This is a genomic window from Synechococcus sp. A15-127 (assembly GCF_014280215.1).
In the GTDB taxonomy this organism is placed as follows: Bacteria; Cyanobacteriota; Cyanobacteriia; order PCC-6307; family Cyanobiaceae; genus Parasynechococcus.
Genome location: NZ_CP047948.1, coordinates 2,327,614 through 2,383,919 on the forward strand (window position 1 = coordinate 2,327,614; position 56,306 = coordinate 2,383,919).

Consider the following 56,306-nt stretch of genomic DNA (forward strand, 5'->3'; position numbering starts at 1 on the left):
GCTAAAGGGATCTTCAGGCAACGCGGGGAAGATCCACAACGATCAGACGGCGGCGGATTGGCAGGGGAACGATCTCGTTGCGGATCGAACGCATCAACGAGGCCAGCCAGACCCTGCGGCAGCAGACACGGATGACCATCGATCAGCAGAGTGCGTAACGCCACCATCCAAGGCGCGGCCAAGGGAATGTCCAGTCTCTGTGACAGCTGAGGGTCGGATTCTCAACCGGTTCGTCGGCGCAGCACCGCGAGCAGTTTCTCCATCACCGGGGGCAAAGGGGCCTCGAACATCATCCGGTCGCCTGAGATGGGGTGGTCCAGTCCCAGCTGCACAGCATGCAGAGCCTGGCCTGGCAGGTCGATCGGCAGCTTGCGGCAGCGGCTGTAGCTGGGATCTCCCACCACCGGATGGTTCATGTGGGCGCAGTGCACCCGGATCTGATGCGTCCGACCGGTATCGAGCTTGAAACGCAACAGGGAGTAGTCGCCGAGCCGTTCCAGCAAGCTCCAGTGGGTGCAGGCATACCGGCCGGACTCACTGCTCACCACCGCATATTTCTTGCGGTCCGCCGGATGCCGCCCGATCGCACCAACAATCGTGCCGCTGTCCCCGTCAGGGACACCGTGAACCACGGCCAGATATTCCCTGGAAGCGATCCGCTTCTGGATCTGAAGCTGCAACCGCACCAGCGCCTCCTGGGATTTGGCGATGACGATGCAGCCGGTGGTGTCCTTGTCCAGTCGGTGCACGATTCCCGGGCGCAGCTTGCCGCTGATCCCAGGCAGATCAGGGCAGTGGTGCAGCAGGCCATTCACCAAGGTGCCGTCTTTGTTGCCCGGCGCCGGATGCACCGTCAGCCCTGCCGGCTTGTTGAGCACGATCAGATGGTCGTCCTCAAACAGCACATCCAGATCCATCGGCTCCGGCTTGAGATACGGCAGCGGCTCCGGTGGCGGCATCCATAACTGCACCTCGTCCCCCTGACGCAGGGGTGTTTTGGCCTTGCCGGTCTTGCCGTTGACGCGCACATACCCCGCGTCGATGAACTTCTGAATTCGAGCCCGGCTCTGCTCAGTGCGCTGGCTGACCAGCCAACGGTCCAACCGCATCGGCAGTGGTTTGGGGTACATGAGCGACAGCAGCTCTCCCTCTCCTTCGCCAAAGCGGTCCGTGAACGTCTCCTCCGGCAACGGGGCACGTTTCCACTGCGGACTCATGCCGGCAGCTCCAGGGCAATGCTGCCGAGGGCCGACCTGCGGAAATCATCCAACAGCCGCTGGGCCATGCGCGCGGTTTCCCCGGATGTGTGACGGGCCGCTGCAGCATCCAGCCAAAGGGCTGGGTCCGCCGTTTCACCGCTCAGGGGAATGCCGTAACGATCCTGCAGCAGTGGAATCCTCACCCCAGCCGCAGCCATCGATTCCACATCGAGCAACATTTGTAGAAAGGCCTGAGCCACCAGTTCACCGTCGTAGGCGGCCTGGCCGATGTCGTCGCACAAGGCGAGCCGCAGGGCCGCCTGCTGGTCATCGAGTCGGGGAGGCAAAACCCCTGGCGCATCAAGCAGATCCAAGTCCTGCCCCAGGCGGACCCAGCGCAACGTTCGCGTCACCCCGGCCCGCCGGGCACTGGCCACCACCTTCTGCCGCACCAGACGATTGATCAGGGCGGACTTGCCCACGTTGGGAAACCCCAGCGTGAGGGCCCGCACTGGCCGCGGCCGCATACCCCGGCCACGGCGGCGTTCGTTGAGCTGGTCGCCGGCACGGATCGCCGCCTGCTGCACCTGCTTCACGCCGGTCCCGGCCTTGGCATCACACCAAACCGTCCGCTGACCCTGGGCCTTGAACCAGGCCTCCCAGGCCTCCTTGGCAGCGGCGGTGACCATGTCGCGCCGGTTGATCACCAGAAGGTGCTGCTTGCCCTTCAACCAACGGTTGAGGTGGGGGTGGCCCGTGGCAAGAGGAATGCGGGCATCGCGCACCTCGATCACCAGATCCACCTTGTCGAGATGGCGTTTGAGCTGCTGCTCCGCCTTGGCGATGTGGCCCGGATACCACTGGATGGCAGGTGTGCTCACGGCACCACCAACACGGGGCATGGAGCGAGCTGGATCACCCGGGCCGCCGTGCTCTCACCGTCACTGCTGAGATTCACACCTCGGGTGCCCATCACGATCACATCCACATTCATCTCGTCCGCCACATCACAGATGACAAAAGCCGGTTTGCCCTGCCGCTCCACCACCTCACAGGGGACTCCCGCCTGCTCCACCTGCTCACGGGTCTGCTGAAGAAGCTGTGCCACCACCCCATGGTCCTGCATCCCGGGCCGCTCCGCCTCCACCACAGACAGCAGCACCAGTCGACTGCTGTGACTGCGAGCCAGCTCGAGAGCCTTGGCGGCGATTTCCAGAGCCTGACGGCTGCGATCGATGGGAAACAGGACAGTCTCGAACATGGCTCCTCCCTGATCAAGGAACACGGGGTTAATCTCCTCCCGATTTCTTACCGCACAACACAACCCCATGGCGAAGCGTTCCCTGGCCAGCCTCAATGCCGGAGACCTGAGCGGCAAACGCGTCCTCGTGCGGGTTGATTTCAATGTGCCCCTGAATGACGCCGGTGCCATCACCGACGACACCCGCATCCGCGCAGCGCTGCCCACGATCAATGACCTGACCGGCAAGGGCGCCAAGGTGATCCTCTCCGCCCACTTCGGACGCCCCAAGGGTCAGGTGAACGACGCCATGCGCCTCACCCCTGTGGCCGCCCGCCTGAGCGAGCTGCTGGGCAAGCCCGTGATCAAAACCGACAGCTGCATCGGCCCCGACGCCGAGGCCAAGGTGGCGGCCATGGCGGACGGAGACGTGGTGCTGCTTGAGAACGTGCGCTTCTTCGCCGAGGAAGAGAAGAACGAAGCCGGCTTCGCCGAGAAACTCGCCGGCCTGGCCGAGGTGTACGTGAACGATGCCTTCGGTGCCGCCCACCGCGCCCACGCATCCACCGAGGGTGTGACCAAGTTCCTCAAGCCCGCCGTGGCCGGCTTCCTGATGGAGAAGGAGCTTCAGTACCTCCAGGGCGCTGTCGATGAACCCAAACGTCCCCTCGCTGCCATCGTCGGCGGTTCCAAGGTGAGCTCCAAGATCGGCGTTCTCGAGGCCCTGATCGACAAGTGCGACAAGGTGCTGATCGGCGGCGGCATGATCTTCACCTTCTACAAGGCCCGCGGCCTCTCGGTGGGCAAGAGCCTGGTGGAAGAAGACAAGCTGGAGCTGGCCAAGGAGCTGGAAGCCAAGGCCAAGGCCAAGGGCGTCGAACTGCTGCTGCCCACGGATGTGGTGCTGGCCGACAACTTCGCCCCCGATGCCAACAGCCAGGTGGCCGATGTGACCGCCATCCCCGACGGCTGGATGGGTCTGGACATCGGTCCGGATGCGGTGAAAGTGTTCCAGGCCGCCCTGGGGGATTGTCAGACCGTGATCTGGAACGGCCCCATGGGCGTGTTCGAATTCGAGAAATTCGCCACTGGCACTAACGCCATCGCCACCACCCTGGCTGAGCTGAGCGGCAAGGGCTGCTGCACGATCATCGGCGGCGGTGACTCCGTTGCAGCCGTTGAGAAGGCCGGGCTCGCCGACAAGATGTCTCACATCTCCACCGGTGGCGGCGCCAGCCTCGAGCTGCTGGAAGGCAAGGTGCTGCCTGGCGTTGCTGCCCTGAACGAAGCCTGATCTCTGATCCGATTGCTCTCAAAGCGACCGTCGGCCCGCCCCTTCTCCGGGGGCGGGCTTTTTGCTGGCCGGAACCTCAGGAGGGGTTGTACCAGATGGGACTGGAGTAGGCCCGCTCCTGACTGGTGTATGGGGCGTTGTCTGGCATCTCGTCGTAGAGGTCGAAGTTCTTGCGGTCGTAGGCCAGCCAGGTGGGCGTCGGGATTTCCAAGACCCGCACGTAGTAGAAGGCCTTCTGGCTGGGATCAAAAGAGGGGTCGGTCCAGTGGGCCGTGAGGTTGGTGGCGCCGATGCTGTTGGTGTAGGTCGCCTCTCGAACATTCACGCTGGTGCCAACGGACGGAACCTTGCCGTCAGCGCCGCGGGTGCGCTTGTCGGCATCACTCCAGGAGACGTCAAACACCTGCTCGTGGGTCTTGCCGGCGTCATCCAGCCAACCTTTGACGATCTGAATGCGATCGAGATTGGCGCCATCAGGATCCTTGCGGGCCTGCACCAGCAACGACGGAACCTGGCCATCGGCGGCCGCCATCAGATCACCACCCATGGGAACCCCTTTGGCGCAGGCGGCCGACGCCCAGTCCGCACCTTTGATCTCATCACCGCTGTAGTCGTAGCCGCCGTAGACCCGCACGATCAGGCGGGTGCCGCTGGTGCCGAACACCTCTTTGCGGGCCATGGCATCCCAGAGGGCGGTCCGGGTGTTCCCGGACGCCCAGACCCCTGCCAGGCCGGATGCCCCCAGCTGCAGGGCGGTGAGGTCGAGGGAGGCATCCTTCGAAGACTTGATCAGGACGTCTTTCCAGCGCTCCGGAATGGGCTCAAGGGCCGGTGACTTGCCCCACCAGTTGTCCTCCGCGGTGGAGGGCAGCGAGGAGTGGGAATCCGTTGAGCCGACCATCCCGAACTTGAACGGGTTCACCCCAAGCTCCTGCTCGAGCCTCAGGCCGCGGCGCAGGGCAGCACGGGCATATTCGTAGGGATACATCTCCGGCGTTGTGGGCTTGATGCCGCCGAGATTGGAATTATCGACAATGTTGAAGTTGGCAAACTCATCTTCCGGCGAAAGCAGCGGATGGGTTTCGCCGGTGCCCTTGGCCTGCGTGATCTCCGCAAGAGGCTCGAATCGCTGGCGCATCCGCGCATAGTCCGCATCGATCAGAACACCGGTCTTCTGGTGCTGCGGCAGAAACATCGTGCCGCTGGAGAGGTTGCCGTTGTGGGGGATGGCCAATACACGCCCACCGGTCTGTTTCTCGTAGGCCGCCATGAAGGCCCAGAGATCCTCAGCGTCTTCTGAATCGAAGGCGGAGAACGGAAGGATTTTGTCCGTCAGGGTTTTGTCATCCCGGAAAATCACGACACGGTGGAGGTTGCCGCCGCCGGGTTGGCTGGTCCATTCGTAGCCGATCAGGCTGGTGAAGGTGCCGGGGTCGTTGTAGCGCTCGGCCACCGTGTTGTTCATCTCCCAGACGTTGGTCATGTAGGCGTCGTTGGAGATCAGGGCCTCAGATCCCTTGGCCATCCACTGGACAAGCAAATAGAAGGCTTCCCGGCCCTTGCCCGCCTTGAGCAGGTCGTGGAGTTCCTGACCCAGCGACGACTTGAGCAGTTCAGGGTTGGAGGTCTCGAGGCCCTGGGCGAGACCAAGGTTCTCGGAATGGTCGGCCACCACCAGGAAATCAAGCGGGCGCTTCAGAGCCGCCTTCTGGCCGGTGTTGCTGGTGACGGTCTCGCCGCGGGCAAAGCGATAGGCCTCGTCCAAGCCAAGCTTGGTGCCGGCCAGACCGGCATCGGGCGACAGGGCCGTGTGCAGGTGGGTGTCACCGAAATAGGCGCGGTTGCCGCTCATGCACTGGGCCTCCGGACCGGTGCGTGCCGCTGCCGAGGCCTTGCTGCCGAGCGCCGCCCCAGGATCATTGCCGCAGGCGGTCAGTCCGGGGAGCAAGGCGATGACGCCTGACAGCAAAACACCAGGAAGACGTTGCATCAGCAGCACCGAAGCCAGATATCAATTCAGCTTCGAAATCGAAAGGGCACAGTGACAACCGAAACGGGATCAAGCAGACAAAATCTCAACCGATTTGGACGAATCAAAGGGTTTGATCGATGAGCTGTGCCAGCTGTGCCGGCTCCAAGCAGCACCCCAGGTGATCGAGTCAGCTCAAATCCACTTCGATCACACGGTTTCTGGCTACCGGTGGTCTGCCTAGGTTGCCGATATCGGCCGAAGCGCTTGCGCGACAACTCCCATGAGCACTGCGATCATCATCGAAGACGGCTCGTCGCTGAGCGCTGAGCAACTGGCGGCGAAATATCTGTTCAGCGATGACGGCGTCATCTACGTCTCGTTCGATGAGACGATCAGCGCCACCTCCACCAAACGCAGCTGGTGGGACTACGTGCTGGCTTACACGGATTCCCTGATCGAACCGGAGTTCGCGGTTGTTCCGCTGGGTCACGCGAAGACCCAGGTGATCATCCAGGAAGCGCCGAGATCTGACCCCGACACGCCGCGGACCACCCTGGATGGCGAGAGTTCGGGCATCTACCGCTCCTCATGGCTGACCTACGACGACGGCAGGCTCGAGCGCGGTGATCCGCAGGATTACACGATCGAGATTGCCGCCGATGCTCACCACGAATCCTCATCCTTCGCGGGATCGAGTGAGGCGGGTTGGACCGGCGTCGCCTTTCACGAACTGGGCCATGCTCTCGGACTTGAGCACCCCCATGAATCCGGTGATGGGGATGTCGATGCGGCGATCGATACCAATGGAACGGTGATGTCGTACGTCGATGCCATCGACTCCGACGGCAATCCCGCGTTCACACCCCTCGATATTCAGGCCCTCCAGCAGCTGCACGGTCACGAAACAGGAGCCCGCTCCACCCCCATCGAGGGCGTGAGTCTGCTGGGCGATTCCGGAAACCATGACTTGAACCGCACCTGGAAAACTCCCTCCCTGAGCGTTCAGTTCGAAGGCGGCAGCACCATCCAGGAACCCACGTCCGGAACGTCAACAGCCCGCCTGGTGTTCACCCGCTACGACGGCGATCTCTCAGAGGCCGCCTCAGTGCTGATCGACTTCGATCGCCATGAGGATCTCAACTGGTATGGCAAGGATGGCGATCACCAGGATTTCTTCCATGATGTCCTGCTGGACAACGCTGTTTTTGAAACCGGCCTGCGCGCCGAATTCGCCGCGGGACAGCGCACGGTCTCCATCGAAATCGACATCGTTGCCAACGCCGACGCAGAAGCTGACGAATGGCTGGACATCACAGCCCGGGCCAGCCGCGATCCGGATTACTTCCAGCAGGCCCCGAACGAGCCGCTGCGCCTCACCGTCACCGAAACTGCCGTTAGCCGATCCTCTCTGGTGATCGATGCGGCCCGGACCACGCTCAGTGAAGGCGATGAAGCCTTTCTGATCGCGGTCAGCGACAAGGCGGATGCAGGCAAAACTCTCTACTGGAGCGCCAGTGGAGACGGCCTGACCAGCGATGACCTCGTCAGCGGTCAGCTCCAGGGCTCGGGAACCATTGACGACGACGGAGTCTTCGTCTGGTCCCAGTCGATCTCCAGGGACGGTGTCGCCGAAGACCAGGAGACGATGAATGTGGCGTTCTTCCGTGATGCAGCGCGGACAACCCAGCTCGGCTCCGCCACTGCTCTACAGATCACGGCATCCGAAGCAACCCCGACCCTGATCAGCTCACGCTTCACGCGAACCGGTGGCCAGGACATTCAGGTTGGCAGCCACTCCGGTCTTCCAGTTCAGCTCGCCAACCCAGGCAGCATCCGCAATCTGAGTGTGACGGTGCGCCATGACCCGGCAGCTCTTCTGCTCGACGCCTCCAACCCCGTCAGCCTGGACCCCACGCTGGAGGAGGCTGGCTGGAGCATCAACGCCAGCCACGCCGACACCAGCACCCATCAGCTCACGGTGAACCTCAACGGAACCAGCGACCTCCCGGTGGATCCCGTCACCAATCAGGCGACCCTGCTGCAGCTCAAGGCAACGGTGAACAGCGACGCCTCCACCGGCAGCACATCGGTGCTCTCAGTCAGCGGCCAGGTGGATGCGGACAACACCCTGACCGGATCCACCAGCACCCAGCTGGTGGGACTGTTGGGGGACAACGATGGGGATGGGAAACACTCCGTGTCCGACGCGATCACAACACTTCGGCACATCGTTGGGCTGGAGCACGATCTCGCTGCCTTCCCGGGTGTCGAGCCACGACTGGTGATGGATGTCAATGAAGATGGCTCCGTCGGCGTGTCGGATGCGATCACGATTCTCCGCAAGCTTGTCGGCCTTTCGGATGATCAGCGGCTCCAGTCGCCAGCACTCGCCTGAAACACCATCGCTGGCCTTGGATGATCGCAATCCATTTCAACGTTTCCGACGCATCTCCAGAGGAGGCAGGCCGACCCGACGCCGAACAGGATTGATCTCTGCCAGATACTCGGAACGAAGCTGCTGACGGGCACGATTCTTGTCCTGCCGGCAGATCCTGGAAGCATCAGCATCTGCAGCCCGGTTGATGCAGCGCTGCTCACTCCGCAGAATTCCGACCCGACGGTCGAAGTTGCTCTGCTTCCAGGATCGCCTGGCTCTGAACAGCTCGTCGCGCTGCGCAGCGGAAAGACCGTTGTCGCGGCGCATCGCCACGTCCGTTCCATCGTCGTAGATGTACTGGGCTGATGCCGGAAGCATCGGCTCAGCGATGGTGAGGACGATCAGGCCAAGGGGAGCCAGGGTCGGCAGGCGCATGGGGAACCGCAGATCAATGGTTGGCAATGTGGCTGGATCACCCGGCGAAGATCTGAATGAACTCAGAGCAAGGCATGACCAGATCTGACCTGCGCGTTGGGATGGTGGGCCTGGGAGCGATCGGCCTGCCCATGGCGGTGAACCTGCGACGGGCCGGATTGGGCTTGAAGGTGCACACCCGCAGCAGAACTGCGGAACAGCATCCGGATCTGGAGGGCAGTCAGGCCTGCAGCTCCGCGGAAGAGGCGAGCAGGGATGTAGACGTGCTGATCCTCTGCGTCAGTGACGATGCTGCCGTGGACTCCGTTCTCTTCGGTCGCCAGGGAGCCGCTGCATCACTCCCGAACGGAAGCGTGGTGCTCGACTGTTCCACCATCGCTCCCTCCACAGCCGTGGCCGCCGCAGAGCGACTGAGACGACAGGGCGTGAGTTATATCGATGCCCCTGTGACGGGCGGCACCGAGGGAGCTCGGGCCGGCACCCTCACGGTGCTGGCCGGCGGAGACGCTGAGGCCCTGGAACGGGTGCGGCCTCTGCTGGAGGTGATCGGTGGAACGGTTCATCACTTCGGAGCGGTGGGACGCGGACAGCAGGTGAAGGCTGTGAACCAGGTGCTGGTGGCAGGCAGCTATGCAGCCGTCGCCGAAGCGATGGCCCTGGGGACACGGCTCGGTCTGCCGATGCAGGAGGTGGTGGCGGCACTGAGCAGTGGAGCGGCGGGATCCTGGGCCCTACGCAATCGCGCCGACGGGATGCTCGCAGGGCGTTACCCCCTGGGATTCCGCCTGTCCCTGCATCACAAGGATCTCGGCATCGCCCTCAAGGAAGCAGACAGCGTTCAGCTGACACTGCCCATCAGCAATCTGGTCCAACAGCAGGAGGCCGAACTGATCGGCCGCGGGCATGGGGACGAGGACGTCTCCGCCCTGCATCGCCTTTTTGACACGATATCGTGACGCAAACGCAACGATATCGTTACTTTAGTGATCCAACTCTTGTTTGGAGCTGACGACGCGAACCCGTTTGCTCATGGTCACGACCCCGTCAGGATGCACCAGCATCGCTGCCCAGAACTGGGATCCAGGTGTCTGCGGCGCCTGAACGGTCTTGAACAGACCGCCACCACCCATCGGCTCAAGACGCAGACTGGGACGTGCCTGCTCCGCCACCTCCTGGGGAGTCAGCGGAATCAGCCCTCCGGCCACGATGGCCTGACCCAGGGGTTGTTCGAAAATCACATCAACGTCGTAGCGGCTGCCGGTGAGCACTGCATCGGGGATCTCGAGCGACACCGGCAGTGGCTGATCGCCACTGCGCAGCAGCGACTGTTCCTCCAGCAGCTGCTGGTCGAGGATCCGCCCGCCTTCGATGCTCAGAGCAAGACGCTGGCTGGCTTCCAGCCGGTAGCGAAGCCCATCGGCTTCTCCCACCCCATTGACCGTGACCTCGAAGGTCGGGCGTCCGTCCTTGAGGGAGTCCGCAGGGCGGACACTCCAGCGGGCTTCAGGAAACTCCTTGCTGAATCTCGCGTAACGACGCTCCAGAACCGACGACTCATCACCGGCGACCAGGGCGGCCAGATCGGCTGAATTGCCGCCGTTCAATACCTGCTCCAGACGGGGACCGAATCCATCTGCAGCCCGAGCCCCCTCAACGAACAACGCGACCATCGTTCCGCTGAGGATGGAGAAGACCGCTGCCCGAATCAGTGAACGCACCAGTCGGAACCATTCAGTGGGCCTAAGTTAAGTCGCGCATGGGGGGACGTCTGCCGTCATGACCCGGCTTTTGATCGCCGCCAGCGGCACGGGGGGGCATCTCTTCCCTGCGATTGCCGTGGCGGAAGCCCTGCCGGACAGCTGGCAGGTGCGGTGGCTGGGAGTGCCCGACCGGCTCGAAACGCAGCTGGTCCCGGAGAGCATTCCCCTGACAACGGTTCGCGCAGGCGGGCTTCAGGGTCGCGGTCTCAACAAGCTCATTCAACTAATCCGTCTGATCGGCGCCATCGGTACGGTCCGGCGACTGATCCGACGGGAGCGAATCGAGGTTGTGTTCACCACCGGCGGCTACATCGCAGCTCCGGCGATCGTGGCCGCGCGCTGGTGCGGTGTTCCGGCCGTTCTCCATGAAGCCAACGCGATCCCGGGACGCGTGACACGACTGATGGGCCGGTTCTGCCGTGCGGTGGCCGTGGGACTCCCCGTGGCGTCGGATCGCATTCCCGGCCATCGCCCGCTGCTCACAGGCATGCCTGTGAGAACTGCGTTTCTGGAGAGCCAGCCGCTACCGGACTGGGTGCCGATCAGCGACGGCCCTCTGCTGGTGGTGATCGGTGGCAGCCAGGGAGCGGTTGGGCTCAACCGCATGGTCCGCGCTGTGGTCCCGGAGCTGCTGGAGCAGGGATGCCGGATCGTGCATCTCACCGGTCGAAACGACCCTGAAGTCGGACAACTTCAGCATCCGAACCTGGTGGAACTCCCCTTCAGTGATGAGATCCCCGGCCTGTTGCAGCATGCCGATCTGGCAGTCAGCCGAGCGGGTGCAGGCAGCCTCAGTGAGCTGGCCATCTGCAGAACCCCCTCGATCCTGGTTCCATTTCCCCAGGCTGCCGATCGCCATCAGGAGGCGAATGCGGCCTGCGCCGCTCGCACCGGCGGTGCCGTGATCGTGCACCAGCATGCCCCCGAGGCAACGGCACTGCGGGACACCATCCTCAGGCTGCTCGGAACGGATACGGAGCTGCTGCAGGAGATGCGAACGGGTATGGAGAAACTGGCCGTACAGGACGCCGATCAGCGATTGGTGGACCTGCTCAGCAGCCTTGTGGACTGAACCCGACGCAAAGCCTCGACGATCCGACGGTTGCGTCTCCGCGTCTGCAGACCGATGCGCAGCCAACGTTCGCCCAGGCCACGGAATGAACCGCAATCCCGCAGCAGGATGCGATGACGCTCTTCCAGCTCCTGCCGCATCCTCACCAGGGAGTGATCGCCATGAATCAGCAGGTAGTTCGCTGCGGAGGGAAGGGCGGAGACACCATCCAGATGGCTGAGCTGCTCCTGCATCCAGGCCCCCTCGCTGGCCGTCCAGCGCTGGACCTTGGCGCACCAGCTGCGGTATCGCGCCGGATCCGAGAGCAACCTCTCCCCGACGACAGCCGCCACACCGTTGAGGGGCCAGGGATCACGCCAGCCCGCCCAGCGCTGCAGCCGTTCAGGGCGCGTGAGGACATACCCAAGACGCAGCCCAGCGATCCCGAACAGCTTGGTGAGACTTCTGACCACCACAAGGTTGTCGTGATCAGCCAGAAGCGGAATCAGCGACTGGCGCTCACCCGCCGGCACCAGTGGCAGGAAGGCCTCGTCGCAGATCACCAGAGAGAACCGCTGCAGCAGCGGTTCGAGCGAGGCGCGACTCCACAGCTGACCCGTTGGGTTGTGCGGATTGCAGATCCAGAGCACGGCCGCCTCCGCCGGTGATGGAAAACGTTGTGGGAAGTTCGCTGACCAGTGCAGCGGCAGGCTCTGCTCGCGCCAGTCGGCATTCCAGCAACGCAGGGCGCGCCCGTAATCAGCGAAGCCTGGCGCCGGGAGAAGATTGACACCGGCGGCGGCGGCTTCCCGTGCCACCCAGGTGAACAGCTCAGCAGCACCGTTGCCCGGCAGCACCAGATCCGGATCAAGCCCGTGACAAGTCGCGATCGCCTGTCGCAGAGCGGCGTGGCTGCGATCGGGATAGTCGCGGATCGCACCGAGCGGCAACCGGCCCAGCCACGGAGTCCAGGGCACAAGAGAGGCACTGGCATCGAGCAGCTCGGAGGGACGACAGCCCAGCTGCGCCGCCAGAGCCACCCGGTTTCCGCCATGGCGCAGGTCGACGCCCATCCCGACCCTCGATAGAACGCAGGGACGTGACCCCCTCACTCCATCCCACCATGCCGCTTCGAGGCTGCCTGCTCTCGATCCTGCTGCTGGGGGCTCCCGTTGCAGCGCAACCCACGGCTCCTGGGGATCTGATCCGGGTACTGCAGCAACGTCATTGCCCGGATTGCCGGCTGGCTGATGCGGATCTGGTGCATGCGGATCTGCGTGATGCGCAACTGGCCGGCGCCAGGCTGCAGCGGGCCAACCTCGGTGAGGCACGCCTGGATGGCGCCGATCTCAGCGGCAGCGATCTGAGCTTCACAAGCCTGAGGGGGGCCTCACTACGTGGTGCGGATCTGCGTGGCAGCCGTTTGTACGGAACCGACCTGAGAGATGCAGACCTCAGCGGCGCCCGCCTGGATGTCGGCGCCCTGGATCAAAGCCACTGGCAGGGAGCACAGGGCATCGTTCGCGGCATCCGCAGCCACGCTTACCTGCACAATGCGGGCGTTGACGCTGCCCTCTCAGGTCGCTGGATGGAGGCGGAGCAGTTGTTCAGCGCCGCCATCCTGCAGGATCCGCAGGAGGCGTTGAGCTGGGTGGCGCGGGGGCTCAGCCGCGGAGAGCAGGGCAAGCCAGATCTGGCCGGGCGCGACCTTGCGCACGCCGGAGTGCTTTTTGAGCAGCAGGGTGATCCGATCAAAGCCGATCAGCTGAAGCGGGCCAGCAGCCGCGTTCAGGAGCCCGCCGCTGCAGCCACCCCGGCTGGCAACGGACTGGGATCGGCACTGCTGGGGAGCATGCTGTCGACCGTTCAGACCCTGGCCCCGATCGCCCTGAAGGCTCTGATGCCGATCCTTCCCTGATCGGACTCAGGGGCGTGACTGCACCAGTTGACGGCTTGCGGAGGTGCCTGCTCGGTAGCCGTAACCGAAGCTGCCGCCCTGATCGTCATCGAGGATCCTGGGCGTGACGATGATCACCAGTTCATCCTTGACGCGCGAGGAGGCCGACTGTCGGAACAGCTGTCCGATCAGCGGGATGTCGCCGAGGATCGGCCACTTCTGCACCTGCTGACGGTCCTGTTCGTTGATCACACCGGTGAGGATCAGGGATTGCCCATCCCGCAGGCGCACCCGGCCGGATCTGAGCTTTCGGGCCTGGATGTTGAAAATCGCGACGCCCTGCTGCGTGCCTGCGGGAATCGGAACGGAGATCTCCGGATCAAGCGTCAGCGTCACAAAGCCGTTGTCATCGATTTTCTGAACCGACACGTCAACGGTCAGTCCTGCGTTCTCACGCGTGTTCTGAAACTGCGTCGAACCGTTGGCGGTTTCCGTGGCATCCACACCCGTGATCACGCTCTGACCGGTCTCCACCTGCGCCTGCTCGCCTTCCTGCACGATCAGAGTCGGCTCGGCCAGTGTTTTGGCGCTGGAGGACGTGATCAGTGATTCGACGTAGGCGTAGAACGAATCCTGTGGCTGCTGGAAACGGGACGGATCCTGACCATCGACGTAGATGGGCCGGCCCTTGCTGTCCAGCACAGGCTTGAGTGCCGGAGCCGCCGCCGGATCGGTCGAGGGGACGTAGATCGGGCGACCGAATTGATCGAGACGGGGAACCAGCTCCGTTTCTCCCTCGGCATTGACCACCACCTGCTGCGCCTCAACGAACGGCGGATCAAAGACCTGCTGCTCCGCCACTCCGGCCGTCCCGGCTGCGTAGGTCCCCGGCTCCACGGGCCCGCCCTCCTGAATCAGGCCGGTGCCGGATCGGCTTCCCGGCCGGTATCGGCCGAAATTCATATGGGCCTTACCGCTCTCACTGACCACGTACTTGTCACCCATGCGCGCTGAGAAGGAAGCGTCGATGGTTTTGTCGTTGGTGAGCGAGACGCTGAGAATCTGCACATTCACTGCCACCTGGCGGTTCCGCAGATCAAGCTGCCGCAGATAGGACTCGGCGATGTTGATCAGGCCGGGATCTCCCACCAGCGTCACAGTGTTCAATCGCGAATTGGTCACGCCGCTGAGACCTACCAGAGGCCCGGTGGCGCTCCCGTAGGTCTCGGTCTCAGTGACCTGGTTGGTGGTTTGAGAGGCGGCGTTGCTGATCTGAGTGGCCCCCGCCGTTGCCGCTTCCCCAGTGGTGATCTGAATGGTCTTCACATGGGTCATCGAGGCGCCCATGCTGGCCAGGTACTGGGCGGCGCCCTCCACGTCGACCTGATTGAGCCGAAACACCTTGGACATCTGAGGCCCAAAGGTCTTGGCAGCCACTGACGTCCCCACCAACAGCGTGCGGCCATCCATCTTTCCCTGCAGTCCGGACGCCAGCAGCACACTGTTCAGAGCCCGGTCAAATCGCTCGTTCCGGAAGGCCATGCTCACCGGCGTGCCACTGGCGTTTTCACCATTGCCACCGGCACCGTCTCCGACGAAGACGAACCCGTACCCCCCCAGCCTCGCCAACGACATCAGTGCGTCCTTGGCAGGTGCATTGTTGAGGGTGAGCGAAACCGAAGGCCCACTCACCTGCACGAAGCTGCGGTTGTTGATCAGCATCGTGCCAACGGCCATATCGCCCAGAGGAGGTGCCACGGCCCGGGGGCGCATCGGAGGCACGAAGCCAGGCTGGGCCACACGACCGGGGCGGGTCAGATCCAGACGGCCGCTCAACTGCTCCGGACGCTGGGGGGAAAGGCCCGTGAAACTGATGATCAGATCGTCTCCGGACGCTCTGATCTGCGGAGCGGATAGAACCTGACCGGGATTTGCCTCCACCCGAAGCGTCGTCGCGGAACCGTCCGAACGCAGCTGGACCATGGCCAGTCCCAGAGACTGCATCGACAGCTTCTGAGCCGACCCGACAGCTCCAGCTCCCTCCCCGAGGGTCAGCACACCCTGCCAGCTGCTCGCCTGTTGACGCTGCTGACGCACCCGTGCGCCGGGACCGGCCCCGGAGATGATCACATCAAGACGTCCGTCGCGCTGCAGCAGCTTCAGCTCAGGCTGAACCGTCCCACGGGCCTGGGAGGCAGGACTGGCATTGGGCAGAGCGCTGACGCCTGTCAGCGTCACGCCGAGCATGACCGCCAGGGGCAGCCATCTCCGGGATCCGTTGAAAAGCACGCCTGGACGGAACTCCGGAGGGTGGTGTCTGCGCGGATGGTATCGATGGCACCGGCAGGCCACCAGCCTCAAGCCGGAGGTGGTGTCGAAGTCTGCTGATCGGCTTCAGCAGCAGGCTTCTCAGACTCCGACGATGGTTGGCGGTCATAGAAACTCAGCCGCAGGCCGAGGCTGATCTCCCCGTCGTCACGACTCTCCAGGGCAAGATCACTGCTCTCCACCAGCACCTGCAGCATTTCCATGCGTTGCAGGAACCTCTGCAGCCCGTCGTAGGGCCCGAGCACCCGCAGGGCGATCGATGTTTTGGTGTAGCCCAGAGCCAGCAGCGGATCACCGGACGGCTTGGCTGCCTTCTCCCCCTGGCCGGCCTGTGGGGGAGGAGATGCTGCCTGCGAGGCCATGGGCTCATAGAGCTGGATGACCACGCCCGAGCCCGCCGCCTCGCGATTGAGCAGGGCCAGGAAGGTACGGATGCGATCACGTCCTGCGATCAGATCCACCAGCAGACCCTGCTGAAGCTGGGCACGACGCAGGGCCAGGGATGCCCCATCGAGCTCCCCCTCCAGATTGGGCAGCCGACGCTGGAGGGCCTGAAGATCCCCGACCCGCGTCTCCAGTTCTCCCACCCGCTGACGGGCGGGTTGCACCAGCAGCACCAGCACCGCGATGGAAATGAGGACACCGGCGACAGCAGGGATACCGACCAGCAGGTGATCGCGACGAAGGAACGGACGGCGGGCTGCGGGGTTGAGATTGGTCACAGCGCCAGCCCGCGATCGCGCAGAAGGGCATATCGGCGTGCCAGTCCGTCGGCACCGAGAGCACGAAGATCCTCCGCAGAGGTGCGCACCGCGGGATCGATAGCCACCTTCAAATTGAACGAGGTGAGCCCGTCCTCTTCTGCGGTCGCCTTCTGAACGACCGCACCATCGCTCAGCACCGCGGACAGAGCCTCCAGATTCAGGGCCAGCGCATTGATGCGTTCGTAGGCGCCGGTCCCCCCTGTACTTCGGGCCACGCCGCTGATGCTGATCTCAGACGGCTGGACACGCACCGTCTTCAACTGAACATCAGCAGGGGTGACCCGTTGCAGCTGCGCCAGGAAGGCTGAACCGGAGCGCACCGACACCAGCTGATCGACGATGCGACGTGTGTCCGCCTCAAGGGTTGTTCGTTGCTGCGTCAGCTGCACCATGCGCGCCTGAGCGCGCTGCACGCGCTGCTCCACGAACGCGAGAGTGTCGACCTGCTGCTGGAGCGCCTGTTCCCTGGCCGAGAGCAGCTGATGCACAGCAAGGCTGGTTAGCACCACCACCACCCCCAGACCACCCCCGAGCAGCAGCAGCCCGCGGGCGGGACGCAGCGGAGGAGGCGATGCCGGCAGACCGAGAGCGAGACGATGCTCACGCAGCAGATCGGGGCGGAGGGATTCGCTCATCAGGCCCGTTCCCCAGGCAGTGCTGAAAGGACCAACTCCACCACAGGATCGAGCTCGGAGGAGTCCAGGGGATCCCAGGCCACCGGAGCTCCTGGGATCTCGTGATCCAGCCGGGTGTCACCCCTGGCCTGAACGCAGCGACCAGCCCATCCATCCCGCTCCTTCGCCGGAAGCGAGAGCCACCAGCCCAGCGGCGCAGCAGGGTTGATCTGCTGCCAGGCATCGACCACCTGCACCAGCTGCTCCCAGGCTGCAAGGGGGTCGTCGACGTCCAAGGACACGCAGCGATCCAGTTCGGGCACGCCGGCGCGGATCAGCACAAGCCGCAGACCGCGACAGCTGTGCACCAGCCAGGCAACATCACCGGTCCAATCAGGACAGAACCGGTTCAGGGCGCGCAAACCCGCACTGAGACACCAGTCCATCCGCCGCAGAGGCAGATCCGCCATCTCAACCACCTCGATCCAGGCCTGCACGGTCGGACGCGCCGCTCCCAGCGCCAGAACAGCATCAGCACAGGGGGAGAGCGCCAGCACCGTGGCATCGGGATCGATCGACCACGTCAGTTCGGACAACAACTGGGACCGGTCCTCGGCCTGCTCCAGTCGACTCAGACTGGCCCCTTCGAGCACGCGCCAGTCGCAGGACGCCTCCGGCAACACCAGCAGAATCTCCGCGCCCAGGACGTCTGACTCAAACAGCAGATCGGCCAGCAGTTCCCCCATGGCTTCCCGCAGCAGGGGAACACCATCACGGCAGCTGTCCGGGGCCCAGTGGCCCAGTCGCCAGAACCAGGTCTGCCTGCGCTGCCAGCAGACCACCAAATGCTGATCGTTGACCACCGCCAGCACGGGCTGAGCCTTCAACAGACGCTGCACGGACATCGTGAAGGCCTGCAGCTGCGGAATCTCAGCGAAGGAGAGCAGGGCCAAAGGTGGCGCACCACTGGGGGCAGAGTATCGGCTGTTCAGCGGCTGAACAGGTGTCAGCCACTCTCCGGCACGTCCTCACCCCGCCAGGCCAGACCGCTGCCCACCGCTTCGCTGACAGTGCGCAGGCCATGACGATCGAGCTGTTGCTGAAACCCTTCCAGGATGCGCGGCACCAGATCTGGACCCTGAAAAATCCATCCGGTGTACAGCTGGATCAGGGAGGCTCCAGCCGTGATCCGCTCCCAGGCGGACTCAGGAGAGTCGATGCCACCCACGCCGATCAGCGGGAGAGCGGGACCGGCTCCGGCACGCAGACGGCGGATCACCTCGATGGCGCGCTGCCGCAGAGGGACACCACTGAGACCGCCCGGCTCCTCCGCCAGGGTCCGCCCGGTCTGCACGAGGCGTCGGCGCTCGAGGCCAAGACGGTCGAGGCTCGTGTTGACCGCGATCACCCCTGCCAACCCCTCCTCGAAAGCGAGTCGGGCGATTCCGTCGATCGACTCATCCTCGAGGTCAGGCGCGATCTTCACCAGCAGGGGCGGGCAACCTGCCAGACGACGCAACCGCTCCACCAGCCGGCGCAACTGCGTGGTGTCCTGAAGATCACGCAGCCCGGGAGTGTTGGGAGAGCTGACATTGATCACCGCGTAATCGGCCAGGGGAGCCAGCAGCTCGAGGGATGAGGCGTAGTCGTCGGGCGCCAGATCCAGGGGTGTGATCTTCGATTTTCCGAAATTGATGCCGAGAACGGCAGGACGCTGTCCCCGGGCCGGCAGAACCTGCCGGTTCAGGGTCCGGAGCAGAGCCTCAGCACCGTCGTTGTTGAAGCCCATGCGATTGAGCGCAGCCTGCTCCTCTGCCAGGCGGAACAGACGCGGCCGCGGATTTCCAGGCTGTCCGTGCCAGGTCACCGTGCCCACTTCAGCAAAGCCGAACCCGAACTGGTCCCAGATGCCGGCAGCCACTCCGTTCTTGTCGAAACCGGCCGCAAGGCCGACCGGATTGACGAAGCGGCAGCCGAACAACACCTGTTCGAGGCGCAGATCCCGGCGCTGCAGATCCATGGCCAGACCAGCCAGAACCGTGGAGACTCCAGGCCAGCGCCGCCGCAGACTCGCCTGAGCGAGAGCAGCCAGGGCCATCCTGGACAGCTGCTCGGCATCCATCCCTTCATCCCGGGCCAGCATCGGAGCCAGCCAGCGCCGATAGAAGGCGCCGCTGGTGATCGATCCTGCTGACGGTGATGGAGCCATTCAGCTGATCAAGGTTCTCCTGATCCTGCCTCGCGGCGTTGCAACCGCCATCGCTGCCCCTGGAGAGGCTCTACCAGCCAGTCCCTCCAGATCCATGGTTCCTTGCGCTCCTCCAGCTGACGCATGGGTTGCTCCACCAACTGCGCCAGCTCCGTGACCTGAAGCGTGAAGCCCCCTGCGGCAAGCCGATCTGCCAGTTCGAGACGGCTGAGCAACTGTTGCAGCGGTGCTGGCGCGGGCTCTTCAGCTGCTTCGGAGGTCGTCTGAAGGTCAGGTCCCAGGCCACGGGAGAACGAAACCGCGATGCGATCGACGCGATCGTTATCAGGATCACCGCTGTGACCCTTCACATAGGTGAGCGGCACATCCTGGAGCCTCGCCTGATCCAGGGCCACCCAGAGATCCTGATTGAGCACCGGCTTACCGGCGGCGGTCTTCCAGCCCCTGCGTTTCCAGCCCTGCATCCAGCTGCCCAGGCCATCGATCAGGTATTTGCTGTCCGTGCGCAGGGTCAGATCGGGATGTCGGGGGAGCTCCTTCAACCGTTTCAGAAGCTCGAGGGCTGCCTGGAGTTCCATACGGTTGTTGGTGGTCGCCGGGTCATGCCCGCCGAACTCCTCCACACTTCCGTCCTCGAACCGCAGCAGCGCACCCCAGCCCCCAGGACCGGGATTGCCGCTGCAGGCGCCATCCGTGGCTGCAGCCACCACGCGCCCCCGTCCATCAGCCATTGGTTCCCGCCTGCGTCATCCGGTACAACACGTGCTCCCGTGATGGCGCACATGTGGCGAACCTACCGCCGAGCTGTGGGCGTGAGCGCAGTCGGTGCACTCTCGCTGCTGCTGCCGGCGGGGCTGGCGGCCAGGGGAGTCTTTGACAGCAAACCGCTGCGTCAGGAGAGATTCGCGGTGCTGGCGCAACCGGTCGGCCGAAGCGACTGGAAACTGCTGGTGCTGGAGCAGATCAAACAGCGGCCGCTGTGCTGGACAGCACGAGCAGACGGACTGATGGATCCCACGCTGAACACCTTCAACTTCGCCGGCATCTGCAGCCGTTATCTCGACAGCAATGGCTACTCGCTGCGCAGTGGAGGAGAGGATCTGGGCACCCGCTACAGGCTGAGTCTGAGACAGAAAGGCAGCACGCTGGAACTGCAGGCAGGCCATGGCGGCAGCACGACACCGGTCACCATCGGCCGTGCCGTCATCCCTGCTCGCGATCGCAACGGCTTCGTCAGGCTTCGTCTGGACGATGGCTGGCGCCTGGAGCGTCGTGTGTACAGAGGGCGGACCCTGAGTCATGTGTATTTCGCCCACCCTGACCCGATGAACCGCCTGCTTGCGCGGGCCGCGGGTGGTGACAGCGGTGACAGCTTCGCTCGGCTCGGTGCCCCGACGACTCCCTCGGCTCCTCCCCGCCTGGCATCGCGGGGGACGCTCAGCCCTGGCCAACCGATCAGGCTTGAGGTGATTCCGTACGGGCGGTGAAGCCGCAAAGTGTCACAGTGACACTTGAGAGAGCGACCTGAACGGCGCACCAGTTCAGAACTGCCCTTCTAGCTTTCGGATGTGTGAGGAGTGCTGTACGCCTCTTCAGGGTCGAAACAAGGACAGACTCCTGAATGCTTACCACCCAAAAACCCTGCCTTTGGCGGGGTTTTTTTATTGCTGAACGAAAATGAGACAAAAAATCGGTCCCTGAAAGCAGGGACCGATACCGGGCATCGAGCCGGCTGAAAGAATCACTTGAGCGTGACCTTTCCGCCAACTTCTTCGATTTCCTTTTTGAGAGCTTCGGCTTCGTCCTTGGAGATGCCTTCTTTGATGGGCTTGGGAGCAGCCTCCACAAGCGCTTTTGCATCGCCGAGGCCAAGACCAGTGGCATTGCGCACGGCCTTGAGAACCTTGATTTTGGCGGCAGCATCAAAGCTTTCGAGGATGACGTCGAATTCCGTCTTCTCCTCAGCGGCCTCACCGCCATCACCACCGCCAGCAGCGCCGGGGGCAGCCATCACGACGCCGGCAGAAGCGGCGGCAGACACACCGAAGGCCTCCTCGATCTGCTTGACCAGCTCGGAAGCTTCAAGCAGGGAAAGGGACTTCAGCGATTCGAGAATTTCGTCGGTTTTTGCGGACATGGTTTTGAAAGGGAAAGCAACAGATCAGTGAACAGTGGTCTCGGCAGAGCCGAATCAGCCTTCGCCGCCTTCGGCGTGCTGCTTGAGGGCCCTGGCCATACCAGAGGGAACCTCGTTGATGCCCACAGCGACCTTCGTGGCCACGGCGTTGATGGCACCGGCGATCTGGGCCATGAGTTGCTCCTTGGATGGGAGATCCGCGATGGCTTTGATCTCGTCCTGAGTGAGAAGCTTGCCTTCGAAAAGGCCGCCCTTGGTCTCGGACTTCTTGAGTTCCTTCTGGAAGGACTGAACAGCCTTCACACCAGCACCAACATCGCCCTTCACCAGGACGAAAGCGTTGGTTCCGGTCAGCAGGGGGTCGAGGCTGGCCCAGTTGCTGTCGCCATCAATGGCACGACGCATCAAGGTGTTTTTAGTCACCTTGCAAACGCTGTCGCTGGCCCGCAGACGATCCCGCAGGTCAGACATCTCCTTGATGGACAGGCCCTTGAAATCAAGGACAAGTGCCAGTTCGGCGTCGGCGAGGAGCTCCTTGAGCTCTCCGACGATCTGCTGCTTGTTCTCCAGCGTGCGGCCCATAGGGATTGGATCGGATCAAAGGAACAAGCCGGGCACACGGCCGATCGAGTCTTCTGAACGAAGACGAGGCCGCGTGCCGATCCAATCCCGAAAGGGAGAAACCGTGTCGCGTCTGCCTCGGCAGGGATTACTTCGTTAAGCACGACATGAATCGGGCTCTAGGAAATCCTGCTGTCTCTGGCCGGGCGCGTGCCCGATTTGGCTTTCGCCAAGATTTGATTGTAGAGGAGAGCCTGATTAACTCCCTAGCTCAATGTCCTGCAGAGCCGAGAAATCCACCTCCACAGAAGGTCCCATCGTGGAGGTCACATACAGGCTCTTCCAGTAACGGCCCTTGGCACCACTGGGCTTGTTGCGATCGATCGTCTCCTGGAGTGTCTTGAGATTTTCCAGAAGCGCCTCAGCCGTGAAGCTGGCTTTGCCGAATCGCACATGCACGATTCCGGTGCGGTCCGCGCGGAATTCAAGTTTGCCAGCCTTGAATTCCTTGATCGCCCCGGCCAGATCCCCCGTCACAGTGCCGGCCTTCGGGTTGGGCATCAGACCGCGGGGGCCGAGCACACGACCGAGCTTGGCCACTTTGGGCATCATGTCCGGGGTGGCGATCAGCAGATCGAAATTCATTTCGCCCTTGGCGATGGTCTCCACCAGGTCTTCATCGCCGGCTAGTTCAGCGCCGGCTGCCTTGGCTTCGGCGACCTTCTCTCCTCGGGTCACCACGGCGATGCGCACAGTCTGACCGGTGCCGTTGGGAAGCGCCACGGTGGTGCGCAGCTGCTGATCGGTGTATTTGGGATCGATGCCGAGGCGGACGTGAGCCTCCATCGTTTCGTCGAATTTTGCTGTGGCGTTTTCACGCACAAGCGAGATCGCCTCGAGAGGCTCGTAGGCACGATCTTCGATCTTGCTGGCCAGGTTGGCCACGCGTTTGGAGATTTTTGGCATGACAGATGTGGGGTGCGAACGACATCAGTGATGTCTCCCCCGGTAAGGGTGAATGAAGGAATCGCGACGTCAGTCGCTGATGGAGACGCCCATGTTGCGGGCGGTGCCTTCGATGATCCGCATCGCAGACTCAACACTGTTGCAGTTGAGATCCGGAAGCTTGGTCTTGGCGATTTCCTCGAGCTGAGCCCGATTGATCGATCCGACGTTGCCCTTGGCGGACTCACCGGAGCCCTTGTCGATCTTGGCGGCCTTGGTGATCAGCACCGACGCTGGAGGCGTTTTGGTGATGAAGGTGAAGCTGCGGTCTTCGTAGACCGAGATCTCCACCGGGATCACGAACCCGGCCTTGTCCTGCGTGCGGGCGTTGTATTCCTTGCAGAACATCATGATGTTCACCCCGTGCTGACCGAGGGCAGGGCCCACCGGTGGCGCAGGGTTGGCTTTGCCGGCCTGCAGGGCCAGCTTGATGACTGCTGTGACTTTCTTGGCCATCGGCTGGGGGGTTTGGACAGCTGCGGATCACCGGACCCTCGGGCCCGATGCGGCGAGGTGGGGAACCACCTCCAGGGCCGCCCTCCGCAGGGAGACGGCCGCCGCCTGGTCAGTTTTGTTTGCTGATCTGGGAAAACTCCAGTTCCACAGGGGTCTCCCGTCCGAAGATCGAAAGCAGCGCCTTGAGCTTGTTGCGCTCGCCGGAGACCTCGATCACCTCGCCCTGGAAGTCCTTGAACGGTCCGCCGGTGACCAGGATCTGATCACCCTCGGTGAGATCGACCTTCACCACGGTCTTCTTCTCCGCAGCCCGCTTGAAGATGCGGTCCACCTCCGTGCGGCTGAGGGGACGAGGTTTGATGTGGCCGCGAGCCTTGCCCGTGGCACGACGATCCTCGGCACCAACGAAGTTGATCACGTTCGGGGTGCTTCGAACCGCCATCATCGTGTCCTCATCCAGCACCATGCGAACCAGCACATAGCCGGGGAAGACCTTCTCCTCCGTGGACTGCCGGCTGCCATCCTTTTTCAGCTTCACAGCAGGCGTCTGGGGAATCTCGATCTCCAGGATGCGGTTGCTGACGCCGAGGGTCACGGCACGCTGTTCGAGCGTGGCTTTGACTTTCTTCTCGCAACTCGATGCCACCTGAACGGCATACCAGCGGGCGATGGCCGTCTTGGCTCCGGTCTCCTCCAACAGCGTTCCCTCCTCCCCCTCGTTGGGAGCGGGAAGGTCGAGCACCTCGGCGGCGTCCGTTGTGATCAGATCGTCAGACACAGGGGAAGAGTGGGTGCGGATCAGCGGAACACCTGGGATGAAGCCCAGCCGAAGAAGCGACTCACCGCAGCGATCGTGGCCGCCGACAGGCTGACCATGAGGATCACGGCGATGGATTCGCTGAACAGCTGCTGACGACTGGGCCAGACCACCAGTTTCAGCTCATCGACCGTGGCGGCCAGAAACCCGCCCTGACGGGGGGATTCGGCATCCATCTCTGAGCTTGCAGCGGTGGTGTCCTCGGAAGTGGGGCTGCTCACGTGGCTGGAACCGGGTGTTGACAAGGGGCCTCAGCACCTCGCCAAACAGTCACCTTACCGGATGCACCTCTTCTCCCCATGGGCTGAAGGCAAGAGTGCCAGCCTCACCATCCACCAGAGCGACCCGAACGCCCTGAACACCGCGGAAGCGGTCCTCCAGCAGTTCAGTGGCGAGAGGGTTCTCCAGCTGGCGTCGCAGCACCCTGCGCAGCGGGCGGGCGCCGTACTCCGGCTCGAAGCCCTGGCGGGCGATGAACTCCGCCACCGCGTCATCGACCCGCAGAGCGAGCCCCTGCTCGGCCAGCAGAGATGCAAGGTCGGCCAGCTGCAGACGCACGATGCGGACGAGATCCTCGATCTGCAGGGGATGGAAACGGATCAGCTCATCGATGCGGTTGAGAAATTCAGGCCGGAACTGAGCCGCCAGCGCCGCCTCCACCTGCTGGTCCAGCCCGGAGACATCCGAGGTCTCCCGACGGGCGTCCTCAAGAATGGCGCGACTGGCCAGATTGCTGGTCATCACCACGACGGTGTGGCGGAAATCCACGGTCCGCCCCTGGGAATCGGTGAGACGTCCGTCATCGAGGACCTGCAGCAGCAGGTTGAACACATCGGGATGGGCCTTCTCGACCTCATCAAGCAGCAGCACGGCGTAAGGGCGACGCCGGACCGCTTCGGTGAGCTGCCCCCCTTCCTCGTAACCGACATACCCCGGAGGCGCTCCGATCAGACGGGCCACCGCATTGCGCTCCATAAATTCACTCATATCCAGGCGCACCAAGGCCTCTTCCTCATCGAACAGCGCCGAGGCGAGCGCCTTGGCGAGCTCGGTCTTGCCAACGCCCGTGGGACCCAGGAACAGAAAGGAGCCGACGGGGCGACGCGAATCCTTCATGCCGGCCCGGGCCCGCCGGATCGCGGCGGCCACGGCAGCAACAGCTTCCACCTGACCGATGACGCGCTCGCCGAGGTGGGCCTCCAACGCCAGCAGTTTGCGACGTTCGCCGGCCAGCAGTCGCTGCACGGGAATCCCGGTCCAGCGGGCCACAAGATCAGCGATGTCACCGGCTTCCACCTGCTCCCGGAGCAGGGCCGTGCCGGCCGCCTGAGCCTCCGCCAGGGCAACCTCTAGCTCTTCCTTCCGCTGCTGCACCGTGTGCAGCTGGTCGTACTGAAGCCGGGCGGCTTCCTCAAGATCCCCCTGACGCTCCGCCTCAGCGATGGCATGACGCAGGTCCTCATCCTGCTGCAGCAACTGTGCAAGCTCCTCGAGCTGGCTGCGTTCCTGCTGCCAGCGGCTACGCAGACCCTCCAGGCGCTGCGAAACCTCCAACCGTTCGCGCTGAAGCTGGATCCGCTGCTCCTCCGGAGCCTGCTCCGCCGCCAGCAACGCCAGTTCCACCCGTCGCAGATCCGCTTCCGCCTCCTCCACCACCTGGGGTTTGGAGGTCACCTCGATCTTCAGCTGGGCAGCTGCCTCATCGATCAGATCGATTGCCTTGTCCGGCAGGCAGCGATCGCTGATGTAACGGTCCGCCAGACGATTGGCGGTCTGGATCGCTTCATCGGTGATCGTCACCCCGTGATGGAGCTCGTAGCGCTCCTTGAGGCCTCGCAGGATCTCGAGGCTGAGAGCCAGATCGGGCTCTCGGATCAACACCTGCTGAAAGCGTCGGTTGAGGGCGGGATCCTTCTCAACGGTGAGCCGGTAATCCTCCGGCGTGGTGGCACCGATGCAGCGCAGATCACCCCGAGCCAGAGCCGGTTTGAGCAGGCTGCCGGCATCGGTGCTGCTGCGGTCACTGCCCACCACGGTGTGGAGTTCATCGATGAACAGCACCACTCCTGAGTCGGAGCTGCTCACCTCCTCCAGCACCGACCGCAGGCGCTCCTCGAACTGACCTCGGAACTTGGCTCCTGCGATCAGGGCACCAAGATCCAGCGCCACCAGCCGGAGCCCCTGCAGAGACTCCGGCACCTCACCGGCAACGATGCGCTGAGCCAGAAGTTCGGCAATGGCGGTCTTGCCGACTCCGGGAGCACCGATCAGCACAGGGTTGTTCTTGCTGCGCCGTGAGAGCACCTTGATCAGATTGCGGATCTCACCATCGCGGCCGATGACGGGATCGAGCTCACCGGCTTCCGCTTCGGCGGTGAGATCCCGGCCGTAGCTCTCGAGCGCTGTTGGTGCCAGGGGAGCGAGCTCCTGCTCAGGGACTGGCTCAGGGGATGGTGTTGGCGCCATGGGCACAGGCGCCGACACGGGAATGGGGGCGGACCGCACGGGGCCTTCACTGACCGGTGGGTCCACAGGTCTCGGGCTCGGAGAGGGCTGCATCACCGGCTGACGCAGTTGGGCCTCCAGCCGATCCGCCGGCAGTCCGAGGCCTGCGAAGAGCTCAGCACCGATGCGGGGATCCCGACCGAGAGCGAGCAACACATGCGGAACATCGATCAATCGCGACCCCCAGCGCTGCCGGGCTCGCTCCGCCGCCTCCAGCAGTTCCTCAAGGTCCTCCCCGATGAACAACTCATCGCCGCGGCCGGCAGGCTGTTCGGCGAGCACGTCCTCCAGGCGATCGAGCAGATCCTCTGGACGCACCGACAGCGGCGCGATCCAGCGGCGGAAAGCGGGATCACTGAAGAGCACCTGCAGCAGATGCTCCACATCCAGCTGCTCATGGCGCCAGCGGCGGGCCACATCCTGCCCGGCGAGCAGCAGATCCCAGGCCTCATCGCTGAAGCGATCGGGCTCGTGCGTGAGGCTGCCCCGAGCGGGGGGGGAAGTCGTCATTCAGCTCAGGTGTCCGCGCGGGAGGAAAGTTCAATCAATTCCACCTTGTAACCGTCGGGATCTTCCACAAAAGCGATCACCGTGGAGCCATGTTTCATCGGTCCCGGCTCGCGCACCACGCGTCCTCCCTTGTCGGCGATACCGGCACAGGTGCCTCGGATGTCCTCCACACCGAGAGCGATGTGTCCGTACCCATCACCGAGGTCATAAGCATCGGTGTCCCAGTTGTGGGTGAGTTCCAGCACCGTGTTTTCCGGCTCCGATCCGTATCCGACGAACGCCAGCGTGAACCGTCCACCGGGGTAATCCTTGCGGCGCAGCAGCTGCATGCCAAGCAGCTCCGTGTAGAAGGCGATGGAACGCTCCAGATCCCCGACCCGGAGCATGGTGTGGAGCATCCGCATGGGTTCGGATCCTTCCTCGACATCTACCGACATTCTGGCTGCGTGCGTTCAATCACAACCCGGTAGCGGGGGTCGACCCATAAGATCCCCGGGTTTGATGCCCCGTCCAACGTGATCGACTCCCTCGACCTCGTCATCGACACCATCGTGGCCAGAGAGGTGCTGGATTCCCGCGGGAATCCCACGGTGGAAGCGGAGGTGATGCTCGAGAACGGAGCCATGGGGAGAGCGATCGTCCCCAGTGGTGCCAGCACCGGTGCCCATGAAGCCCACGAACTGCGCGACGGCGGCGAGCGCTACATGGGCAAGGGGGTCACGCAGGCGGTGAACCACATCGAAGAACGCATCGCTCCGGCGCTCTGCGGCCTCTCAGCCCTGGATCAGGCCGCCGTCGATGCCGCCATGCTCGATCTCGACGGAAGCGACAACAAATCCAATCTCGGCGCGAATGCCATCCTCGCGGTGAGCATGGCCACCGCTCGAGCTGCGGCGAACGGCTTGGGAATCCCATTGTATCGCTATCTGGGGGGCCCGATGGCCAACCTGCTGCCGGTGCCGTTGATGAACGTGATCAACGGTGGCGCCCATGCCGCCAACAGCCTTGATTTTCAGGAATTCATGCTGGTGCCCCACGGCGCTGAGAGCTTCCGCGAAGCTCTGCGCATGGGTACCGAAGTGTTCCACACCCTCAAAGGGCTGCTCAAGGCCAGGGGGATGAGCACATCCGTGGGTGATGAGGGTGGCTTCGCTCCAGATCTTGGCAACGTGGAAGCCGGTGAGATTTTGGTGCAGGCGATCGAGAAAGCCGGCTACAAGCCCGGTGAGCAGATCTCCCTGGCACTCGACGTGGCCAGTACCGAATTCTTTGAGAACGGTCGCTATGCCTTCGATGGCGGCAGCTACGACAGTGCCGAGATGGTGGGGCAGCTGGAGCAGCTGGTGGAGAAGTTCCCGATCATCTCGATCGAGGACGGTCTGGCTGAGGATGACTGGGACGGCTGGAAGCTCTTGACCGAACGTCTCGGAGCCAAGGTGCAGCTGGTGGGTGATGACCTGTTCGTGACCAACACCAAACGCCTGCAGCAAGGCATCGACAACGCGACCGCCAACTCAATCCTGATCAAGGTGAATCAGATCGGCTCTCTCACCGAAACGCTGCAGGCGATCGATCTCGGCGGCCGCAACGGCTATACCAGCGTGATCAGTCACCGGAGCGGCGAAACCGAAGACACCACCATCGCCGACCTCTCGGTGGCCACCCGCGCTGGCCAGATCAAGACCGGCTCCCTCAGTCGCAGTGAGCGGGTGGCCAAATACAACCAGCTGCTTCGCATCGAGGACGAGCTTGGCAGTCAGGCCGTGTATGCCGGCGCAGTCGGCCAGGGACCACGGGGCCGCAGCTGAGGCCCTGCCTCAGACCTTGAAGAGACGCTTCGACTGCACGGTGATCGAAATGGTCTTCCGGGCCTCCACAGTGGTTTCGCCTGGATATTTGCCGTGAAAGGAGTTGTCGGTCTTGCGAAACCCGAACACGAGGTTTTTGCGGTACGGCGCCCGGAAGACCTCATCAAAATCATCAAATTTGAACTGTTTACCGCTCCAACTTCGAAACCCATTGTCTTTGGGCACAAAAACAGATGTTCCCTCCTGCTCCAGAGAAGGGTGCGCAGAGCAATACAGCAGGAATGTTGCATATTTCTGAACACCATCGGTATGAGGGGAAATCTGAAATCCTCCACGATCCATCCAGAGATCCTTGCGGACCTTGAATCCTGACTGAAAGGATTCAACCCGCATATCAGGAGCAGGATCGGGCAAAGCATGCATCATCTCGGGAGACAGGAGATCGATGAATGCACTGAACACAGCCCAGAAGGCGGCACGATCCACAGGCAACCCCTCCAGTGACTCTGGATTGAGGCGAAACAGCTTTCTGTTCCTGCGGGCCATGGCATTTCGCGTGCGCTCTACAGGCATGTCTTCCATGTCATCGGAGCCAGGAAAGCTTTGGGACACCAACGTCATCATGCGCCCATCCAGAAAGCCATCCACAACCACAACCGGATAGGGATCACGCCGACGCTCACATTGACGCAGGTAACGGACGGAGTGAGACATCGACCGCATCAATTCGCGGGGAGACAAACCACAGGCCTTCAGATTGCGACGGAAGTGGCGACTGCGGAGCAGCCATGCCAAGTGCAACCAACGGCCGATTGCAAGCTTCAGCTCAAGTGTAAAAAAAAGCCTCGGAGTCGACATCCAGACAAACAAACAACTTGTCTTTAAATCAATTTATCATCAACACGAATGGGATGTGATCTTCGACTCAGGAGCGACTGGAACCAGGCATCTGCTCCAGGCGCTGATCACGACGAAGCCGCAGCTGGATGGACACCCAGCCGAACGCGACGGGAACGGTCGCCGCAGCCGGCAGCAGACTCCAGAAGGGACGACTGCTGGCTGCAAGCAGCGCCGTGCTCAGGGCAAGACAGCCCAGCAGCACGGACTGACCGATCGACTGCTGGACGGTGATCATCCGCCGGAACTGACGGTCGGACTCACCAAGCCGGACCTGCAGCTGCAGATCCCCCTGTTCCAGACGTTCCAGGCTGTCATCCAGCCGTTTGGGAAGGGCCACCGCCCGACTGCTCAGAGCTCCCACCTGGCGGCTGATCTCATTGAACAGATCATTGGAGCCGGCTCCACTCGAGGTCATCAGCGGCAGAAGGTAGGGCTTAGCGATGGCGACAAGACTAAAAGCAGGGTCCAGGCTGCGGCCGACACCCTCGAAAGTGGACAGGGCCCGCATCACGAAAATCAGCTCAACCGGCAGTCGGAAGGGCTGGCCGTACACCAGCTCGTACAGATCGCCGGACAGCTTGTCGATCACATTGGAGCTGAAAGGAGGCGTAAGCGCGTCCTGAAGCATCAACCGGACGAGACGTCTGACAGGACCCACGTCGATGTCAGCGGCGATTACTCCGGCTGCCTGCATCTGTTCCACCAGAGCAGCTGAATCGCGGGAAGCGGCGGCCCGGACCATGGCCCCCAGTCGACGACGCAGACCGTCTGAGAGAAGCCCCATCATTCCGAAGTCGTAGTAGATGAGTGCGCCATCAGCGGCGACCGCCAGATTTCCGGGATGGGGATCGGCATGAAAGAAGCCGAAGCGCACCAGCTGCTTCAGATAACTGGCAGCGCCAATCTCAGCGACAGCGGATGGGTCGATCCCGGCCTCCACCAGGGCCTCTCTGTCATTGACCTTGATGCCGGGGAGGTAGTCGAGGCACAGCACCTTTCGGGTGCTCAGTTCCCAGATCACAGCAGGAATACGGATCTGTTCGTCATCCAGGAATTGCTGGCGGAACCGTGCGGCGTACTGGGCCTCCACACGGAAATCCAGTTCACGCAGCAGGACGCGACGACATTCCCTTGCCATCGCAGGCCAGTCCCGACCCCTCCCCCAGCTGGGATGACGCTGCAACACCACCGCCACCTGATGCATGACATCAAGATCGAGACGGAACAGTGAATCCAAGCCGGGGCGCTGCACTTTGAGCACTACCTGGCGTCCGCTGCGCAGACTCGCCCGGTGGACCTGAGCCAGGGATGCCGCACCGAGGGGATCGGGATCCAGATCCACCACTTCGGCACATCGCTGTCCCAGTTCTTCCTCAAGGACCGACTGGACCCGATCGAAACTGAAGGCTGGAACGCGATCCTGCAATTCCGCCAGCTCCGCAACCCATCCCGCCGGGAGCACATCCGGTCGCGCGGAAAGCAGCTGCCCGAGCTTGATGAAGGCGGAGCCGAGCGTGAGGAGTTCAGCTGTCAACCATTGGGCTCGTTGCCTCTGACGCTCCTGCCGTCTCTCCGGGCTGACACCGCCGCGGTATGTCCACGTCTGACCATCCCACCAGAGCAGGGCGATCAGGGTGAGAACTGTGCGCCAGATGCGCAGGGCTCGACGGGTCCGCCGCAAGGGTGCCAAGCGAACGGTTGGCGCCATCAGGGTTTGACCTCGAGGGCTCGACTGATCTCCGCCACCGTTGCCCTCAGAAGGTCAATCCGCTCCTGGGATGACTGCTCCTGCGACGGTGCTGCAACAGCACCGTCGGCGGTGGTCGTCTCACCGTGTTCCAGCCGATCGGCCTCGGCCTGAACTTCCTCCTGAAACAGATCCCACTCCTGGCGAAGACGTTCCGGAGCATCCTGCGCCAGCACTGCCAGTTCCGCTGCCGCATCAGCCAGGCCGTGGCCGAGGCGGGCACCGAGTCGATTGACGGTGGCGCGGATCAGGGCATCCGGCGATCCCATGACGCTCAGAAAGACAAACCAGACTGTGGCAGATCCAGACCCCGATCAGGGAGCCATGACTGGGGGATCCGATGGAGCCGGCACCACAGGGAGCACAGGCTCCGGCAGAGGCAGCAGGATGGAGGAGGGCTGCGGAGGCGACTCATCCGTGGCCACCGGTTGGATAGTCGATCCGAGCAACGGGTCGAAATCGGACTGGTTCCGCTCCTCCGGAACCGTCTCGAGCAGGGGCTTCTCTTCCCATCTGGCCTCCTCCAAAACCGGCTGAAACGCCTGATTGAGCTGCAGGGACTCCTCCACCCGTCGCTCAGCCTCCAGACGCGCTTCCTCCTCCGCTTTGCGTTCGGCTTCCAGACGCGCCTCGATGGCAGCCACATCCACTTGCAGGTCGCCGGACGTCTGACCATGGCGGTCGCGCAGTGACCTCAGCGAATCACCGGGAAATTCCGCAGGAGCGAACAGCTCAGGCTCCGGTGTTTCGGGATTGCTCTGCAGGGTCACCAACCGATGGGTGATGCCATATCCGAGGGTGAAGCAGCAACCGGCCAGAAGTGGCCCGACCCAGAAGCGTGGCTTGCGAGCCACCGGCACGTCAGAGGTGCTTCCGGTCTCCACGGTTCAGAAAAAAGACATCCTGACAGCGATGGGCTCGATCCGATCGAAATGTGATCATGTTGTGGGGTCGGTGCTAGCCGGCGGATCGGGGAACACCACTCGCTTCATCGAAGGATGATCTCCGATTTCGTCCTGAAGGAAAAGCCGTTAAAAACAATGTCATCGGAAGTATTGGCTCAATCAAGCCGATGCACAAAGGCAACATTTTTTATAATTAAAAACTAACATCTTTTTAAGATTTAATTGAATCAATGCCGATGATTGCGCTGATAAACGATAAGTATGTGACTGATCCAACCTGGGCCGATCAGGGCGAGAATCATGACGGTCAGTGACGTGGTAAGTCGGCTGGACAGTGTTCTCGCTTCTTCAAGCCCGTTCAAGACAAAGGCAATCGAAATAAGCATACTGAACAACCCTGTGAACGTTCCACTGAGCGACTTCAGCAGGTCTCCGATCGAGCGTCCTCTCACAGCATTGGGATCGATACCAACACGACGACCGGCAAGGACACCGGTGATGCCCAGCAAAACAACAAGCGCCAGTCGTTCCTGAGGTGAGTGGACCAACGCGGCGACACTACCTTGCTGCATCTCATCCATCATCGAGGCAGCTGTACCAAGAAAACTGCCTGAGCAGAGGCCGATCCCTGTCCACCAAAGGGTTGGTGATTTCAGTCGATAACGCAACCGGCTGATCAGGATCAACAGTATGCAGCTGATCGCTGCTGCCAGAAGCAACGGTAATTTGAGATTACAGATGTAGCCAACGGCAGATGTCAGCAGCAAGCAAGCCAAATCTGACGTTTGGCGTGGCTTCATGTACAGCAGCTCTTGATGGTCTGATTCACGTTGCATGGGTTTGACTTAAACGTCCCCTGTGATCTGAGCCTGGGAAGCGTTCGCCTTGCGCCATTGCATGAAGGGTGCCGTGCCAACTGCCGTGACCACCACATAACCAACCACGGCTGCTTTGAGGTCTACAGCGTTGGGTGCCATGCGTTGCACGATCAGCAAAGCAAGGCCTGGATTTCGCATGGACAGCACCAGCGGAAACGTGCTGCGTTCCACCCCATCGTCGCCGGCGACGGCGAACCCCAGACCGAGAGCAATCCAGGTCAGGATGAACATCAGCAAAGCACCTGTGAGGTCGCCAATTAACGTCGGCGCCACCTGCGGCAACGCCAAGATCAAGATCAAGGCCAGCAACACCAGCAACAGAATCTTGGAGGCCTTCTGAATGACTGGATTCCACCGTTCAGACCACTCAGCGCACCATCGACGCAGTGACACGCCAACCAACAGTGGAATCAACTGCACGGTGAACACCTGATAGGCGACCTCCTGGGCCGGAATGCTCCAGATAGTCATTGAAGCGTCGGCTCGAGGTGATCGTCAGATAAGTGGTGGAGTCAGCGGAAAGTTCGAAGTGCGATTCCAGCAATCCTTGCTTGAAACCATGAACGGAATAAGCCGACATGGGAACGCAGAAGACCTTGTGATCTTTGGCTTGGCCGGAAGCTTCTATACAGAAACTGATGCAGTCCGGACCCCGATCACCATTGAGTAGGATCCGATGCGTCGTGGTGATTTTGAGAAGCGTGACAGCCCCAAGCTGAGCAATCGACATCTCACCTTTCAGCCTGCCTGGGGTGAGCTGCAAAGCATCAAAACGCTTACCCACCAAGCAAAACAGTTGGCTCAGTTCAGATGCTGAATGAAATGAGTAAGAAGAGCCAGACACTCCTTGTTGAGACCATCTTTGATCCACGTTCATCATCCCTGGCGTCGCCTCCATGCAGGCTTGGCGTTCATACCCAACATCGTCAAAGTAGCCAGCATTGGCATCCCGGCCCGAAAGTCATCGCACCTAAACACAACTGTGGCGCGTTGTGTTTAGCTTCAGTTTATGGATCCTCAGGATGCCTGACGGGCATGGTCCGGTCACGCCAAGGCCTTGCGGTCATGTCGTGTAATCGGCGTTGATGCGTACATATTGATCTGACAAATCACATCCCCAAGCCGTGCCCTGTCCGGCCCCGGAGCCAACGGCAAGACGGATCCGAACGGAATCATCCACCAGGTAGCGGCCATGGGCCCGCTCACTCAGATAAGCCGATGCCGCAGAACGATCAAATGCCAGGGGATGGCCTGCGTCCATTAACTGATGAGCCCCGATCCACAGGGCAACTGCCTCTGGATCGAACGCCACCCCGGAACGACCGGCCGCTGCCACGATGCGGCCCCAGTTGGGGTCACGACCATGGACAGCGGTCTTCACCAACGAGGAACCGCAGATCGTCCTGGCGATCTGTCGTGCACCGGCCTCGGTGGACGTTCCTTCCACCTGAACCTCAATCAGACATGTGGCCCCTTCCCCATCCCGGGCGATCGCCCGGGCGAGGTGTTGCGCCACCAGGGTGACTCCCTGCTCAAGCATGGCGTGACAGGAATCCGGCAAGGGCTCACCGGCAGAGAAGGCCAGCACGGTGTCATTGGTGCTGGTGTCTCCATCCACAGTGATGGCATTGAAGGAGCGCTCCACCGCTCGCTGCACCATGCCTTTCCACACCTGGGAAGGCACCGCGGCATCACAGCTGATGGTGCCGAGCATCGTGGCCATATCGGGGTGGATCATGCCCGACCCCTTTGCCATGCCACCGATCCGCACACTGCGGCCGTTGAGTTCCGCCTCAATGGCGATCTGTTTGTCCACCAGGTCCGTCGTCAGGATCGCCTCGGCAGCGGCTGAACCCCCCTCCGGCCTCAGAGCCTCCACCAGAGGATCAACGCCAGCCAGCAGCACATCCATCGGGATCGGTACACCGATCACACCCGTGGAACAGATCAGCACCTCCTCCGCATCCAGACCAAGACGATCCGCCAGCGCCTGAGTGGCGCGCTGACTGTCGATCAGACCACGGTCACCCGTGCAGGCATTGGCCTGGCCGGAATTGATCAACACAGCCCGCGCTGCTCCACCCTGCTGTTGCAGGCGATCTGAACACAGGTCAACGCAGGCGGCCCGCACACAGGATCTGGTGAAACTGCCGGCGCAGACAGCCCCCTGCGGTGCGAGCAGCAGGGCCAGATCGGGCTTGCCGGAGGGTTTCAATCCGGCCACGATGCCGGAGGCCAGAAAGCCCTGGGGTGCTGTGACACCGCCGGGCACCGGCTTCCAGTAGGACGCCATCGCCGTCAAGGGAGACTGTTCTCATCCTGCCTTTGCGGCATGCAACGACGCATTGGACTGACAGGGGGAATCGCCAGCGGCAAAAGCACGGTTGGACGGTGGCTGGAAGCCCGTGGCTGGCCTGTGCTGGATGCCGATCATTTCGCCAGGGACGCCATCGGACCGGGACAGCCTCAGACCCTGGCCGTGCTGGAGCGCTACGGAGAGGTTGTGGCCATCGATGGATGCGCCATCAACCGAGCCGCTCTGGGCCGCATCGTGTTCACGGACGCCTCTGAGCGGGCCTGGCTGGAACAGCTGATTCATCCGGTGGTCCGAGAGCGGTTCGATCAGGCCCTCGATGCCCTGGAGGATGAACCGGTGGTGGTGCTCATGATTCCCCTGCTGTTCGAGGCTGGACTCACGGGTCTGTGCAGCGAGATCTGGCTGGTCGACTGCGACGAGCAGCAGCAGCTGGCGCGGATGATGCAGAGGGACGGTCTCGATGCGGTGCAGGCCCGAGCCAGGCTCGGTGCCCAGTGGCCTCTGGCCCGCAAACGCCCGCTGGCAGATCGCTTGATCGACAACCGCGGCACCAAGCAGGAGCTGGAGGATCAGCTCAGCCGTTGCGTCCTGGCTCCGCCCTGAACCATTTCGTGATCACCCACTTGCTGCCGGACTCGACCGGCAGAGCCTCATGCAGGGTGAAGGGGTTCGGCGTGCCATCGGCCTGCAGGTTGTTCCAGGCCAGCGCCATCCCGGGAACAGGGCTGAAATGCCGTCCGAGGCGACGGAACAGGGTTTCACCCCCTTCCTCCACGGCGTTGAGATAAACCATCACCGTCCAGGTGCGCTGGCCGCCGTTGCTGGTGTGCTGGGTGAACTCCTTGGTGCCGGGAGCGAACCAGTCGGTGTGCTCCTTGAAATACTCCCCGGGGTCGTAACGCTGCCCCTGAATCGGCTCCGACAGCCGTGGGTCAACGCCCAGCAGGGCCGCGAAGCGTTGATCCAGGCGTGCGGCAAACCCTGGGTGGTCCTGCCGCAGATGGCAGGTGCGGCTGGTGCGGTAGTCGCTGCTTCCACGGGTGACGGTGGAAGGCTGGAGCGATCCGTTGATGGCCTCGATCAGCTCCCGGCATTCCTGACGGGACAACAGGCCGGGCAGTTCATAGAGCTGGGCCAGGGGGGTGTCGAGCCGCCAGGCCCGCGGCAGATGGTCCGGTCGGGTGAGCGGGGCCTCGAACCAACGACGCCAGTCCGGTGTGGGGGCCGATGATCGCGGGACCGACGTCAGGACTGTTTCGGGCGAGTCGAGCACCGCTTCGATGGCTGCACGCTCGAACCCCTGAACCAAGGCGCGATCGATCAAGCCAACCGGATCGCAGCCGCGGTCACGGTTGTGCAGCAACCATTCCCTCCAGACATCAGGGATGGCGGCTCCGGTCGTCATTCCCCTTTGAGCCTGCGGCTGAGGATCTGATTGGCGAGCTTGGGATCAGCCTTGCCTCCCGTTTTCTTCATCAGCTGCCCGACGAAGAAACCCTGCAATTTGGTTTTCCCGCCCCGGAAGGCCTCCACCTCACCCGGATGGGCCTCCAGGAGGTCATTCACGATCGCTTCGATCGCCGCGGGATCGCTGATCATCCCCAGTCCCCGCTCGTCCACGAGCGCTTTGGGTGAGCCTCCCTTCTCAAGCAGATCGGGAAGGATCTCCTTGGCGATCTTGCCGCTGATCTTGCCGCCGTCGATCAGCTTCACCATCTCGGCCAGCTGCTCCGGGCGGAACGGCAGATCGTCGTAGCCAAGTCGATTGCTGTTCACATGGGCCGCGATGTCGCCGGTGATCCAGTTGGCGGAGAGCTTGGCGTCGGCACCGGCGGCGACAACAGCCTCGAAGTAATCCGCCATCGGTCGTTCGTCGGTGAGCACCCGGGCGTCGTACTGGGACAGCCCCAGCTGATCGGCATAACGATGCCGCTTGGCCGCCGGCAGCTCGGGCAGCTCAGCACGCCAGGACTCCCGCTGATCCGCACTCACCTCGATCGGGCCGAGATCGGGATCCGGGAAGTAGCGGTAATCGCTGGCCCCCTCCTTGCTGCGCATGCTCTTGGTGAGCTGCTTGCCCTCATCCCAGAGCCGGGTCTCCTGAACGATCGGCTCACCGGTCTCGTAGGCCTTGATCTGACGTTTGATCTCGTACTCACAGGCCTTCTGAATGGCCGAGAAGGAGTTCATGTTCTTGATCTCCACCTTCGTCCCGAAGGGCGCATCCGGCCCCCGTCGCACGGAGATGTTGACGTCGCAACGCAGGGAGCCCTCCTGCATGTTTCCGTCGCTGACGCCGAGATAGCGCATGATCCGACGGATCTCCGAGGCGTATTCCGCCGCTTCGCGACCCGTGCGCAGATCCGGCTTGCTGACGATCTCCGCCAGGGCCACACCGGCCCGGTTGTAATCCACCAGCGAATGGGTGGATCCGGCCAGGCGATCGCTGCCGGCATGCACGAGCTTGCCGGCGTCCTCCTCCATGTGCAGGCGTTCGATGCCAATGGTCTTCAGATACGAGTCCTTGCCCTTCTCGGCCACCTCAACTTCGATCCAGCCCTCCTCGGCGATCGGCTCGTCGTACTGGGAGATCTGATAGTTCTTCGGAAGGTCGGGGTAGAAATATTGCTTGCGGTCGAACTTGCTGTGTTCGGCGATGTTGAGGTTCAACGCCATCGCCGCCTTCACCGCGTACTCGAGCACCTTCTGGTTCAGCACAGGCAACGTGCCTGGCAGCCCGCACACCACAGGGTCGATGTGGGTGTTGGGATCGTCTCCGAAGGCGGTGGACGCCGCCGTGAAGATCTTGCTGTCGGTGCCCAGCTGCACGTGGGTCTCCAGGCCGATCACGGCTTCCCAGGCGGGCTCTGCTGCGGCCATCTCGGCATCGGTTCAGACGCCTGAATCCTATGGAAAGGCAGCGTCGGTGCCTGTCGAGCTGTTGACCTAGAACAAACGGAAGCGACGGACGACGTGAGCGACACCGCGGCCCAAGAGCGGATCCTTGTCCTGGGGGGCGGTCTGATGGGACTGGCGATGGCGCATCAGCTGGCCAGACGCGGGCGACAGGTTCTGGTGATCAGCCGGCGGCGAAGCGAAGCAGCGGGCTTCGTCGCCGCCGGCATGCTCGCCCCCCACGCAGAAGGACTGCAAGACGAGCTGCTGCAGCTCGGTGAAACGAGCTTGGAGCGCATCCCGAGCTGGGTGGCCCAGATCGAAGCCGACAGCAGCCTCCCCTGCGGTCTCCGCACCAGTGGAATCGTGGTGCCGTTCAAGGATGCGGGAGAACGGGATGCCTATCCCACCGCTGCCCTTGGACAATCTCTGAACCGATCTCAACTTGAGCAGGAGATCCCGGATCTGGGGGAGGACTGGACCACTGGTCTGTTGTTTGAGCAGGACGGACAGATCGACAACCGCCGCAGGCTGATGCGGGCCCTGGAACGAGCCTGCGTCTCACTCGGCGTGCATTTTCTCGAGGGCGCCGAAGTGAGCAAGCTGGCCCAGGACTCCGATGGAGCTCTCAGGGGCGTGCTGGTGCGTACCGCTGAGGGAGACGAACAGGTCTTCGAGACAAGGGCAGCTGTTCTCTGCAGTGGAGCTTGGAGCCGAATGCTGGTCCCTGAACTGCCGGTCTTCCCCGTGAAGGGGCAGATGCTGTCTCTCCAGGGCCCTCGCGAGGCCTTGAAGCGGGTGATCTTCGGCCCGGGCATCTATCTCGTTCCGCGGGAGGACGGTCTGGTCGTCGTCGGAGCCACGAGCGAACGGGAGGCAGGCTTTTCCGAGGGGCTCACCCCAGATGGTCAGAAACAGCTGCACACGGGAATCGCCAGCCTGTTGCCGGTTGCTGCGGGCTGGCCACCGATGGAGCGCTGGTGGGGCTTCCGCCCCTGCACCCCGGATGAAGGCCCGCTGCTCGGACCTGGCCCGAGTTCCGGGCTGTGGCTGGCCTGCGGCCATCACCGCAACGGCGTGCTGCTCGCCGCCGTGACCGCCCAACTGCTGACAGCGGCGATCTCGGAGGAACCCCTCAGCAGCAGCGATGAAGCGCTGCTGAGGGCTTTCAACTGGTCACGGTTTGCGGAGAGGGATCAACCCTCGACGCGCCAACCCTGATCGGACGGCGTCCAGTCGTTCAGTTCCGAGGCGTCGAACCAGAGACCGATCTCGAACGCAGCTGTTTCAGGGGCGTCGGAACCGTGGATGACATTGCGACCGATGTTCACCGCCAGATCACCCCGGATGGTGCCGGGCTCAGCCTCCAGGGGCTTGGTGGCACCGATCAGCTTGCGGGCGCTGGCAATCACGCCGTCGCCTTCCCAGACCATGGCCACCACCGGGCCGGAGGTGATGAACTCCACCAGTCCAGCGAAGAAGGGGCGCTCCTTGTGAACCCCGTAGTGCTGCTCAGCAAGCTCACGGCTGGGAGTGGTCTGCTTCAGCCCCACAAGCTTGAACCCCTTGCGCTCGAAGCGGCCGAGGATCTCGCCCACCAGGCCGCGCTGGACGCCGTCGGGCTTGATGGCGATGAACGTGCGTTCGGCCATGGGTTGGTGTCAATCAGAAAGCGCCGTCATCGTCAACGCTGGCCTGCCCGCTTGGCAAGTACAGAGGATGAGCTCCGGCAGGAATGTTCCTAGATTCCGGCCGTGCACGTTGACGAGCGCAGGTGGCTGACGGCGAAGGCTGGTCGATCCAGAACAGTTCAGCGCTCTATGGGCTGGACCGCTGGGGTGAGCCTTACTTCGCGATCAACGGCCGCGGACACATCAGCGTTCAACCGCAGGGAGAACGCGGCGGCAGTCTTGACCTTGTGGATCTGGTGTACGAACTGCGCGGTCGCAACCTCGGCCTGCCTCTTCTCATTCGCTTCGACGACATCCTGGAAGACCGGCTGGAGCGGCTTCACGCCGCGTTTGAGCGCGCGATCTCCCAGTACGGCTACCAGGGCCGTTACCAGGGTGTCTTCCCGGTGAAATGCAATCAGCAGCGCCACGTGGTGGAGGAGCTGGTGAGCTGCGGGCGCCGCTGGAACTTCGGGCTGGAGGCCGGAAGCAAGGCCGAACTGCTGATTGCCCTGTCTCTGCTCGATGACCCGGATGCGTTGCTGATCTGCAACGGCTACAAGGATCGCCTCTACATCGAGACAGCGATCCTGGCGCGGCGCCTCGGCCGACAACCGGTGGTTGTGATCGAACAACCCGACGAGGTGGATCGCATCATCGAGGCGAGCGGCAGTCTCGGAGCGGCTCCCTACATCGGTGTGCGCGCCAAACTGTCCAGCCGCAGCACCGGGCGCTGGGGAAGCTCAGTGGGCGACAAGGCGAAATTCGGACTCTCGATTCCCGACCTGCTGACCACCGTGGAACGTCTGCGGGATCACGATCTGCTCAAGGATCTGCGTCTGCTGCATTTCCACATCGGCAGTCAGATCAACGACATTGCCGTTCTCAAGGACGCCCTCCAGGAGGCCGCTCAGATCTACGTGGAGCTGCGACGGCTCGGTGCCCCCATGGGCTTCCTGGACGTCGGCGGTGGGTTGGGCATCGACTACGACGGCAGCCGAACCGCCACGGCGGCTTCGACGAACTATTCCCTGCAGAACTACGCCAACGACGTGGTGGCCACGGTGCGGGAATGCTGCGAACCCAACGGCGTTGAGGTGCCCACGTTGGTGAGTGAAAGCGGGCGCGCCATCGCCAGTCACTTCTCGCTGCTGGTGTTCGACGTGCTGGGTAGCAGCGCCCTGCCGGCCTCCATTCCCGATCCTGCTGCTGAAGAACCGCTCACCGTCCGCAACCTGAGGGAAACCCTGGCCACGATTCAGGGGCTGCCGGACACCACGGATGCACGGCTCGTCCGTCTGCAGGAAGCCTGGAATGACGCCCTGAAGTTCAAGCAGGACGCCCTCGCGGCCTTCCGGCTCGGTTACATGGGTCTCCCCGACCGTGCCACCGCCGAACAACTCACCTGGGCCTGCGCCGATGCCATCGCCAGGCAGTTACCGGAGCAGGGAGCCGTACCCGAGGAACTCTCAGCCCTCCGCAGTGCTCTCGCTGGCACGTACTACGCCAACCTCTCCATCTTCCGTTCCGCGCCGGACACCTGGGCCATCGATCAGCTCTTCCCGGTCTTGCCGATTCAGAGGCTCGACCAGCGTCCGACCCGGCTGGCCAATCTGGCTGATCTGACCTGTGATTCCGATGGGCGCCTGGATCGGTTCATCGGTGACGGCCAACCCAAGCCGCTGCTGGAACTCCACGATCTGACGCCTGGTGAGCCTTATCTGATCGCGCTCTTCCTCAGCGGCGCCTACCAGGAGGTGATGGGCAATCTGCACAACCTGTTCGGGACCACGAACGCCGTTCACATCCGGCTGAGTCCCGGAGGGAGCTATCGGGTGGACCACGTCGTGCGTGGGGATACCAACGCCGATGTCCTTGAGGCGATGGAACACGATCCCCGCGCTCTGCTGGAACGACTGCGGGTGGCCGCCGAAGCCGCGATCAGCGCCGGTCAGCTCCGCATCGATGAATCACGTCGCCTGCTGGATCACCTGGAGAGCAGCCTGCGCCAGACCACGTACCTTCAGGACTGAAGGCCTGCTTCGAGCTCCGATCGAGCCTTGGCGAGAGCATCGGTCAGGGCTGACCCATCGCGGCCTCCCGCCTGGGCCAGGTTCGGGCGACCACCGCCGCCGCCGCCGCAGAGTTTGGCGATGCCGCCGATGAATTTGCCCGCTTGCAGCTGGGCAGCGATCACCTGCTTGCCGAAGGCCGCCACCAGAATCACCTTGCCCAGATCGGAGGGGTCGGGCAGTCCGCCAAGCACCACCGCAGCACCATCCCCAAGCTGATCAGCAAGGCTCTGGGCCGCCCCCTGCAGTCCGGCACCATCCACGCCATCGAGACGTTCCACGAGCAGCCGGAAGCTGCCGACGCTCTCAGCCCTGGCCGCAAGAGCCGCCGCCTTGGCCACCGCCAGTTCGGACTGGGCTGCCGCCAGCGCCTTACCCGTGCTTTTCAACTCCTCCTGCAGAGCACTCACCCGTTCGACGATCTCACTGGGCTGGGCCTTGAAGCGATCCCCCAGCTGCTTCACCACCGCATCACGCTCATTCAGATAAGCAAGAACGGCTGGGCCAGCAACGGCTTCGATCCGGCGAATACCGGCGGCCACACCGCTCTCCGCCACGATCTTGAACAGCCCGATCTCAGCGGTGTTGGCCACATGGGTGCCGCCGCAGAGCTCCATCGACACCCCGGGCACATCGACGACACGCACCACATCGGCATATTTCTCGCCGAACATCGCCACAGCACCAGCCGCCTTGGCCTGATCGATCGCCATCTCCTGCACGTCGAGGCCGTGAGCCTCCGCGATCCAACCGTTGATCAGGGTCTCGATCTGAGCCAGCTGCTCAGGGGTGACCGCACTCGGGCAATGGAAGTCGAAGCGGAGTCGATCGAAGTCCACCAGCGAACCGGCCTGACCGATGCCTGGATCCACCACCTGCTTGAGGGCAGCCTGCAGCAGATGGGTCGCCGTGTGGTTCGCCTGGGCACGACGACGACAGGCGCGGTCCACCTGAGCATTGACGGTGTCCCCCAGCGACAGCTGACCGCGTTCGAGTCGGCCGGCATGAACAAACACGTCCCGCGTGCGACTCACCGATTCGATCGCCACGATCAGATCAGCACCGCTGAGGACGCCGCGATCCCCCACCTGACCGCCACCCTCCCCGTAGAAGGGCGTGGTGTCCAACACGATCTGCACCGCATCTCCGGCGGAGGCCGTCGTTGCCGGCTCGCCGTTCACCACCAGGGCCTGCACGCAGCTGGGGTGCTCCAGCACCGCATAGCCGCGAAATGCCGTGGGCTCCTGGTCTGCTGCCACCTGCTCGATCGCATCCTGGAGAGTGAGATCAAGGCTCACGGCTGCGGCCTTGGCTCTCTGGCGCTGTTCCTGCATGGCGGCCTCGAATCCAGCAAGGTCCACCGAGAGTCCATGCTCTTCGGCAATTTCCTCGGTGAGCTCCAGCGGGAAGCCATAGGTGTCGTACAGCTCAAACGCCTGGGCGCCGCTGATCTGGGTTGGCTTGGAGGCCAGCACCTCCGCCAGCAACTTCTCGCCGCGTTCGAGGGTCTCGAGGAAGCGGGCTTCCTCCCGCTGAAGTTCAGCCAGGATCACCTCCTGGCGGTCGATCACGCTGGGGTGAGCACCTTGGAGCAAGGCAATCGCCGCTTCCCCCATCGGCACCAGGAAGGGCTTGTCGATGCCCAGGAGGCGGCCATGGCGCACCACCCGGCGCAGCAGCCGCCGCAGGATGTAGCCGCGGCCCAGGTTGCTGGCGTTGACGCCATCGCAGATCAACTGGGTGACGGCACGGCTGTGATCGCCGATCACCTTCAACGACGTCTTGCCCTTGTCGTCGAGCTGGTGGTAGTCGACTCCCGCCAGATCAGCGGCCGCCTGGATCAGGGGAAAGATCAGATCGGTTTCGTAGTTGTTGGGAACCTTCTGCAGAATCTGCGCCATCCGCTCCAGACCCATGCCGGTGTCGATGTTGCGGTTGGCCAGCGGCGTGAGGGTGCCCTCAGCGTCGCGGTTGTACTGCATGAACACCAGGTTGTAGAACTCGATGAAGCGGTCGTCGTCCTCGAGATCGATGCCTTCGTCGCCGAGCTCTGGCTTGAAGTCGTAGTAGATCTCCGAGCAGGGCCCGCAGGGACCGGTGGGGCCGGACGCCCAGAAGTTGTCGGCCTCATCCATGCGGATGATCCGCTTGGGGGTCACCCCCACCACATCGCGCCAGATCTGCTCGGCTTCGTCGTCTTCCCGGAAGACGCTCACCACCAGGTTCTGAGGATCAATGCCGTACACCTGCGTGCTCAACTCCCAGGCCCACTCGATCGCCTGCTGCTTGAAGTAGTCGCCGAAGGAGAAATTTCCGAGCATCTCGAAAAATGTGTGATGCCGGGCCGTGCGCCCCACGTTCTCGATGTCGTTGGTGCGGATGCACTTCTGGCTGCTGGTGGCCCGCGGCGCCGGCCGCTCCCGCTGCCCCAGGAACACGGGCTTGAACGGAAGCATCCCGGCGATGGTGAGCAGGACTGTGGGGTCCTCGGGAATCAGCGATGCGCTCGAGATCACGGCGTGACCACGCTCGGCGTAGAAGTTGAGAAACGCTGCCCTGATCTGCTCACCACTGCGAGGCATAGACGCTGCTGGGGATGACGAAGCGGCGGCAGCCATGGGAGGGAAGGCGATTCCAGCCGTCATGATCGCTCCTGAGCCGCCGACCACCGTGGCTGATCTGCCCAGCGAATCCGAGGCCCGCGCCCGACTGCGATGGCAGTCGATCGGCTGGGCCGTTCTGGCCGGCATCAGCGCTGGATTGATCAGCCTGCCCTGGGGGCTTGAGATGGCAATCCGCTCGGGAGGTTGTGGTCTCTTCTACGGCCTGCTGGCCTTCCATCTGCAGCGTGTGGACCCAGACGACGGCCACCTGCAGGCGGGGCTGGTGGGAGCGGTCTGCGGCGTGCGCAGCCTCGGCCTGCCGCTGAGCCTTGACAACTTGCGGACTGACGCTCTGGCATTATTAGTCGTAGAGCTCCTTCAGGCTTGGCTGCCGTTGATCGGCAGTGCTCTCCTGCTCAACGGACTCCAACGTTTCCTTCCCGCGTCGCGGCCATGAGCCTGCTGCACGCCACCTGGCTTCCAGCCATCCGCTCATCCACCAGTTCAGGGCAGCCGGCCCTGCTGGTGTGGGCTGACACGTGGCGCGTGGCGACTCCGGCGGGACCGGGCCTGACTCCTGCCCTGCATCCCTTCACGCTCGCCAGCGAAGACCTCAAGGCCTGGTTGCAGGAGCGGGATCTGCTGCCCGACGGCAGTATCGATGCCACGGCTTGCCTCACCTTGCCCAGCCGCTCGGTGAAACCCCGCAAAAGCCGCAGCAAGGCAGACGAGCCGATCGATGAAGAGACGACGGGCTGGACCGGCCTGCCGATGCAGGCGGGAGAGCCGATCCCGAAACAGACGGAATGGTGGCCTTGGCAGGTGGAGGGTCTGGCGGTGGAGCCGTCGGCTGCCACGGACTGGCTCTCTCGACTGCCCCTGTCAGGTCATCATCCCGACCTGGCCGATGAACTGCGCTGGTGGAGCCATCTGCAGCGGTGGGCCCTGAGCCTGGTGGCTCGTGGCCGCTGGATTCCGCAGATGGAGCTGAGCAAGGGCGAGGGGTACCCCCACCGAGCCCGCTGGGTGCCCCTGCTCAACCGAGAGGAGGATCGGCGACGACTGGAGGATCTCGCCGCCAGCCTGCCCCTAGTGGCCACCTGCGCTCTTCCCTGGAGGGAACCGATGGGGCGGCGCAGCAATCGCATGACGCGGCTGCGGCCGGAAGCGATGCGAGCCGCCAATCCCGTGGCCTGCTGCAGGCCCCGCAGCGGTCGTCTGCGGGTCGCAACGCTGCTGGAGGACCTCGTGGATGCGCAGTTGCGCAAGGACTTCCGGCCCTCCGGCGATGGGCTGGACCCGTTGCTGACCCTCTGGCAGGACGCCCTCGCGTCGTCCACCGGCGTGGTGGAGGTGAGCGATGAAGAGGCAGAACGGCTCTCCAGCGCCAGCCTGCACTGGAGGGAAGGAATCGCCGGTGATGTCGCTGCGGCCCGCACCTGCCTGGAGCTGAACACGCCCTCGGAAGGTGAAGACCTCTGGGAACTGCGCTTCGGCCTGCAGGCGGAAGCCGACCCCAGCCTGAAACTGCCAGCCGCCGCGGCCTGGGCATCAGGAGCCGACACCCTGCAACTGGGGGAGGTGAAGGTGGATCAGCCCGGTGAGGTGTTGCTGGAAGGACTGGGACGGGCTCTCAGTGTCTTCCCTCCGATCGAACGGGGACTGGACACCGCAACTCCGGAGACGATGCAGCTCACGCCAGCGGAAGCCTTCGTCCTGGTGCGAACGGCAGCGCGCCAGCTGCGGGATGCCGGAGTCGGCGTGGATCTCCCCCCAAGCCTGTCGGGCGGCCTGGCCAGTCGCCTGGGTCTGGCCATCAAAGCGGAACTGCCCGAACGCTCCAGCGGTTTCACCCTGGGGGAATCCCTCGACTGGAGCTGGGATCTGATGATCGGGGGGGTCACCCTGACCCTGCGGGAGCTGGAACGGCTCTCCAACAAGAGAAGTCCGCTCGTGCGGCACAAGGGGGCCTGGATCGAACTTCGGCCCAACGATCTCAGGAACGCCGAACGCTTCTGCGGGGCCTCCACCGACCTGAGCCTGGACGATGCGCTGCGGCTCACGGCGGCGGAAGGCGAACTGCTGATGCGTCTGCCGGTGCATCAGTTCGACGCCGGGCCCCGCCTGCAGGCGGTTCTCGAGCAGTACCACCAGCAGAAGGCGCCGGACCCGCTGCCGGCTCCGGAAGGATTCTGCGGTCAGCTCCGTCCATATCAGGAACGGGGGCTGGGCTGGCTGGCCTTTCTGCACCGCTTCGATCAGGGAGCCTGCCTGGCTGATGACATGGGGCTGGGCAAAACGATCCAGCTGCTCGCCTTCCTGCAGCACCTCAAGGCTGAACAGGAGCTGAAGCGTCCGGTGCTGCTGGTGGCTCCGACCTCCGTGCTCACCAACTGGAAGCGGGAGGCGGAAGCATTCACTCCGGAGCTCACGGTGCAGGAGCACTACGGTCCACGCCGGCCCTCCACCCCGGCCACGCTGCGCAAGGCCCTGAAGGACGTGGATCTGGTCCTCACCAGCTATGGCCTGCTGCAGCGGGACAGTGAGCTGCTGGACAGTCAGGACTGGCAGGGAGTGGTGATCGATGAGGCCCAGGCGATCAAGAATCCCAGCGCCAAGCAGAGCCAGGCCGCCAGGGATCTGGCGCGCCCCAGCAAGAGCAACCGCTTCCGGATCGCCCTCACCGGCACGCCGGTGGAGAACCGGGTCAGCGAGCTCTGGGCGCTGATGGATTTCCTCAATCCCCGGGTGCTTGGGGAAGAGGACTTCTTCCGCCAGCGCTACCGCATGCCGATCGAGCGGTACGGCGACATGGCCTCACTGCGGGACCTCAAGGCCCGGGTGGGTCCGTTCATCCTGCGGCGGCTCAAAACCGACAAGTCGATCATCTCGGATCTGCCGGAGAAGGTGGAGCTGAGCGAGTGGGTGGGCCTGAGCAAGGAGCAGAAATCCCTCTACAGCAAAACGGTGGAGGACACCCTGGATGCCATCGCCCGAGCACCCCGCGGCCAGCGTCACGGGCAGGTGCTGGGGCTGCTGACCCGGCTCAAGCAGATCTGCAACCATCCGGCCCTGGCCCTGAGGGAAGACGCGGTGGACGATGACTTTCTGGGGCGCTCCGCCAAGCTGCAACGCATGGAGGAAATCCTGGACGAGGTGATCGAAGCCGGCGATCGCGCCCTTCTCTTCACCCAGTTCGCCGAATGGGGACATCTGCTCAGGGCCTGGATGCAGCAACGCTGGAAAGCGGAAGTTCCCTTCCTGCATGGAGGCACTCGCAAAAGCGAACGCCAGGCGATGGTGGATCGTTTCCAGGAGGATCCCCGCGGCCCGCAGCTGTTCCTGCTGTCTCTCAAGGCTGGCGGAGTCGGTCTGAACCTGACCCGAGCCAGCCATGTGTTTCATGTGGACCGCTGGTGGAATCCGGCCGTGGAGAATCAGGCCACAGACCGGGCGTATCGGATCGGCCAGACCAACCGAGTGATGGTGCATAAATTCATCACCAGCGGCTCGGTGGAGGAGAAGATCGATCGGATGATCCGAGAGAAATCACGCCTGGCGGAGGATGTGATCGGATCCGGCGAGGATTGGCTCGGAAGCCTCGCCGGCGATCAACTCCGCAATCTCGTTGCCCTCGACGACACCTGAGCACGATGACCACGACCAACGGCATCACATCCATCGGCGATCAAGGACTCGGCCAGCAGCCCTGGTGGGTGGAACAGTGGATGGAGCTGATCAACGGCTACCGCTTCAAGAAACGGCTGGAGCGGGCCTGGAGCTACGCCCGCGAAGGCAATGTGACCTCGATCCGCTTCGAAGGCCGGCGCGTGCATGCCCGGGTGCAGGGCACGGGAGAGGACCCCTACAAGGTGAAGCTCTGGCTTGACGTGCTCAGCGATGAAGACTGGGCCTACGTGCTCGAAGCACTGGCGCAGAAAGCGCGCTGGTCCGCTCAGCTGCTGGCGGGGATCATGCCGGCGGATATCGAGCGTGCCTTCGCCGCCAGCGGCAAGCGCCTGTTCCCGTTCAAGCTTCAGGAGGTGCGCAGCGAATGCAACTGCCCTGACAAGGCCAACCCCTGCAAGCACATCAGCGCCGTTTATTTCCTGATGGGGGATCGCTTCAGCGAAGACCCCTTCGTGCTGTTCCAGCTGCGGGGCCGCACCCGCACCAAGCTTCTGGAGGACCTGGCGGAACAGCGGCGCAAGGCCCTGGCCAGCCTCGCCGAGCAGAGAGCCGGGGACGCCGCCCCCCCCCGAGGAGATGCCTCCTCCTCTCCTGCCGCATCCGGCCGTTCTCGATCCCGCTCTCTGGTGGCGCTACAACCGCAGCCTCGATGGTGATCTTGTGGTGATCACCGCAGCGATGGAGGGCGACACGGGCCTCGATGCCGCCGGCGATCTGCCGCTGGCCGAGGACCCCCGCTTCCCAGACGCGCGCAGCACGTTTCTGAGCAACCTTCGCGGCCACGGTCAGGCCAGTGCCCAGCGGGCCATGCTCCAGGCCATGGCAGCGGGCCATTGATCAGGGCATGAATGAAGCCCCCTGGTTGACCGGGGAGAAGCGTGGACTGGTGACGCTGCTGCTGAGTTCTCATCAGCGGGCCTTCGGTCGCCCGCTGATGGCTTGTGAACGCTCGCGCCAGTCCACGCGACTGGCCTGCCAGGAACTGTTCGCCTGCGGCTTTCCCATGCTGGCCCATGGCACGGGCAGCGACCCGGTGATCATCTACGGCAATGCCGCAGCTCTGCAGCTCTGGGGCGTGCGATGGGAGCAGCTCGTGGGCATGCCCTCACGCCTGACGGCACCGGAGGAGGAGCGAAGCGAGCGGCAGACGGCCCTCATCGAGGCACAAACAAAGGAAGCGATTCGTGGCTACAGCGGCACCCGCGTCAGCCACAGCGGGCGCCGGTTCCAGATCCGCGATGCCCGCATCTGGACCCTCTGGGACGAAGAGAACCGCCGCTGCGGCCAGGCGGCCTGTTTCAGCGACTGGTGGTGGAGCTGAGCTCGGATCCATCGTTTCGGTTTCAACGACATTCCAGTGGTGCCAACCGAACCCAGTCGTGTGCACCGAACCTCAATAGACGGTTCTCGCCCTTCTGAATATCATCAAGGCAGCGCAGATTGTCATTGCGGGCATTCAACCCAGTCCGCAGATGTTCACTCTTCGGATCAACAATCATGCTGACCCTGCATCAATCCCCTTTCGATCTGTTCGAGCGTCTCGAACAGCAGATGGCCTCCGCCGAACGTGTTCCCAACGCCGAGGTGGTCGAAGCCGATGACTCCTACACCGTTCGCCTTGAGCTGCCGGGTGTGGAGCGTGAGTCCATCGACGTCAAAGCCACCGACCGCACCCTGGTGGTGAGCGCCGAGCGCCGTGGCGCACTCGACGGCGAATCCGAGCAGCCCGCTCTGCTGAGCGAATTTCGCAACGGTACCTGGAGCCGCAGCTTCCGATTCCCCACAGGACTCGACCGCGATCAGCTGCAGGCCACCTACCGCGACGGCATTCTGGAAATCAGAGCCGGCAAAGCCGTCAGCCATACCAGTGTCACGGTGAAAGTCGAAAGCTGACGCACCGCACGGCGGTGGACAGAACGGACTCCCCCCCGCTTCGGCGGGGGTTTTTTGCTGGCCCCTCGTCGCCTAGGCGGCTCCGAGACCGACGAAGTAACGGGCGATGAACAGCAGGCTGAAGCCTGTGAGAAATGCCAGGCCGAACCAGCAGAAGCCCCGGGTCAGCCGCCCATAACGGTGCTCAAGCGGAACCAAGGGGCTGTTGATCGTGTCCATCGCCATCCAGGCAAAAAGAGGAGCCGTCAGGAAACTGCCGGTCATCGCCCCGAACACAAAATCCTTCACCCCGATCCCGCCGCTCTTGGCCACCACCAACGCCAGGACAGCGGCCAGGAAATGCACGATCACCCAGATATCGAAGCGACGCTGCATCGGCCCCGGTGCCGAATCACCACTGTCGTGATGACGCAGCAAGCCCTGGATCGCCGCAATGCTGCGGGGGTAGGCATCCAGGCAGGTGAGGGTGGTGCTGAACATGGCGGAGAAGGCCGCCGGAATGATCACCCAGGCCGCCCATCCGCCCATGGCCGCGGTGTAGAGCTTGATCAGCTTCTGGGCGAAGGACACACCACTGCCGGCCAGCATTCCGTCACCGCTGCCGTACATCGTGTAGGCACCCAGGATCACGAAGAACATCGCCGTCACCACGGTCACGCCATAGCCGAGGTTGAAATCAAACTCGGCCTCCTTCGGCGTTGCGGTGTGGTCGGTGTCGCGGGCACGGGAGAACATCCACAACGACAGCCATACGCACATCTCCACGGGTCCGGGCATCCAGCCCATCAGCGGAATCAGAAAGGCCAGGTTGGCCATGGTCCAGGGGCTGGGATCGGTGCTCACCCAGCTGGACGCCACATCTCCAACGGGGCCTCGGATCAGAAGCGAAGCCGCCGCCACACCGGTCAGCAGCGTCAAGAGCAGCACCAGCAGTTTGGAGAGACGATCCAGAGCCCGGTAATGCCCCAGGAGCAGCACCAGCCCACTCACCGCCAGAACAGCAATGGACAGTGCGAACGGGTCCTGATCCGACAAACCGGGAACATTGGTCAGCAGGAGGCCCGCCACAAAGCTGACGGCCGCGATGGTGAAGGTCCCCGTCACCAGACTCACCACCAAGTACAGGGGGAGGTACAGGGGATTGCGTTTCTGGAAGCCCTCAAGCAACGACAGTCCAGTGGCCGCGGTGAAGCGGGTTCCCACCCTCAGAAAGGGGTACTTGACCAGGTTGGTCAGCAGGATCAGAGCCACCAAAGCAAACCCGAAACGGGCCCCAGCCGTGGTGGACGACATCAGATGAGATCCACCGATGCAGGCACCGGCTAGCAGGATCCCGGGCCCAATGCTCTGCCTCAGCGTCGAGGACGCCATAAGAAAAAGTTGTAGTTGCTACCAGTCTCTGCCTCTGGGCTTCCGGGAATCTCCGTAAAGTTCACTTCCGTCACGGTCGGTTTCATGGTCGTTGCTCCCGCTGCTCCGAAGCTGTCGCTGCAGTGCGAAGCCATTGCCGCCGACACCACCACAATCCGTTCCCTCGACTGGGAGCGCAGCCGCTTCGACATCGAATTCGGCCTGCGCAACGGCACCACCTACAACGCCTTTCTGGTGCGGGGAGAACGCACCGCCCTGATCGACACCAGCCATGCCAAATTCCGCGAAAGCTGGATCCCCCTGCTCAAGGAGCAGATCGATCCAACCGCGATCGATGTGTTGATCGTCAGCCACACCGAACCCGACCACTCCGGTTTGATCGGTGACCTGATCGATCTCAATCCCGAGATCGAAATCGTGGGCTCGAAGGTGGCGCTGCAGTTCCTGAAGGACCAAGTGCACCGACCGTTCAAATCCCGTGCCGTGAAATCCGGAGAGGAACTCGATCTCGGCACCAATCCCGACAGCGGCATCCAGCACCGCTTCGAGTTCCTCAGTGCGCCAAACCTGCACTGGCCGGACACGATTTTTTCCTTCGACCACGGCACAGGCATCCTCTACACCTGTGACGCCTTCGGACTGCACTATTGCTCCGACGACGTGTTCGACCGTGACCCTGGCGCGATCGCTCCCGATTTCCGCTTCTACTACGACTGCCTGATGGGGCCCAATGCCCGCAGCGTGCTGCAGGCCCTGAAACGCATGGACAACCTGCCGGAGATCAAAACGATCGCCGTTGGTCATGGTCCGCTTCTGCACCACCACCTCAGTCACTGGGTGGGCGACTACCGCGATTGGAGCAGCCAACGCAGCAAGGGCGAAAGTTACGCCGCGGTTTGCTATCTCAGCCAATACGGGTTCTCCGATCGGATCAGCCAGGCGATCGCCCATGGAGTGGGCAAAGCCGATGCCCAGGTGCAGCTGGTCGACCTTCGCGCCACGGACCCTCAGGAACTGACCGCCCTGATCGGTGACGCCAAGGCTGTGGTGGTTCCCACCTGGCCGGCAGAGCCGGATGCCGACCTGCAGACCTCGATCGGCACTCTGCTGGCAGCGCTTCATACCAAGCAACTGGTGGGGGTCTACGACGCGTTCGGTGGCAACGACGAACCCATCGATGCCGTAGCCGACCAGCTGCGCAGTCAGGGACAGAAACCAGCCTTCGCGCCGCTGCGCATCCGTCAGCTGCCTCAGGGAAGCGACTACCAGCGCTGCGAAGAGGCGGGGACCGACCTCGGCCAGCTTCTGACCAAAGACAAGGCCATCGCTGCGATGAAGAGCCTCGACGGCGACCTCGACAAGGCCCTCGGTCGCATCAGCGGTGGGCTCTACGTGGTGACCGCCAGTCAAGGAGACGGCGAGTCGCAACGCCGCGGCGCCATGGTGGCGAGCTGGGTGAGTCAGGCCAGCTTCACGCCTCCAGGACTGACCGTTGCGGTGGCGAAGGATCGGGCAATCGAGGCCTTGATGCAGGTTGGCGATCGCTTCGTGCTCAACGTGCTGCGCCAGGACAACCACCAGCCATTGCTCAGACATTTCTTGAAGCGCTTCCCTCCCGGAGCTGATCGATTCGCCGGTGTGCACGTGCTCGACGGTGTCGCGGATGGCGGCCCAGTTCTGGGAGACGCGCTGGCCTATCTCGGCTGCCGGGTTGAGCAGCGCATGGAAGGCCCCGACCACTGGGTGATCTACGCCGTGGTGGAGCAGGGCAATGTGGCGGATACCGACGCCAGCACTGCCGTGCACCACCGAAAAGTTGGCAATCACTACTGATGAGCGCAACCGCAACTCGGCAGACCATCCAGCTGCCGATTGACCCCGGCGTGATCGGGCTGCGCGGACTGAGTCCTGAACGCAGCCGCTTCGAGCTGGAATACGCCCTGGAACGGGGCAGCACCGCCAACAGTGTGTTGTTTGAGGCCGGTGATGGGGCCCCTGCCGTGCTGGTGCATCCCCCAGGTGTGGCCTACAGCGAAGCCTTTTTGCCGGTGCTTGCGGAGGCCCTGCCCAGCAGCGACACAGCGCTGCTGGTGGTCGTGGGGCACGTCAACCCCAACCGCGTTGCCCTTCTGCGCGATCTGGCGGAGGCCTATTCCGACTTGGAACTGATCGTCTCCAACCCGGGCGCCAAGCTGATCGAAGAGCTGTGGAGCCAACGCAAGCCGGCCCCTCCCGGAGAAACGAGCGAGCAACCACCACTGCCAGACCTGCCGCCCCTGCGGGTCATCCGTCAGGAGCAATCGCTTCCCCTCAGCCATCAGCGCAGCTTGATGCTGCTGCCGGCGCCAACCCCCCGCTGGCCAGGCGGAATGCTGGCGTTCGAGGAAAGCCTGGGCCTGCTGATGAGCGACAAGTTTTTCAGTGCCCACCTCTGCACCGAAAGCTGGGCCGAAAGCAACCGCAGCAGCACCGAAGAGGAGCGCCGTCATTTTTATGACTGCCTGATGGCACCGATGGCCCGCCAGGTGGATGCCCTTGTGGAACGGCTGGAAGAGCTGGAGATCCGCACCATTGCCCCCGGCCACGGTCCGGCGATCGAGGGCAGCTGGCGAAGCCTGCTGAGTGACTACCGCCGCTGGGGAGAGCGCCATCAACAGGCCAGCCTGACCGTTGTGCTCTTGTTCGCGAGCGCCTACGGCAACACAGCCGCCATCGCCGATGCCCTGGCACAGGGTGTGAGCCGCACCGGCATCCGCATCAACAGCCTCAACTGTGAATTCACCCCCGCGGATGAGTTGGTGAGGGCCATTCAGCAGGCTGATGCCATCCTGATCGGCTCGCCCACGCTCGGGGGACATGCTCCGACACCGATCGTGTCGGCTCTCGGCACCCTGCTGGCGGAAGGAGATCGAAGCAAACCGGTTGGTGTGTTCGGCAGCTTCGGCTGGAGCGGAGAAGCCGTTGATCTGCTGGAGAACAAACTGCGCGATGGGGGCTTCAGCTTCGGTTTCGAGCCGATCCGGGTGAAGTTCAGCCCCGATGCTGCTCGGGTGAAGCAGCTGGAGGAAACAGGCACCCGCTTCGGCCGTCAACTGCTGAAAACGCAGAAGCGTGCCCAGCGCCGCAGCGCCGGCGGGCTGAGCGAAAGTCGCAGCGACCCCGCTGTCGTGGCCTTGGGGAGGGTCATTGGCTCCCTGTGCGTGCTCACCACCCGCAAGGGGGATCTGAGCGGCGCCATGGTCGCCAGCTGGGTCAGTCAGGCCAGCTTCACACCCCCTGGAATCACGGTGGCTGTCGCCAAGGATCGTGCGGTGGAAACACTGCTGCACAAGGGCGATCGCTTCGCTCTCAATGTGCTGGCGGAAGGACGCGAAAACGGACTGATGAAACAGTTTCTCCAACCCTTCGAACCTGGCGCCGATCGTTTCAAGGGACTGGAACTTGAAGACAGCCCTGCCGAACAACCGCTTCTTCCAGATGCGCTGGCATGGCTGGAAGGCAGCGTGAAGCAGCGCATGGAATGCGGAGACCACTGGCTGATTTATGCCGAGGTGAACCATGGAGGGCTGTTCGACGCCGAGGGCAGCACGGCGGTGCACCAGCGACGCAGCGGAGCCAACTACTGAGCAGCCAGGCAACCCGCTAACTCATACCGACTACGAGTTAGCTGTAGAGTATGGATCATTTGATCGTCGGCAATGGATCTTTCGAAGCCCTCCACCCAGGCCAACCTTGAAGCGGCCTTTGGGGGAGAAAGCATGGCCAATCGCAAGTACCTGTTCTTTGCGGATGTGGCCAAACAACTGGGCCACCAAGACCTGGCCAAGTTGTTTCGTGACACGGCGGCCCAGGAAACAGAGCATGCCTTTGCGCACTTCCGCCTCCTGCATCCGGACTTGGTGGTAGGCAACCCCGACCGGCTCAGCGACGAGGAGAAGCAAGCGATGCTGAAGCGATGCCTGGAACTGGCGATTGAAGGCGAAACCTACGAGTACACAACGATGTATCCGGAGTTCGCCGCCCAGGCGCGTCAGGACCGGGACAGCGGAGCCGAGGCGGAATTCGCCGAGCAAAGCAGCGAATCCCAGGAGCATGCCGACACCTTCCGAACCGCCGCCAAGAACTTCGGTCTGCTGACCCCGATCGAGCAGCATCACGCCGAAACCTATGGCGTCGCCCTGGAGGCCCTGCAAGGCAAAGGAACGGCAGGCCAGGCCGACCAACCCATCCCGGGCAAATGGATCTGCAAGGTCTGCTCGGTGATCTATGACCCCGCCGAGGGAGATCCGGATTCCGGCATCGTCGCAGGCACCCCATTCGAGGCGATTCCCGACGACTGGCAGTGCCCGATCTGTGGAGCACGCAAAGCCAGCTTCGTGCCTTACCGCGAAGCTGAATTGAAAGCAGCCTGACGATCGCCCCGGCG

At 63.1% G+C, this 56,306-nt stretch carries 53 protein-coding genes and 2 pseudogenes (1 of these 55 running past the window's edge); 19 read left to right on the top strand and 36 right to left on the bottom strand.

Going from position 1 to position 56,306, the window contains the following annotated elements:
• On the top strand, nt 1–5 hold the 3' portion of the coding sequence (locus SynA15127_RS12425) for an ABC transporter ATP-binding protein (RefSeq protein ID WP_186484354.1). It extends 1,639 nt beyond the left edge of the window; the window shows 5 of its 1,644 coding nt (coding positions 1,640–1,644); its start codon lies beyond the left edge, outside the window; the stop codon is at nt 3–5.
• Nucleotides 6–13: 8 nt separating this feature from the next.
• On the opposite strand, the gene SynA15127_RS13600 is transcribed toward SynA15127_RS12425, so the two are convergent.
• The 4 genes from SynA15127_RS13600 to SynA15127_RS12440 all read right to left on the bottom strand — a co-directional run bounded on the left by SynA15127_RS13600 (nt 14) and on the right by SynA15127_RS12440 (nt 2,460).
• Complete coding sequence (locus SynA15127_RS13600) at nt 14–139, bottom strand: hypothetical protein (protein ID WP_255475506.1); 126 nt, start codon at nt 137–139, stop codon at nt 14–16.
• A gap of 82 nt (nt 140–221) precedes the next feature.
• On the bottom strand, nt 222–1,217 hold the full coding sequence (locus tag SynA15127_RS12430) for an RluA family pseudouridine synthase (RefSeq protein ID WP_186484355.1): 996 nt from the start codon (nt 1,215–1,217) through the stop codon (nt 222–224).
• Nucleotides 1,214–2,080 (bottom strand): ribosome biogenesis GTPase YlqF, encoded by an 867-nt coding sequence (gene ylqF / locus SynA15127_RS12435; RefSeq protein WP_186485736.1) that lies wholly within the window; start codon nt 2,078–2,080, stop codon nt 1,214–1,216. Before ylqF ends, SynA15127_RS12430 begins: the two co-directional genes overlap by 4 nt.
• Entirely contained in the window at nt 2,077–2,460 is a 384-nt protein-coding gene (locus SynA15127_RS12440; RefSeq protein WP_186484356.1) for a universal stress protein, read from the bottom strand. Before SynA15127_RS12440 ends, ylqF begins: the two co-directional genes overlap by 4 nt.
• A 67-nt stretch (nt 2,461–2,527) precedes the next feature.
• Here SynA15127_RS12440 and pgk point away from each other — a divergent pair, with 67 nt between their 5' ends.
• Nucleotides 2,528–3,733, top strand: a complete 1,206-nt coding sequence (gene pgk / locus SynA15127_RS12445) for a phosphoglycerate kinase (RefSeq protein ID WP_186484357.1) — start codon at nt 2,528–2,530, stop codon at nt 3,731–3,733.
• A 76-nt stretch (nt 3,734–3,809) separates the two neighbouring features.
• On the opposite strand, the gene SynA15127_RS12450 is transcribed toward pgk, so the two are convergent.
• A complete protein-coding gene (locus tag SynA15127_RS12450) occupies nt 3,810–5,723 on the bottom strand; it encodes a DUF3604 domain-containing protein (RefSeq protein ID WP_186484358.1) in 1,914 nt (637 codons plus the stop codon).
• A gap of 262 nt (nt 5,724–5,985) precedes the next feature.
• On the opposite strand from SynA15127_RS12450, the gene SynA15127_RS12455 reads away from it, so the two are divergent.
• A complete protein-coding gene (locus SynA15127_RS12455; RefSeq protein ID WP_186484359.1) occupies nt 5,986–8,100 on the top strand; it encodes a hypothetical protein in 2,115 nt (704 codons plus the stop codon).
• A gap of 36 nt (nt 8,101–8,136) precedes the next feature.
• Here SynA15127_RS12455 and SynA15127_RS12460 read toward each other — a convergent pair whose 3' ends face one another.
• Entirely contained in the window at nt 8,137–8,517 is a 381-nt protein-coding gene (locus SynA15127_RS12460) for a hypothetical protein (protein ID WP_186484360.1), read from the bottom strand.
• A 74-nt stretch (nt 8,518–8,591) separates the two neighbouring features.
• On the opposite strand from SynA15127_RS12460, the gene SynA15127_RS12465 reads away from it, so the two are divergent.
• Entirely contained in the window at nt 8,592–9,473 is an 882-nt protein-coding gene (locus tag SynA15127_RS12465; protein ID WP_186484361.1) for an NAD(P)-dependent oxidoreductase, read from the top strand.
• 24 nt (nt 9,474–9,497) lie between these two features.
• On the opposite strand, the gene SynA15127_RS12470 is transcribed toward SynA15127_RS12465, so the two are convergent.
• Nucleotides 9,498–10,235 carry a hypothetical protein gene (locus SynA15127_RS12470; RefSeq protein WP_186484362.1) on the bottom strand — a complete coding sequence of 246 codons (738 nt, stop codon included), beginning with the start codon at nt 10,233–10,235 and terminating at the stop codon, nt 9,498–9,500.
• A 58-nt stretch (nt 10,236–10,293) separates the two neighbouring features.
• Between SynA15127_RS12470 and murG the strand changes: the two genes are divergently transcribed.
• Nucleotides 10,294–11,349, top strand: a complete 1,056-nt coding sequence (gene murG / locus SynA15127_RS12475) for an undecaprenyldiphospho-muramoylpentapeptide beta-N-acetylglucosaminyltransferase (RefSeq protein WP_186484363.1) — start codon at nt 10,294–10,296, stop codon at nt 11,347–11,349.
• On the opposite strand, the gene SynA15127_RS12480 is transcribed toward murG, so the two are convergent.
• Nucleotides 11,310–12,401 (bottom strand): threonine-phosphate decarboxylase, encoded by a 1,092-nt coding sequence (locus SynA15127_RS12480; protein ID WP_186484364.1) that lies wholly within the window; start codon nt 12,399–12,401, stop codon nt 11,310–11,312. The genes murG and SynA15127_RS12480 overlap by 40 nt on opposite strands.
• Before the next feature lie 26 nt (nt 12,402–12,427).
• On the opposite strand from SynA15127_RS12480, the gene SynA15127_RS12485 reads away from it, so the two are divergent.
• Entirely contained in the window at nt 12,428–13,246 is an 819-nt protein-coding gene (locus tag SynA15127_RS12485) for a pentapeptide repeat-containing protein (RefSeq protein ID WP_370594001.1), read from the top strand.
• Between the two features lie 6 nt (nt 13,247–13,252).
• On the opposite strand, the gene SynA15127_RS12490 is transcribed toward SynA15127_RS12485, so the two are convergent.
• The 6 genes from SynA15127_RS12490 to SynA15127_RS12515 all read right to left on the bottom strand — a co-directional run bounded on the left by SynA15127_RS12490 (nt 13,253) and on the right by SynA15127_RS12515 (nt 19,871).
• Nucleotides 13,253–15,472, bottom strand: coding sequence for a general secretion pathway protein GspD (locus tag SynA15127_RS12490; RefSeq protein WP_255475507.1), 2,220 nt, complete (start codon nt 15,470–15,472; stop codon nt 13,253–13,255).
• A 110-nt stretch (nt 15,473–15,582) separates the two neighbouring features.
• Nucleotides 15,583–16,275: a hypothetical protein gene (locus SynA15127_RS12495; RefSeq protein ID WP_186484365.1), complete on the bottom strand. Its 693-nt coding sequence runs from the start codon at nt 16,273–16,275 to the stop codon at nt 15,583–15,585.
• Nucleotides 16,272–16,952, bottom strand: a complete 681-nt coding sequence (locus tag SynA15127_RS12500) for a PilN domain-containing protein (protein WP_186484366.1) — start codon at nt 16,950–16,952, stop codon at nt 16,272–16,274. Before SynA15127_RS12500 ends, SynA15127_RS12495 begins: the two co-directional genes overlap by 4 nt.
• Entirely contained in the window at nt 16,952–17,884 is a 933-nt protein-coding gene (locus tag SynA15127_RS12505) for a hypothetical protein (protein ID WP_186484367.1), read from the bottom strand. Before SynA15127_RS12505 ends, SynA15127_RS12500 begins: the two co-directional genes overlap by 1 nt.
• A gap of 53 nt (nt 17,885–17,937) precedes the next feature.
• On the bottom strand, nt 17,938–19,140 hold the full coding sequence (locus SynA15127_RS12510) for a quinone-dependent dihydroorotate dehydrogenase (protein ID WP_186484368.1): 1,203 nt from the start codon (nt 19,138–19,140) through the stop codon (nt 17,938–17,940).
• Between the two features lie 8 nt (nt 19,141–19,148).
• Nucleotides 19,149–19,871 (bottom strand): ribonuclease H, encoded by a 723-nt coding sequence (locus SynA15127_RS12515; RefSeq protein WP_186484369.1) that lies wholly within the window; start codon nt 19,869–19,871, stop codon nt 19,149–19,151.
• A 51-nt stretch (nt 19,872–19,922) separates the two neighbouring features.
• On the opposite strand from SynA15127_RS12515, the gene SynA15127_RS12520 reads away from it, so the two are divergent.
• Nucleotides 19,923–20,627, top strand: coding sequence for a DUF3747 domain-containing protein (locus SynA15127_RS12520; RefSeq protein WP_186484370.1), 705 nt, complete (start codon nt 19,923–19,925; stop codon nt 20,625–20,627).
• Between the two features lie 254 nt (nt 20,628–20,881).
• On the opposite strand, the gene rplL is transcribed toward SynA15127_RS12520, so the two are convergent.
• From rplL to gloA, 8 genes are all read right to left on the bottom strand, one after another.
• Nucleotides 20,882–21,277, bottom strand: coding sequence for a 50S ribosomal protein L7/L12 (gene rplL, locus SynA15127_RS12525; RefSeq protein WP_186484371.1), 396 nt, complete (start codon nt 21,275–21,277; stop codon nt 20,882–20,884).
• A 54-nt stretch (nt 21,278–21,331) separates the two neighbouring features.
• The gene (rplJ, locus tag SynA15127_RS12530; protein ID WP_186484372.1) at nt 21,332–21,859 is read right to left on the bottom strand and encodes a 50S ribosomal protein L10; all 528 of its coding nucleotides are present in this window, start codon (nt 21,857–21,859) and stop codon (nt 21,332–21,334) included.
• Between the two features lie 237 nt (nt 21,860–22,096).
• Nucleotides 22,097–22,804 (bottom strand): 50S ribosomal protein L1, encoded by a 708-nt coding sequence (rplA, locus tag SynA15127_RS12535; RefSeq protein WP_186484373.1) that lies wholly within the window; start codon nt 22,802–22,804, stop codon nt 22,097–22,099.
• A 69-nt stretch (nt 22,805–22,873) separates the two neighbouring features.
• Complete coding sequence (rplK, locus tag SynA15127_RS12540) at nt 22,874–23,299, bottom strand: 50S ribosomal protein L11 (RefSeq protein ID WP_043693471.1); 426 nt, start codon at nt 23,297–23,299, stop codon at nt 22,874–22,876.
• A gap of 109 nt (nt 23,300–23,408) precedes the next feature.
• The gene (nusG, locus tag SynA15127_RS12545) at nt 23,409–24,077 is read right to left on the bottom strand and encodes a transcription termination/antitermination protein NusG (protein WP_186484374.1); all 669 of its coding nucleotides are present in this window, start codon (nt 24,075–24,077) and stop codon (nt 23,409–23,411) included.
• Between the two features lie 20 nt (nt 24,078–24,097).
• Complete coding sequence (gene secE / locus SynA15127_RS12550) at nt 24,098–24,337, bottom strand: preprotein translocase subunit SecE (RefSeq protein WP_071839710.1); 240 nt, start codon at nt 24,335–24,337, stop codon at nt 24,098–24,100.
• Nucleotides 24,338–24,386: 49 nt separating this feature from the next.
• A complete protein-coding gene (locus SynA15127_RS12555) occupies nt 24,387–27,131 on the bottom strand; it encodes an ATP-dependent Clp protease ATP-binding subunit (protein WP_186484375.1) in 2,745 nt (914 codons plus the stop codon).
• A gap of 5 nt (nt 27,132–27,136) precedes the next feature.
• Nucleotides 27,137–27,535 carry a lactoylglutathione lyase gene (gene gloA, locus SynA15127_RS12560; RefSeq protein WP_222930457.1) on the bottom strand — a complete coding sequence of 133 codons (399 nt, stop codon included), beginning with the start codon at nt 27,533–27,535 and terminating at the stop codon, nt 27,137–27,139.
• Between the two features lie 111 nt (nt 27,536–27,646).
• On the opposite strand from gloA, the gene eno reads away from it, so the two are divergent.
• Nucleotides 27,647–28,939, top strand: a complete 1,293-nt coding sequence (eno, locus tag SynA15127_RS12565) for a phosphopyruvate hydratase (protein ID WP_186484377.1) — start codon at nt 27,647–27,649, stop codon at nt 28,937–28,939.
• 9 nt (nt 28,940–28,948) lie between these two features.
• On the opposite strand, the gene SynA15127_RS12570 is transcribed toward eno, so the two are convergent.
• The 9 genes and pseudogenes from SynA15127_RS12570 to argJ all read right to left on the bottom strand — a co-directional run bounded on the left by SynA15127_RS12570 (nt 28,949) and on the right by argJ (nt 35,662).
• Complete coding sequence (locus tag SynA15127_RS12570; RefSeq protein WP_186484378.1) at nt 28,949–29,734, bottom strand: hypothetical protein; 786 nt, start codon at nt 29,732–29,734, stop codon at nt 28,949–28,951.
• Nucleotides 29,735–29,864: 130 nt separating this feature from the next.
• On the bottom strand, nt 29,865–31,547 hold the full coding sequence (locus SynA15127_RS12575) for an AarF/ABC1/UbiB kinase family protein (protein ID WP_186484379.1): 1,683 nt from the start codon (nt 31,545–31,547) through the stop codon (nt 29,865–29,867).
• Nucleotides 31,547–31,855, bottom strand: coding sequence for a hypothetical protein (locus tag SynA15127_RS12580; protein ID WP_186484380.1), 309 nt, complete (start codon nt 31,853–31,855; stop codon nt 31,547–31,549). Before SynA15127_RS12580 ends, SynA15127_RS12575 begins: the two co-directional genes overlap by 1 nt.
• Before the next feature lie 45 nt (nt 31,856–31,900).
• Nucleotides 31,901–32,470: a hypothetical protein gene (locus tag SynA15127_RS12585; RefSeq protein ID WP_186484381.1), complete on the bottom strand. Its 570-nt coding sequence runs from the start codon at nt 32,468–32,470 to the stop codon at nt 31,901–31,903.
• A 248-nt stretch (nt 32,471–32,718) separates the two neighbouring features.
• Nucleotides 32,719–33,327: a hypothetical protein gene (locus tag SynA15127_RS12590; protein ID WP_186484382.1), complete on the bottom strand. Its 609-nt coding sequence runs from the start codon at nt 33,325–33,327 to the stop codon at nt 32,719–32,721.
• Between the two features lie 9 nt (nt 33,328–33,336).
• Nucleotides 33,337–33,642 carry a hypothetical protein gene (locus SynA15127_RS13440; RefSeq protein WP_222930458.1) on the bottom strand — a complete coding sequence of 102 codons (306 nt, stop codon included), beginning with the start codon at nt 33,640–33,642 and terminating at the stop codon, nt 33,337–33,339.
• A 57-nt stretch (nt 33,643–33,699) separates the two neighbouring features.
• A pseudogene (locus SynA15127_RS13695) lies at nt 33,700–33,771 on the bottom strand (hypothetical protein); the annotation flags it as partial.
• Nucleotides 33,737–34,267 carry a hypothetical protein gene (locus tag SynA15127_RS12600; RefSeq protein ID WP_186485765.1) on the bottom strand — a complete coding sequence of 177 codons (531 nt, stop codon included), beginning with the start codon at nt 34,265–34,267 and terminating at the stop codon, nt 33,737–33,739. The gene SynA15127_RS12600 and the pseudogene SynA15127_RS13695, both read right to left, overlap by 35 nt.
• Nucleotides 34,268–34,432: 165 nt before the next feature.
• A complete protein-coding gene (argJ, locus tag SynA15127_RS12605) occupies nt 34,433–35,662 on the bottom strand; it encodes a bifunctional glutamate N-acetyltransferase/amino-acid acetyltransferase ArgJ (RefSeq protein ID WP_186484384.1) in 1,230 nt (409 codons plus the stop codon).
• Nucleotides 35,663–35,701: 39 nt separating this feature from the next.
• On the opposite strand from argJ, the gene coaE reads away from it, so the two are divergent.
• Complete coding sequence (coaE, locus tag SynA15127_RS12610; RefSeq protein ID WP_186484385.1) at nt 35,702–36,289, top strand: dephospho-CoA kinase; 588 nt, start codon at nt 35,702–35,704, stop codon at nt 36,287–36,289.
• Here the strand turns inward: coaE and SynA15127_RS12615 are convergent.
• Nucleotides 36,261–37,091: a 2OG-Fe(II) oxygenase gene (locus SynA15127_RS12615; protein WP_186484386.1), complete on the bottom strand. Its 831-nt coding sequence runs from the start codon at nt 37,089–37,091 to the stop codon at nt 36,261–36,263. The genes coaE and SynA15127_RS12615 overlap by 29 nt on opposite strands.
• Nucleotides 37,088–38,566: an Asp-tRNA(Asn)/Glu-tRNA(Gln) amidotransferase subunit GatB gene (gatB, locus tag SynA15127_RS12620; RefSeq protein WP_186484387.1), complete on the bottom strand. Its 1,479-nt coding sequence runs from the start codon at nt 38,564–38,566 to the stop codon at nt 37,088–37,090. The genes SynA15127_RS12615 and gatB overlap by 4 nt, the downstream gene beginning before the upstream one ends.
• Before the next feature lie 144 nt (nt 38,567–38,710).
• Between gatB and SynA15127_RS12625 the strand changes: the two genes are divergently transcribed.
• On the top strand, nt 38,711–39,802 hold the full coding sequence (locus SynA15127_RS12625; protein ID WP_255475668.1) for an FAD-dependent oxidoreductase: 1,092 nt from the start codon (nt 38,711–38,713) through the stop codon (nt 39,800–39,802).
• On the opposite strand, the gene ndk is transcribed toward SynA15127_RS12625, so the two are convergent.
• Nucleotides 39,778–40,233, bottom strand: coding sequence for a nucleoside-diphosphate kinase (gene ndk, locus SynA15127_RS12630; RefSeq protein WP_043693526.1), 456 nt, complete (start codon nt 40,231–40,233; stop codon nt 39,778–39,780). The two genes, SynA15127_RS12625 and ndk, sit on opposite strands and share 25 nt — an antisense overlap.
• A 122-nt stretch (nt 40,234–40,355) precedes the next feature.
• On the opposite strand from ndk, the gene speA reads away from it, so the two are divergent.
• Complete coding sequence (gene speA, locus SynA15127_RS12635; RefSeq protein WP_186484389.1) at nt 40,356–42,284, top strand: biosynthetic arginine decarboxylase; 1,929 nt, start codon at nt 40,356–40,358, stop codon at nt 42,282–42,284.
• Here the strand turns inward: speA and alaS are convergent.
• The gene (gene alaS / locus SynA15127_RS12640) at nt 42,275–44,941 is read right to left on the bottom strand and encodes an alanine--tRNA ligase (RefSeq protein ID WP_186485739.1); all 2,667 of its coding nucleotides are present in this window, start codon (nt 44,939–44,941) and stop codon (nt 42,275–42,277) included. The two genes, speA and alaS, sit on opposite strands and share 10 nt — an antisense overlap.
• 25 nt (nt 44,942–44,966) lie before the next feature.
• Between alaS and SynA15127_RS12645 the strand changes: the two genes are divergently transcribed.
• From SynA15127_RS12645 to SynA15127_RS12665, 5 genes and pseudogenes are all read left to right on the top strand, one after another.
• The gene (locus SynA15127_RS12645) at nt 44,967–45,383 is read left to right on the top strand and encodes a hypothetical protein (RefSeq protein ID WP_186484390.1); all 417 of its coding nucleotides are present in this window, start codon (nt 44,967–44,969) and stop codon (nt 45,381–45,383) included.
• A complete protein-coding gene (locus SynA15127_RS12650; RefSeq protein ID WP_186484391.1) occupies nt 45,380–48,574 on the top strand; it encodes a DEAD/DEAH box helicase in 3,195 nt (1,064 codons plus the stop codon). Before SynA15127_RS12645 ends, SynA15127_RS12650 begins: the two co-directional genes overlap by 4 nt.
• Before the next feature lie 5 nt (nt 48,575–48,579).
• Nucleotides 48,580–49,453 (top strand): annotated as a pseudogene (locus tag SynA15127_RS12655) (SWIM zinc finger family protein).
• Nucleotides 49,454–49,460: 7 nt separating this feature from the next.
• Nucleotides 49,461–49,937, top strand: a complete 477-nt coding sequence (locus SynA15127_RS12660; protein WP_186484392.1) for an MEKHLA domain-containing protein — start codon at nt 49,461–49,463, stop codon at nt 49,935–49,937.
• Between the two features lie 176 nt (nt 49,938–50,113).
• Nucleotides 50,114–50,509, top strand: coding sequence for an Hsp20/alpha crystallin family protein (locus tag SynA15127_RS12665; RefSeq protein WP_186484393.1), 396 nt, complete (start codon nt 50,114–50,116; stop codon nt 50,507–50,509).
• Between the two features lie 72 nt (nt 50,510–50,581).
• Here the strand turns inward: SynA15127_RS12665 and SynA15127_RS12670 are convergent, their stop codons facing one another.
• Nucleotides 50,582–51,880, bottom strand: coding sequence for an NRAMP family divalent metal transporter (locus SynA15127_RS12670; protein WP_186484394.1), 1,299 nt, complete (start codon nt 51,878–51,880; stop codon nt 50,582–50,584).
• A gap of 84 nt (nt 51,881–51,964) precedes the next feature.
• On the opposite strand from SynA15127_RS12670, the gene SynA15127_RS12675 reads away from it, so the two are divergent.
• The 3 genes from SynA15127_RS12675 to SynA15127_RS13640 all read left to right on the top strand — a co-directional run bounded on the left by SynA15127_RS12675 (nt 51,965) and on the right by SynA15127_RS13640 (nt 56,292).
• Complete coding sequence (locus tag SynA15127_RS12675; RefSeq protein ID WP_186484395.1) at nt 51,965–53,713, top strand: diflavin flavoprotein; 1,749 nt, start codon at nt 51,965–51,967, stop codon at nt 53,711–53,713.
• A complete protein-coding gene (locus SynA15127_RS12680; RefSeq protein WP_186484396.1) occupies nt 53,713–55,506 on the top strand; it encodes a diflavin flavoprotein in 1,794 nt (597 codons plus the stop codon). The genes SynA15127_RS12675 and SynA15127_RS12680 overlap by 1 nt, the downstream gene beginning before the upstream one ends.
• Nucleotides 55,507–55,578: 72 nt before the next feature.
• Nucleotides 55,579–56,292, top strand: coding sequence for a rubrerythrin family protein (locus SynA15127_RS13640; protein ID WP_186484397.1), 714 nt, complete (start codon nt 55,579–55,581; stop codon nt 56,290–56,292).
• Nucleotides 56,293–56,306: the final 14 nt, after the last annotated feature.

What these genes read in the sequence shown, in the direction of transcription:
- SynA15127_RS13600 (WP_255475506.1), bottom strand. Translation starts at nt 139, where the DNA reads ATGGTCATCCGTGTCTGCTGCCGCAGGGTCTGGCTGGCCTCGTTGATG.
- SynA15127_RS12430 (WP_186484355.1), bottom strand. Translation starts at nt 1,217, where the DNA reads ATGAGTCCGCAGTGGAAACGTGCCCCGTTGCCGGAGGAGACGTTCACG.
- SynA15127_RS12440 (WP_186484356.1), bottom strand. Translation starts at nt 2,460, where the DNA reads ATGTTCGAGACTGTCCTGTTTCCCATCGATCGCAGCCGTCAGGCTCTG.
- pgk (WP_186484357.1), top strand. Translation starts at nt 2,528, where the DNA reads ATGGCGAAGCGTTCCCTGGCCAGCCTCAATGCCGGAGACCTGAGCGGC.
- SynA15127_RS12450 (WP_186484358.1), bottom strand. Translation starts at nt 5,723, where the DNA reads ATGCAACGTCTTCCTGGTGTTTTGCTGTCAGGCGTCATCGCCTTGCTC.
- SynA15127_RS12455 (WP_186484359.1), top strand. Translation starts at nt 5,986, where the DNA reads ATGAGCACTGCGATCATCATCGAAGACGGCTCGTCGCTGAGCGCTGAG.
- SynA15127_RS12460 (WP_186484360.1), bottom strand. Translation starts at nt 8,517, where the DNA reads ATGCGCCTGCCGACCCTGGCTCCCCTTGGCCTGATCGTCCTCACCATC.
- SynA15127_RS12465 (WP_186484361.1), top strand. Translation starts at nt 8,592, where the DNA reads ATGACCAGATCTGACCTGCGCGTTGGGATGGTGGGCCTGGGAGCGATC.
- murG (WP_186484363.1), top strand. Translation starts at nt 10,294, where the DNA reads ATGACCCGGCTTTTGATCGCCGCCAGCGGCACGGGGGGGCATCTCTTC.
- SynA15127_RS12480 (WP_186484364.1), bottom strand. Translation starts at nt 12,401, where the DNA reads ATGGGCGTCGACCTGCGCCATGGCGGAAACCGGGTGGCTCTGGCGGCG.
- SynA15127_RS12490 (WP_255475507.1), bottom strand. Translation starts at nt 15,472, where the DNA reads ATGCTCGGCGTGACGCTGACAGGCGTCAGCGCTCTGCCCAATGCCAGT.
- SynA15127_RS12500 (WP_186484366.1), bottom strand. Translation starts at nt 16,952, where the DNA reads ATGAGCGAATCCCTCCGCCCCGATCTGCTGCGTGAGCATCGTCTCGCT.
- SynA15127_RS12510 (WP_186484368.1), bottom strand. Translation starts at nt 19,140, where the DNA reads ATGGCTCCATCACCGTCAGCAGGATCGATCACCAGCGGCGCCTTCTAT.
- SynA15127_RS12515 (WP_186484369.1), bottom strand. Translation starts at nt 19,871, where the DNA reads ATGGCTGATGGACGGGGGCGCGTGGTGGCTGCAGCCACGGATGGCGCC.
- SynA15127_RS12520 (WP_186484370.1), top strand. Translation starts at nt 19,923, where the DNA reads ATGTGGCGAACCTACCGCCGAGCTGTGGGCGTGAGCGCAGTCGGTGCA.
- rplL (WP_186484371.1), bottom strand. Translation starts at nt 21,277, where the DNA reads ATGTCCGCAAAAACCGACGAAATTCTCGAATCGCTGAAGTCCCTTTCC.
- rplJ (WP_186484372.1), bottom strand. Translation starts at nt 21,859, where the DNA reads ATGGGCCGCACGCTGGAGAACAAGCAGCAGATCGTCGGAGAGCTCAAG.
- rplA (WP_186484373.1), bottom strand. Translation starts at nt 22,804, where the DNA reads ATGCCAAAAATCTCCAAACGCGTGGCCAACCTGGCCAGCAAGATCGAA.
- rplK (WP_043693471.1), bottom strand. Translation starts at nt 23,299, where the DNA reads ATGGCCAAGAAAGTCACAGCAGTCATCAAGCTGGCCCTGCAGGCCGGC.
- SynA15127_RS12555 (WP_186484375.1), bottom strand. Translation starts at nt 27,131, where the DNA reads ATGACGACTTCCCCCCCCGCTCGGGGCAGCCTCACGCACGAGCCCGAT.
- gloA (WP_222930457.1), bottom strand. Translation starts at nt 27,535, where the DNA reads ATGCGGATGCTCCACACCATGCTCCGGGTCGGGGATCTGGAGCGTTCC.
- SynA15127_RS12575 (WP_186484379.1), bottom strand. Translation starts at nt 31,547, where the DNA reads ATGGCGCCAACCGTTCGCTTGGCACCCTTGCGGCGGACCCGTCGAGCC.
- SynA15127_RS12580 (WP_186484380.1), bottom strand. Translation starts at nt 31,855, where the DNA reads ATGGGATCGCCGGATGCCCTGATCCGCGCCACCGTCAATCGACTCGGT.
- SynA15127_RS12590 (WP_186484382.1), bottom strand. Translation starts at nt 33,327, where the DNA reads ATGCAACGTGAATCAGACCATCAAGAGCTGCTGTACATGAAGCCACGC.
- SynA15127_RS12600 (WP_186485765.1), bottom strand. Translation starts at nt 34,267, where the DNA reads ATGGAGGCGACGCCAGGGATGATGAACGTGGATCAAAGATGGTCTCAA.
- argJ (WP_186484384.1), bottom strand. Translation starts at nt 35,662, where the DNA reads ATGGCGTCCTACTGGAAGCCGGTGCCCGGCGGTGTCACAGCACCCCAG.
- coaE (WP_186484385.1), top strand. Translation starts at nt 35,702, where the DNA reads ATGCAACGACGCATTGGACTGACAGGGGGAATCGCCAGCGGCAAAAGC.
- SynA15127_RS12615 (WP_186484386.1), bottom strand. Translation starts at nt 37,091, where the DNA reads ATGACGACCGGAGCCGCCATCCCTGATGTCTGGAGGGAATGGTTGCTG.
- gatB (WP_186484387.1), bottom strand. Translation starts at nt 38,566, where the DNA reads ATGGCCGCAGCAGAGCCCGCCTGGGAAGCCGTGATCGGCCTGGAGACC.
- SynA15127_RS12625 (WP_255475668.1), top strand. Translation starts at nt 38,711, where the DNA reads ATGGGACTGGCGATGGCGCATCAGCTGGCCAGACGCGGGCGACAGGTT.
- ndk (WP_043693526.1), bottom strand. Translation starts at nt 40,233, where the DNA reads ATGGCCGAACGCACGTTCATCGCCATCAAGCCCGACGGCGTCCAGCGC.
- alaS (WP_186485739.1), bottom strand. Translation starts at nt 44,941, where the DNA reads ATGGCTGCCGCCGCTTCGTCATCCCCAGCAGCGTCTATGCCTCGCAGT.
- SynA15127_RS12645 (WP_186484390.1), top strand. Translation starts at nt 44,967, where the DNA reads ATGATCGCTCCTGAGCCGCCGACCACCGTGGCTGATCTGCCCAGCGAA.
- SynA15127_RS12650 (WP_186484391.1), top strand. Translation starts at nt 45,380, where the DNA reads ATGAGCCTGCTGCACGCCACCTGGCTTCCAGCCATCCGCTCATCCACC.
- SynA15127_RS12660 (WP_186484392.1), top strand. Translation starts at nt 49,461, where the DNA reads ATGAATGAAGCCCCCTGGTTGACCGGGGAGAAGCGTGGACTGGTGACG.
- SynA15127_RS12665 (WP_186484393.1), top strand. Translation starts at nt 50,114, where the DNA reads ATGCTGACCCTGCATCAATCCCCTTTCGATCTGTTCGAGCGTCTCGAA.
- SynA15127_RS12670 (WP_186484394.1), bottom strand. Translation starts at nt 51,880, where the DNA reads ATGGCGTCCTCGACGCTGAGGCAGAGCATTGGGCCCGGGATCCTGCTA.
- SynA15127_RS12675 (WP_186484395.1), top strand. Translation starts at nt 51,965, where the DNA reads ATGGTCGTTGCTCCCGCTGCTCCGAAGCTGTCGCTGCAGTGCGAAGCC.
- SynA15127_RS12680 (WP_186484396.1), top strand. Translation starts at nt 53,713, where the DNA reads ATGAGCGCAACCGCAACTCGGCAGACCATCCAGCTGCCGATTGACCCC.
- SynA15127_RS13640 (WP_186484397.1), top strand. Translation starts at nt 55,579, where the DNA reads ATGGATCTTTCGAAGCCCTCCACCCAGGCCAACCTTGAAGCGGCCTTT.